General features: G+C 45.7%; 44 protein-coding genes, 2 tRNA genes and 3 rRNA genes (2 of these 49 only partly in view). 14 read left to right on the top strand and 35 right to left on the bottom strand.

The window, feature by feature from the left end:
- The 5 genes from H8744_RS08735 to H8744_RS08715 form a co-directional block, all read left to right on the top strand.
- On the top strand, positions 1–689 hold the 3' portion of the coding sequence (locus H8744_RS08735; RefSeq protein WP_262434464.1) for a tetratricopeptide repeat protein. 280 nt of this gene lie to the left of the window's left edge; 689 of the gene's 969 nt are visible here — the last part of the coding sequence; the start codon falls outside the window, past its left edge; the stop codon is at positions 687–689.
- 365 nt (positions 690–1,054) lie between these two features.
- Positions 1,055–1,903, top strand: a complete 849-nt coding sequence (locus H8744_RS08730) for a prephenate dehydratase (protein ID WP_262434463.1) — start codon at positions 1,055–1,057, stop codon at positions 1,901–1,903.
- Complete coding sequence (locus H8744_RS08725) at positions 1,878–3,083, top strand: pyridoxal phosphate-dependent aminotransferase (RefSeq protein WP_262434462.1); 1,206 nt, start codon at positions 1,878–1,880, stop codon at positions 3,081–3,083. Before H8744_RS08730 ends, H8744_RS08725 begins: the two co-directional genes overlap by 26 nt.
- A gap of 286 nt (positions 3,084–3,369) precedes the next feature.
- Complete coding sequence (locus H8744_RS08720; protein ID WP_262434461.1) at positions 3,370–4,434, top strand: bifunctional 3-deoxy-7-phosphoheptulonate synthase/chorismate mutase type II; 1,065 nt, start codon at positions 3,370–3,372, stop codon at positions 4,432–4,434.
- A gap of 66 nt (positions 4,435–4,500) precedes the next feature.
- Positions 4,501–5,274, top strand: coding sequence for a prephenate dehydrogenase/arogenate dehydrogenase family protein (locus H8744_RS08715; protein ID WP_262434460.1), 774 nt, complete (start codon positions 4,501–4,503; stop codon positions 5,272–5,274).
- 155 nt (positions 5,275–5,429) lie between these two features.
- On the opposite strand, the gene H8744_RS08710 is transcribed toward H8744_RS08715, so the two are convergent.
- Positions 5,430–6,353: an Rpn family recombination-promoting nuclease/putative transposase gene (locus tag H8744_RS08710; protein ID WP_262434459.1), complete on the bottom strand. Its 924-nt coding sequence runs from the start codon at positions 6,351–6,353 to the stop codon at positions 5,430–5,432.
- A gap of 170 nt (positions 6,354–6,523) precedes the next feature.
- On the opposite strand from H8744_RS08710, the gene dnaG reads away from it, so the two are divergent.
- The gene (gene dnaG / locus H8744_RS08705; protein ID WP_262434458.1) at positions 6,524–8,557 is read left to right on the top strand and encodes a DNA primase; all 2,034 of its coding nucleotides are present in this window, start codon (positions 6,524–6,526) and stop codon (positions 8,555–8,557) included.
- A gap of 540 nt (positions 8,558–9,097) precedes the next feature.
- On the opposite strand, the gene folE is transcribed toward dnaG, so the two are convergent.
- From folE to H8744_RS08635, 14 genes are all read right to left on the bottom strand, one after another.
- Positions 9,098–9,679, bottom strand: coding sequence for a GTP cyclohydrolase I FolE (gene folE, locus H8744_RS08700; protein ID WP_262434457.1), 582 nt, complete (start codon positions 9,677–9,679; stop codon positions 9,098–9,100).
- A gap of 7 nt (positions 9,680–9,686) precedes the next feature.
- Positions 9,687–10,130 (bottom strand): SPOR domain-containing protein, encoded by a 444-nt coding sequence (locus tag H8744_RS08695; RefSeq protein WP_262434456.1) that lies wholly within the window; start codon positions 10,128–10,130, stop codon positions 9,687–9,689.
- Between the two features lie 56 nt (positions 10,131–10,186).
- On the bottom strand, positions 10,187–10,942 hold the full coding sequence (tpiA, locus tag H8744_RS08690) for a triose-phosphate isomerase (protein WP_262434455.1): 756 nt from the start codon (positions 10,940–10,942) through the stop codon (positions 10,187–10,189).
- A 51-nt stretch (positions 10,943–10,993) separates the two neighbouring features.
- Entirely contained in the window at positions 10,994–12,355 is a 1,362-nt protein-coding gene (locus H8744_RS08685) for a BT_3928 family protein (protein WP_262434454.1), read from the bottom strand.
- Positions 12,345–12,887, bottom strand: coding sequence for a DUF1599 domain-containing protein (locus tag H8744_RS08680; protein WP_262434453.1), 543 nt, complete (start codon positions 12,885–12,887; stop codon positions 12,345–12,347). Before H8744_RS08680 ends, H8744_RS08685 begins: the two co-directional genes overlap by 11 nt.
- A gap of 191 nt (positions 12,888–13,078) precedes the next feature.
- Positions 13,079–13,963, bottom strand: a complete 885-nt coding sequence (locus tag H8744_RS08675) for a M23 family metallopeptidase (RefSeq protein ID WP_305067358.1) — start codon at positions 13,961–13,963, stop codon at positions 13,079–13,081.
- Between the two features lie 17 nt (positions 13,964–13,980).
- Positions 13,981–14,445, bottom strand: coding sequence for a nucleoside-diphosphate kinase (gene ndk, locus H8744_RS08670; protein ID WP_262434451.1), 465 nt, complete (start codon positions 14,443–14,445; stop codon positions 13,981–13,983).
- 221 nt (positions 14,446–14,666) lie between these two features.
- A complete protein-coding gene (gene recG, locus H8744_RS08665; protein ID WP_262434450.1) occupies positions 14,667–16,763 on the bottom strand; it encodes an ATP-dependent DNA helicase RecG in 2,097 nt (698 codons plus the stop codon).
- Positions 16,751–17,419: a 2-C-methyl-D-erythritol 4-phosphate cytidylyltransferase gene (locus H8744_RS08660; RefSeq protein ID WP_262434449.1), complete on the bottom strand. Its 669-nt coding sequence runs from the start codon at positions 17,417–17,419 to the stop codon at positions 16,751–16,753. The genes recG and H8744_RS08660 overlap by 13 nt, the downstream gene beginning before the upstream one ends.
- 4 nt (positions 17,420–17,423) lie before the next feature.
- Entirely contained in the window at positions 17,424–17,975 is a 552-nt protein-coding gene (locus tag H8744_RS08655) for a DJ-1 family glyoxalase III (RefSeq protein ID WP_262434448.1), read from the bottom strand.
- A gap of 24 nt (positions 17,976–17,999) precedes the next feature.
- Entirely contained in the window at positions 18,000–18,836 is an 837-nt protein-coding gene (locus H8744_RS08650) for a TonB family protein (RefSeq protein ID WP_262434447.1), read from the bottom strand.
- Between the two features lie 3 nt (positions 18,837–18,839).
- Positions 18,840–19,259, bottom strand: coding sequence for an ExbD/TolR family protein (locus tag H8744_RS08645; RefSeq protein ID WP_262434446.1), 420 nt, complete (start codon positions 19,257–19,259; stop codon positions 18,840–18,842).
- A gap of 8 nt (positions 19,260–19,267) precedes the next feature.
- The gene (locus tag H8744_RS08640) at positions 19,268–19,990 is read right to left on the bottom strand and encodes a MotA/TolQ/ExbB proton channel family protein (protein ID WP_262434445.1); all 723 of its coding nucleotides are present in this window, start codon (positions 19,988–19,990) and stop codon (positions 19,268–19,270) included.
- Positions 19,990–20,703, bottom strand: coding sequence for a pyridoxine 5'-phosphate synthase (locus H8744_RS08635; protein ID WP_305067467.1), 714 nt, complete (start codon positions 20,701–20,703; stop codon positions 19,990–19,992). The genes H8744_RS08640 and H8744_RS08635 overlap by 1 nt, the downstream gene beginning before the upstream one ends.
- 103 nt (positions 20,704–20,806) lie before the next feature.
- On the opposite strand from H8744_RS08635, the gene H8744_RS08630 reads away from it, so the two are divergent.
- The gene (locus tag H8744_RS08630) at positions 20,807–21,679 is read left to right on the top strand and encodes an NAD kinase (RefSeq protein ID WP_262434443.1); all 873 of its coding nucleotides are present in this window, start codon (positions 20,807–20,809) and stop codon (positions 21,677–21,679) included.
- A 372-nt stretch (positions 21,680–22,051) separates the two neighbouring features.
- On the opposite strand, the gene rrf is transcribed toward H8744_RS08630, so the two are convergent.
- The 5 genes from rrf to H8744_RS08605 form a co-directional block, all read right to left on the bottom strand.
- A 5S ribosomal RNA gene (rrf, locus tag H8744_RS08625) occupies positions 22,052–22,162 on the bottom strand.
- A gap of 67 nt (positions 22,163–22,229) precedes the next feature.
- Positions 22,230–25,114: ribosomal RNA gene (locus tag H8744_RS08620) — 23S ribosomal RNA — on the bottom strand.
- 127 nt (positions 25,115–25,241) lie between these two features.
- Positions 25,242–25,315 (bottom strand) — tRNA-Ala (locus tag H8744_RS08615).
- Positions 25,316–25,392: 77 nt separating this feature from the next.
- A tRNA-Ile gene (locus tag H8744_RS08610) sits at positions 25,393–25,466 on the bottom strand.
- A 152-nt stretch (positions 25,467–25,618) separates the two neighbouring features.
- Positions 25,619–27,141: ribosomal RNA gene (locus H8744_RS08605) — 16S ribosomal RNA — on the bottom strand.
- Together the 16S, 23S and 5S rRNA genes with 2 tRNA genes alongside form the textbook arrangement of a ribosomal RNA operon.
- A gap of 270 nt (positions 27,142–27,411) precedes the next feature.
- On the opposite strand from H8744_RS08605, the gene H8744_RS08600 reads away from it, so the two are divergent.
- From H8744_RS08600 to gldH, 5 genes are all read left to right on the top strand, one after another.
- Positions 27,412–28,068 carry a hypothetical protein gene (locus H8744_RS08600; protein WP_262434442.1) on the top strand — a complete coding sequence of 219 codons (657 nt, stop codon included), beginning with the start codon at positions 27,412–27,414 and terminating at the stop codon, positions 28,066–28,068.
- A 460-nt stretch (positions 28,069–28,528) separates the two neighbouring features.
- Positions 28,529–29,482: a methylenetetrahydrofolate reductase [NAD(P)H] gene (metF, locus tag H8744_RS08595; protein WP_262434441.1), complete on the top strand. Its 954-nt coding sequence runs from the start codon at positions 28,529–28,531 to the stop codon at positions 29,480–29,482.
- A gap of 51 nt (positions 29,483–29,533) precedes the next feature.
- Positions 29,534–30,643, top strand: coding sequence for a DNA polymerase III subunit (locus H8744_RS08590; protein WP_262434440.1), 1,110 nt, complete (start codon positions 29,534–29,536; stop codon positions 30,641–30,643).
- A 94-nt stretch (positions 30,644–30,737) separates the two neighbouring features.
- Entirely contained in the window at positions 30,738–32,312 is a 1,575-nt protein-coding gene (locus H8744_RS08585; protein WP_262434439.1) for a PSP1 domain-containing protein, read from the top strand.
- Positions 32,290–32,757, top strand: coding sequence for a gliding motility lipoprotein GldH (gldH, locus tag H8744_RS08580; RefSeq protein ID WP_262434438.1), 468 nt, complete (start codon positions 32,290–32,292; stop codon positions 32,755–32,757). The genes H8744_RS08585 and gldH overlap by 23 nt, the downstream gene beginning before the upstream one ends.
- A 1-nt stretch (position 32,758) precedes the next feature.
- On the opposite strand, the gene rodA is transcribed toward gldH, so the two are convergent.
- The 9 genes from rodA to H8744_RS08530 all read right to left on the bottom strand — a co-directional run bounded on the left by rodA (position 32,759) and on the right by H8744_RS08530 (position 46,369).
- A complete protein-coding gene (gene rodA / locus H8744_RS08575) occupies positions 32,759–34,216 on the bottom strand; it encodes a rod shape-determining protein RodA (RefSeq protein WP_262434437.1) in 1,458 nt (485 codons plus the stop codon).
- A complete protein-coding gene (locus tag H8744_RS08570) occupies positions 34,197–36,053 on the bottom strand; it encodes a peptidoglycan D,D-transpeptidase FtsI family protein (protein WP_262434436.1) in 1,857 nt (618 codons plus the stop codon). The genes rodA and H8744_RS08570 overlap by 20 nt, the downstream gene beginning before the upstream one ends.
- Positions 36,054–36,055: 2 nt before the next feature.
- Complete coding sequence (gene mreD / locus H8744_RS08565) at positions 36,056–36,553, bottom strand: rod shape-determining protein MreD (protein WP_262434435.1); 498 nt, start codon at positions 36,551–36,553, stop codon at positions 36,056–36,058.
- Entirely contained in the window at positions 36,553–37,395 is an 843-nt protein-coding gene (gene mreC, locus H8744_RS08560) for a rod shape-determining protein MreC (protein ID WP_262434434.1), read from the bottom strand. Before mreC ends, mreD begins: the two co-directional genes overlap by 1 nt.
- A 10-nt stretch (positions 37,396–37,405) precedes the next feature.
- Positions 37,406–38,428 carry a rod shape-determining protein gene (locus H8744_RS08555; protein WP_262434433.1) on the bottom strand — a complete coding sequence of 341 codons (1,023 nt, stop codon included), beginning with the start codon at positions 38,426–38,428 and terminating at the stop codon, positions 37,406–37,408.
- Positions 38,429–38,487: 59 nt separating this feature from the next.
- Entirely contained in the window at positions 38,488–40,011 is a 1,524-nt protein-coding gene (gene purH / locus H8744_RS08550) for a bifunctional phosphoribosylaminoimidazolecarboxamide formyltransferase/IMP cyclohydrolase (protein WP_262434432.1), read from the bottom strand.
- A gap of 151 nt (positions 40,012–40,162) precedes the next feature.
- The gene (locus tag H8744_RS08545; protein WP_262434431.1) at positions 40,163–42,199 is read right to left on the bottom strand and encodes a M13 family metallopeptidase; all 2,037 of its coding nucleotides are present in this window, start codon (positions 42,197–42,199) and stop codon (positions 40,163–40,165) included.
- Positions 42,200–42,234: 35 nt separating this feature from the next.
- The gene (locus H8744_RS08540; RefSeq protein WP_369411069.1) at positions 42,235–44,196 is read right to left on the bottom strand and encodes an ABC-F family ATP-binding cassette domain-containing protein; all 1,962 of its coding nucleotides are present in this window, start codon (positions 44,194–44,196) and stop codon (positions 42,235–42,237) included.
- 790 nt (positions 44,197–44,986) lie between these two features.
- Positions 44,987–46,369, bottom strand: coding sequence for a S41 family peptidase (locus H8744_RS08530; RefSeq protein ID WP_262434430.1), 1,383 nt, complete (start codon positions 46,367–46,369; stop codon positions 44,987–44,989).
- A gap of 100 nt (positions 46,370–46,469) precedes the next feature.
- Between H8744_RS08530 and H8744_RS08525 the strand changes: the two genes are divergently transcribed.
- Both H8744_RS08525 and H8744_RS08520 read left to right on the top strand, forming a co-directional pair.
- A complete protein-coding gene (locus tag H8744_RS08525) occupies positions 46,470–47,444 on the top strand; it encodes an SDR family oxidoreductase (RefSeq protein WP_262434429.1) in 975 nt (324 codons plus the stop codon).
- Positions 47,445–47,457: 13 nt separating this feature from the next.
- The gene (locus H8744_RS08520) at positions 47,458–48,747 is read left to right on the top strand and encodes a nucleotide sugar dehydrogenase (protein ID WP_262434428.1); all 1,290 of its coding nucleotides are present in this window, start codon (positions 47,458–47,460) and stop codon (positions 48,745–48,747) included.
- Here H8744_RS08520 and H8744_RS08515 read toward each other — a convergent pair.
- From H8744_RS08515 to H8744_RS08490, 6 genes are all read right to left on the bottom strand, one after another.
- Positions 48,742–49,584: a glycosyltransferase family 2 protein gene (locus H8744_RS08515; RefSeq protein ID WP_262434427.1), complete on the bottom strand. Its 843-nt coding sequence runs from the start codon at positions 49,582–49,584 to the stop codon at positions 48,742–48,744. The two genes, H8744_RS08520 and H8744_RS08515, sit on opposite strands and share 6 nt — an antisense overlap.
- A gap of 88 nt (positions 49,585–49,672) precedes the next feature.
- Positions 49,673–50,647, bottom strand: a complete 975-nt coding sequence (locus tag H8744_RS08510) for a polysaccharide deacetylase family protein (RefSeq protein ID WP_262434426.1) — start codon at positions 50,645–50,647, stop codon at positions 49,673–49,675.
- A 9-nt stretch (positions 50,648–50,656) separates the two neighbouring features.
- Complete coding sequence (locus tag H8744_RS08505) at positions 50,657–51,643, bottom strand: glycosyltransferase family 4 protein (RefSeq protein WP_262434425.1); 987 nt, start codon at positions 51,641–51,643, stop codon at positions 50,657–50,659.
- 170 nt (positions 51,644–51,813) lie between these two features.
- Positions 51,814–52,716 (bottom strand): glycosyltransferase family protein, encoded by a 903-nt coding sequence (locus tag H8744_RS08500; RefSeq protein ID WP_262434424.1) that lies wholly within the window; start codon positions 52,714–52,716, stop codon positions 51,814–51,816.
- Positions 52,717–52,839: 123 nt separating this feature from the next.
- Positions 52,840–55,218 (bottom strand): translocation and assembly module lipoprotein TamL, encoded by a 2,379-nt coding sequence (gene tamL / locus H8744_RS08495; RefSeq protein ID WP_262434423.1) that lies wholly within the window; start codon positions 55,216–55,218, stop codon positions 52,840–52,842.
- A 4-nt stretch (positions 55,219–55,222) separates the two neighbouring features.
- Positions 55,223–57,671, bottom strand: the 3' portion of a protein-coding gene (locus H8744_RS08490; RefSeq protein ID WP_262434422.1) for a translocation/assembly module TamB domain-containing protein. Its footprint extends 2,156 nt past the window's final position; the window shows 2,449 of its 4,605 coding nt (coding positions 2,157–4,605); its start codon lies beyond the right edge, outside the window; its stop codon occupies positions 55,223–55,225.

The raw sequence follows: 57,671 nt of genomic DNA, 5'->3' as shown, positions 1-57,671 counted from the left end.
TGACTTCCACTTTCCTTACCATTGCCAACGTCTGCTACATGCAGGAAGATTATGAAAGCATGGAAGCCGCTGCCACAAAAGCCATCGAACTGGAAGAAGGAAACGCCATGGCACATTACCTGCTGGGCAAAGCCATGAATGGAGCGGGCAACGATCTCATGACCATAGCCCACCTGACCAAAGCGATCGTTCTGAAAGATGATTTCACCGAAGCACGCCTGTTGCGTGCAGAAGCATTGCTGAAAATGAATCAACTGAGTGAAGCTTCCGAAGATATAGATGCTATCCTCGCCCAAAATCCGGACGAAGAAGCAGGTATCCTGCTCCACGGAAAACTGAAAGAAGCGGAAGGAAAACCGGAAGAAGCGGAAGCGGATTACCTTCATGTCACCGAAATGAATCCATTCAATGAACAAGCTTATCTCTACTTGGGACAACTTTTCATTACGCAAAAGAAGCTATCCGAAGCTATCGCCCTTTTCGATGAAGCCATCGACCTAAACCCCAATTTCGGAGCTGCCTATCATGAACGAGGACGGGCCAAACTCCTCAACGGAGATAAAGACGGCTCCATAGAGGACATGAAGAAAGCACTCGAACTGAATCCGAAAGAGAGCGAAAACCTGAACGGACAATTCGGCAATCAAGCAGAAAAGCCAAGCGACAGCGTGTTTGGAGGATTGATTTAGACAAACCTAAATACGGGTTCCTAAACTCGGGAAGAAAGATGAGCGAAATTTAAGCAAGCACCAACCGGAGCAGCCTCTAACAAAAAGAACAAAATCATAGCAAATGCAAAAAAAGATCTCTTTTTGCTTGCATTTAAAAGAAAAGTATTACTTTTGTCCCGTAATCAAAACAGAAGCATGAACGTTATGAACATATTCACTTTTACATATTACTTCTTTTTTTACTTTTACTTTAGCCAGAAAGTAGAGCGGGAGTTTGTATGTATCAAGTGACAGTGATGCTTAAGAACTGAATGAGTAAAGTAATCATATGAATCCCGCTCCGAAATGGATGCGGGATTTTTTTATATATATCATCAAAGGAAATGAAAAAGATAGCAATTCAAGGGACACTCGGGTCATACCATGACATCGCCGCGCACAAGTACTTCGAAGGGGAGGAAATAGAGTTAATCTGTTGTTCTACTTTCGAAGATGTGTTCCAGTCCATTCGCAAGGACAGCCAGGTCATCGGTATGCTCGCCATCGAAAATACCATTGCCGGAAGCCTGTTGCACAACAATGAACTATTACGTAGCAGCGGCACACAGATCATCGGTGAATACAAACTACGCATCTCGCACAGCTTCGTTTGCCTGCCCGAGGAGGACTGGGACGATATCACGGAAGTCAACTCCCACCCCATCGCCTTGATGCAATGTCGCGAATTCCTGCAACAACATCCGCAGATAAAGGTAGTCGAAGGCGAAGACACGGCACTAAGTGCAGAAATCATCCGGACAGAGAACCTGAAAGGTCATGCCGCCATCTGTTCGCGGGCTGCCGCCGAACGCTATGGGATGAAAGTGTTGCAGGAAGGCATCGAGACAAACAAACACAACTTCACCCGTTTCCTGGTAGTGGCCGATCCGTGGCAAGTAGATGAGATCAGAAGAAACCAGTCGGCGGAGACCAACAAGGCGAACATCGTATTCACCCTGCCGCATACCGAAGGCAGCCTCTCGCAAGTTCTCTCCATCCTCTCGTTCTACAACATCAACCTGACCAAAATACAGTCACTCCCCATCATCGGGAGGGAATGGGAATATCAGTTTTACGTGGACGTGTCGTTCAACGACTATCTGAGATACAAGCAATCCATCACCGCTATCAGTCCATTGACCAAAGAACTTAAAATATTAGGCGAATATGCAGAAGGAAAATCAAACCTATAATATCGCTCCGGCAAACAGGCTGGCAAGCGTAAGCGAATACTACTTTTCAAGAAAGCTGAAAGAAGTGGCACAGATGAATGCCGAAGGAAAAGATGTCATCAGCCTGGGCATCGGCAGTCCTGACATGCCGCCTTCGGAAGTGACGGTCAAGACGCTTTGCAGCGAGGCGCAGAACCCGGACGGGCACGGCTACCAACCTTCCGTCGGCATCCCCGAACTCCGCAAGAGCTTTGCCGGATGGTACAAAAAGTGGTACGGCGTGGAATTGGATCCTGCCAACGAAATTCAACCGTTGATCGGTTCGAAGGAAGGCATCCTGCACGTCACCCTGGCTTTCGTCAATCCGGGCGAACAGGTGTTAGTGCCCAACCCGGGCTATCCGACGTACACCTCGCTCAGCAAAATCCTGGGTGCGGAGATCGTGAACTACAACCTGAAAGAGGATGAAGGTTGGCTGCCGGACTTCGATGAACTGGAACGGATGGATCTGAGCCACGTGAAACTGATGTGGACCAACTATCCGAATATGCCGACAGGTGCCAACGCCACGATGGAGATGTACGAACGCCTGGTAGATTTCGCCCGACGGAAGAACATCGTCATCGTGAACGACAATCCTTACAGTTTCATCCTGAACGATCGTCCGTTGAGCATCCTCAGCGTTCCCGGGGCAAAAGAGTGCTGCATCGAATTCAACTCGATGAGCAAAAGCCATAACATGCCGGGGTGGCGTATCGCGATGCTGGCTTCGAACGCCACGTTTGTTCAGTGGATTCTGAAAGTGAAGAGCAACATCGACAGCGGGATGTTCCGAGCCATGCAACTGGCGGCAGCCAAAGCTTTGGAAGCAGATGCCGAATGGTACGAAGGAAACAATCATAATTACCGGAACCGCCGCCATCTTGCGGGAGAGATCATGCAGACATTAGGATGCACCTACGATGAAAAGCAGGTGGGGATGTTCCTGTGGGGAAAAATCCCCGCATCGTGCCGGGATGTAGAAGAGCTGACGGAGAAAGTGCTGCATGAAGCCCGTGTTTTCATCACCCCGGGATTCATATTCGGAAGCAATGGAGCGAGATACATACGGATTTCACTTTGTTGCAAGGATGAGAAACTGGCGGAGGCATTGGAGAGGATTAAAAAGCTGCCACTCCCTGCACCCTCTGTCGAAAGATGAAGAATGAACCAGAGATATCGATAGCATGCAACAGAAAAAACGATTCCAATCATGCAAGTGATTATACATCTCATTATGAATCATTTAAACCCCATTTATCTGCTATCAATATTCGGTGTAATGACTATTAATCTCGAGCGGGATAACCATTAATATCCAGCGTGATGGTTCTTAATATCCAACGCGATAACCATTAATACCCGACACGCTGGTTACAGATAACCAACAAGCAAGGTATTCATACCTTGAAAACGAAGTATAAACAACAGTAATAGAGCTAAAATATATGGAACTCGAATCTATTTTACTACCGGGCATTGAAGCCAAGCGACCCATTGTCATCGCAGGCCCCTGTAGTGCAGAAACAGAAGAACAGGTAATGACCACTGCCAAGGAACTGGCAGCCAAAGGACAAAAAATATTCCGTGCGGGAATCTGGAAGCCCCGTACCAAACCGGGAGGCTTCGAAGGTGTCGGAGTGGACGGACTTGCCTGGTTGAAAGAGGTGAAGAAGGAAACAGGCATGTACGTTTCCACCGAAGTGGCTACCGCCAAACACGTGTATGAATGCCTGAAGGCCGGCATCGACATCCTTTGGGTAGGTGCCCGCACCACCGCCAACCCGTTTGCCGTCCAGGAAATTGCCGATGCGTTGAAAGGGGTAGATATCCCTGTACTGATCAAGAATCCGGTCAACCCGGACCTGGAACTGTGGATCGGTGCTTTGGAACGTATCAACAACGCTGGTTTGAAACGTCTGGGAGCCATCCACCGGGGGTTCAGTTCGTACGATAAAAAGTTGTACCGCAACCTGCCCCAGTGGCACATTCCTATCGAACTACGCCGCCGCCTTCCGGAACTCCCGATCTTCTGCGACCCCAGTCACATTGGCGGGAAACGCGAATTGATAGCCCCGCTTTGCCAACAGGCAATGGACTTGAATTTCGACGGACTGATCGTAGAAAGCCACTGCAATCCGGACTGCGCATGGAGCGATGCTTCCCAACAGGTAACACCGGACGTGCTGGATTACATTCTGAACCTGCTCGTCATCCGTAAAGAAACGCAGAGTACGGAGAACCTGAGTCTGCTGCGGAAGCAGATCGACGAATGTGACGATAACATCATTCAGGAATTGGCGAAACGTATGCGCGTGGCACGTGAAATCGGAACCTACAAAAAGGAACATGGTATCACCGTCCTTCAAGCCGGACGCTACAACGAGATTCTGGAGAAACGTGGCAACCAAGCCGAACAATGCGGCATGGACAGCGAATTCCTGGTCAAAATATTTGAAGCGATACACGAGGAATCGGTACGCCAACAGATGGAGATAATTAATAATTATTAATTTTTAATTACCCATTATCCCCCTTCTCCTCGTTTTTCATTATTAATTTTTAATTATTAATTCTCCATGCGGATATTAATTCTCGGAGCCGGTAAAATGGGCTCCTTCTTTACAGATATACTAAGTTTTCAGCATGAGACGGCTGTTTTTGATGTCAATCCGCACCAGTTGCGTTTTGTATACAACACTTACCGTTTCACTACGTTGGATGAGATCAAAGATTTCGAACCCGAACTGGTTATCAATGCGGCAACCGTTAAATATACGCTGGATGCTTTTCGCACCGTATTGCCGGTATTGCCGAAAGATTGCATCATCAGTGATATCGCCTCCGTGAAAACCGGATTGAAAAAATTCTATGAAGAGAGTGGATTCCGTTATGTCTCCAGTCATCCGATGTTCGGCCCGACCTTTGCCAGCCTCAGCAATCTGAGTAGCGAGAATGCCATCATCATCAGCGAGGGCGACCATCTCGGAAAGATATTCTTCAAGGATCTCTATCAGACGCTGCACCTGAACATTTTTGAGTACACATTCGATGAACATGATGAAACGGTAGCCTATTCGCTTTCGATCCCGTTTGTTTCTACGTTCGTATTTTCCGCCGTAATGAAACATCAGGAGGCCCCGGGAACGACTTTTAAAAAACACATGGCGATTGCCAAAGGATTGCTGAGCGAAGACGATTACCTTTTGCAGGAAATCCTTTTTAATCCCCGTACTCCGGCACAAGTGGAGAATATACGTACCGAGCTGAAGAACTTGCTGGAAATCATCAATAATAAGGATGCGGAAGGGATGAAGAAGTATCTGACGAAAATAAGGGAAAAGATCAAATAAAGGCAATATTCTTCTTTATCATAGACGAATTTGCCAGTCTGATCGTAAAAGATGTCTTCATAGTGAAGCAAAACAAAAAGAACGGACAATAAATAAACATATTCTTGTCCGTTCTTATATTAATGCATGCACACATGTGCCATATTATAAATAACTTAAGTTAGTTTTTCAATTTCATCAACCGACAAGCCAGTACACTGTGAAATTACCGCAATGTCAACTCCAGTTGTTTTCATATTACGGGCAATCGTCCGTTTAGTTTCCAATTCTCCCTCGGCACGTCCTTCAGCAAGCCCTTCGGCAAGCCCTTCAGCACGGCCTTCCAATTTTCCTTCCAACTTACCTTCGATCAATTTCGTTTCCAACAAACTTTTCTGATACCTCACATTTTCCTGATGTCTCAGGTAAGCTTTGCGCTCCTCTTCATCCAGGTCATCTATGCGAAGACGGTTTCGTGCCTCAAGCAATCCTTCGGCATTGACATGCTCGTCTATCTCCCCGGTCTTGAGGAAAAGAATCCATTCGTCAAGCGGTGTTACAGCATGTCTGTCAAAATCATTCACGCGCAGCACATAATACTCAGGGAAAAGCTCACCGGCTTCACGACGAATAAACTTTTGCTGCTGGGCAACGGAAAGTTGCAGCACATCATCGTTATGAAGCCCACGGAACACAGTATATCCATGATAGACATAATCTTCCCCTTGTCCCAAATCGAAATAGACTATATTAACCGAATACACTTTATGCACCTGATCATAAGGGTCACCCTGGTTGATATATTCCGCAATCGCTTTGCAAGTGCCGTAAAGCATCCGGTGAAAATAATCCACCTCGCTACTATTCTGCACCTCGATAATAATCAGTTCCCCCTTGCTGTTTTCCGCCAACATGTCCACCCGGTTGAACTTATCCTCAAAACGATCCTGATTGCCCTCGCTCTCCAATATACGTTCAATACGAATTTTCTCACCCAGCAACGTGGTGAGGAAACCTTCCAGTATGACAAAATTCGACTTATTACGGAGCAACCGCTTGGCAGCCCAGTCGAAACGTACTAAACGCGGACTATTACCCATAATGATTTATTCTATTGATTATTATATAAGTTGTAACACAACAAAGATAGGAAAAGTTTATAAACAAAACAAACAATAATGCGCATGATTTAACCGAACCAACGGGCTTCGCGATTTGATTTTAACGAAAATATCCAGTACCTTTGCATGGCTAAACAAAGGAACGTTTCATGATAGACCAGCCCACCATAGACCGCATTATCGATGCCGCACAGATTGTAGATGTCGTATCGGAATTCGTCACGCTGAAAAAGCGCGGGGTGAACTATGTCGGACTGTGCCCTTTCCATAGCGACAAAACTCCTTCGTTCTACGTCTCGCCCGCCAAAGGGCTATGCAAATGTTTCGCCTGCGGAAAAGGAGGAAATGCCGTGCATTTCATCATGGAGCATGAGCAGATGACGTATCCCGAAGCCCTGAAATTCCTGGCGAAGAAATACAACATCGAAATCAAGGAACGGGAACTGACCAGCGAAGAAAAGATGGTGCAGAGCGAACGTGAAAGCATGTTCATCGTCAACAACTTCGCCCGCGATTATTTCCAGAACATCCTCCACAATCATGTGGACGGACGCAGCATCGGCATGGCTTACCTGCGCCAACGCGGTTTCCGGGACGACATCATCGAGAAGTTCCAATTGGGATATTGCACGGAAAGCCATGATGCCCTCTCACAAGAGGCGCTCCGCAAGGGATACAAAAAGGAGTACCTCGTCAAAACCGGACTTTGTTATGAAACGGATGACCACCGCCTGCGCGACCGTTTCTGGGGGCGTGTCATCTTCCCCGTACATACCCTTTCGGGAAAAGTCGTGGCGTTCGGTGGCCGCGTACTCAGTAGCCAGACCAAAGGGGTCAAGGTGAAGTACGTCAATTCGCCCGAATCGGAAATCTACCATAAAAGTAACGAGTTATACGGCATTTATTTCGCCAAACAAGCGATGGTGAAGCAGGACCGGTGCTTCCTGGTAGAAGGTTATACGGATGTGATATCCATGCACCAGTCAGGGGTGGAAAATGTGGTCGCCTCTTCGGGAACGGCACTCACTCCGGGACAAATCAGGCTGATCCACCGTTTTACGAACAACATCACAGTACTCTATGACGGAGACATGGCGGGCATCAAGGCTTCCATCCGGGGAATAGACATGTTGTTGGAGGAGGGAATGAATATCAAAGTTTGCCTTTTACCGGACGGAGACGATCCCGACTCATTCGCCCGGAAACATAATGCAACGGAGTTCCAACAATTTATCCAGGAACATGAGACGGATTTCCTCCGGTTCAAAACCAGCCTTCTGCTGGAAGATGCCGGTAAGGACCCCATCAAACGGGCGGAACTGATCAACAGCCTCGTACAAAGCATTTCAGTGATCCCTGAAGCCATCGTACGCGATGTTTACATTAAGGAATGCGGGCAATTGCTCCATGTGGAAGATAAATTGCTGGTTTCCGAGGTGGCCAAACGCCGGGAAGCCTTAGCTGAAAAGGCAAATAAGCCGACCTATAATAATACACCCGATGCAACGGCAGAGGTTCCGGGAAGTGACCTGGCGGGAAATGCCGTTCCCCCACCCTTCCCGCCTGAAGAGGGAGAAAACCTCGATACGTACCAGTCATACATCCCGCAGGAAGGCAAAGAGGGACAGGAATTCTACAAATACGAACGGTTGATTATCCAGGCAGTGGTGCGCTACGGAGAGAAAATCATGTGCAATGTGGAAGACGAGGAAGGAAAAGAGGTTCCCATCAGTGTCATCGAATATGTCATCAACGACTTAAAGGAGGATGACCTTGCTCTGCACAATCCAGTTCACCGCCGCATCCTTTCAGAGGCAGCATCGCACATTCACGATTCCGGCTTTGTCACCGAACGATATTTTATCGCTCATCCCGATCCGGCAATCAGCGCAGTAGCTACCGAACTTGCAAGCGACAGGTATCAACTAAGCAAGTTCCATTCCAAAACGCAGAAGATCATCACCGATGAAGAACGCCTCTTCGAATTAGTCCCCATTTTGATGATTAATTTCAAGAACGCCATCGTTGCCGCGGAGCTGAAGCATATCATGTATGCCCTGCAAGACCCAGCCATTGCGGAGGATGACGAGAAATGCGCTGCCCTGATGCAACGCCATAAGGATATGAAAGAGATCGAAAAACTGATGGCAAAGCGGCTGGGAGACAGGGTGGTGTTAAGATAAGAAAAAGAGACGAAGGAAGAGTAAAGAAGGAGGAATTGAGTGAAAATAGTTTACACTAATAAGTAGCAGAAGCCATAGTAAATACCCGGCACCGAGGAACACTTTGCTGCTCACCGATGAAGGGACTGTTGCTCACCGATGAAGAGATCGTTCATCACCGAGGAACAGGGTGTTCATCACCGAGGAAGAAAAGCGACCAAAATATTTTGATAATCAAGCATTTATATCCTGCATTTCAGAAAAGACTTATCCAAAACAGCAATTTTACAAGTCATGTGCCTAACTAAAGAACTGGAATATTATTTGACAATCTTCTTCTATTTTTGAGCGATTATCTTTTTATCATTCGATCAATGAAGTATAAAACTCCGCCCCATTGACAGAATTCACAAACGACGAAGATTCAGAGGATTTGCCAAAAGAGACTTTCAAAAGAGACTGACAGGAGTAACTGCATCTCAAATTTCCCCTCTTCATTCTCTCTTATCAACTCTCAATACTTCTTTCTTCCCTCTTGATTCTAAACTTTTCCCTCTTACTTCATCGATTAATCAAATCCATAAACTCTTCCCGAGTTTTTGCCTGATTGAAAGCACCTGTAAAGTCGGAAGTAGTCGTAATGGAATTTTGCTTCTCCACACCCCGCATCTGCATACACATATGTTTAGCTTCTACTACGACCATGACCCCCAGCGGGTTCAGCGTTTCTTGAATACATTCCTTGATTTGCAAAGTCATTCGTTCTTGTACTTGCAGACGATGAGAGAAGATATCGACCACGCGGGCAATCTTGCTCAAACCGGTGATATAACCATTGGGAATGTAAGCTACATGCGCCTTTCCGTAAAACGGAAGCATGTGATGTTCACAAAGAGAAAAGAAATCAATGTCCTTGACAATCACCATCTGGCTATATTCTTCCTTGAACTTGGCCGAACGAAGCACTTCATGCGGGTCCATATGATAACCTTTGGTCAGACTCAGCATCGCTTTTGCCACCCTTTCCGGAGTCTTCAACAAACCTTCTCTTTCGGCATCCTCGCCCAATAAGGTAATAATACTGTGATAATGGCTTTTCAATTCCTCCAGATTTGGAGAGACTATTTCTTCTTTTCCTAACATAGTGAGTTTATAAAGGAATATTTATTTGATCTTTGACAATGGACACTTCCCTGAAAATGCCGGTGGCTCTCAACTTGCGCATCATGGCATCCGCTTCTTCGATACTGCGGAAATCACCGACACGGCACAACCAACGGGGGGATGTGAAAAACGTATAGGTCTTCAAATCCGGAAAATATTCATTCACTTTCGAAGCTACATGAGTGGCTTCGCTACGGGCAGCACGGGAATTGTTTCCGGCATATACCTGTACACGATATCCTGACGATTTCAGCACAGTCTGATCACCGCCAACCTTATGTTCGGTTCCTAACAAAGCTTCAATACGAGGATCCTGGTGAATAGTCACCTTTCCCTGTCCCGGAACATAACGTTCCAGACTCTTCACAATGTTCTGAGACTGCATGTTGACAGCAAAAACAGATAGCAACAAAAGTAAAATAATACGCATGGCAAGTGGAAGGTTAAAAGGGAAGAATTCTTAATTCTTCCCTCTTCATTCTTATTTTATTTAAACGCATCGATAATTCCCTTGAAATCGGCAACCTTCAAAGCAGCGCCACCGATCAAACCACCGTCAACGTCCGGGTTGGCAAACAGTTCTTTTGCGTTAGAAGGCTTGCAGCTTCCACCATAAAGGATAGAAGTATTGTCAGCGATCTCTTTACCATATTTTCCGGCAACGCAAGAACGGATGAACGCATGGATTTCCTGAGCCTGGTCAGGAGTGGCAGTCTTGCCAGTTCCGATAGCCCAAACTGGTTCGTAAGCCAAAATAATCTTTGCAAAATCTTCGGCAGACAGATCGAATACGGAAGCCAGCTGTGCGGCAACCACTTCATTCTGCTTGTTGGCCTCACGCTCTTCCAACACTTCGCCAATGCAGAAGATAGGAGTCAGACCGTTAGCTAAAGCCAATTTCACTTTCTCTTTCAGGATCTCGACTGTCTCACCATAATAAGCGCGGCGTTCCGAGTGGCCCAAAATAACGTATTTTGCACCGGTCGAAGCAACCATAGCGGCTGACACTTCTCCTGTGTAAGCTCCTGATTCCTTGTCGGCACAGTTTTCTGCACCTACGCCAATCACAGCAGCGTCAACGATAGGAGTGACAGAAGCCAAGTGGATGAATGGCGTACAGATCACTACATCGCAATTAGGTTTGTCAGCAACCAATGCTTCATTCAGTTCTTTTGCCAAAGCAACGCCCTCTTGGAGGGTTTTGTTCATCTTCCAGTTTCCTGCAACAATGTTCTTTCTCATTTTGTCTAATTATTAAAAGGGTTAATGATCAATTATATATCAAAATCGGGCTCAGACAGGATTATCATCCTTAGACTCCTCCTGATTTAATGCACTTTCGCGAATAAGGCGAGCGTTTCTCCTTCTGAGTGCTTCGCTTTTCTTCTCCCGACGTTTTATCACCAAAACGTCCAGTCCCAGCACCAACAACAACGGAACAGCGAACCAAAGGAATACATAACCGATTGTCCTTCCGTCACTTACCTGCTTCTGTTTGCCCAAGGCCAGACTTTCCAGCTTTCCCGACAACTCATACTCATCGGGCAGGTCGGCATCATTCCACTTATTCAGGATGACTCCGTTCCTTATCAGCATCAGTCCCGGATTAGAACGAACCATCGTTTTCAACGTGATATCATCTACCATGCAAAACGGATATTCCGCACCGGTCTTGTCACGCCATATCTCTATCTCTTCATCCGGAGAGGAGGTCAGGCAATAAAAGCGATATCCGTTCTCCACCGAATAGTCATAGATCTCATTTATCAGATCGATATTGCTATCGTCGGCATTTTCTATCCTGTGCGCCACCAACAGGAAGGTATAGTTCATGTCGGTCAGCACATCGTCTGTAATATCTTCGTCCGTAGCCTGCTCCACCAATGAGAAATCGTGAATAGGAGGTTCGTAACCTTTTTCCTTCAGCACGGTACGGGTATCGACAAACGTCCAAGTACTGTCCGGATAATTCTCAAGTGTAAACTCCTTCCTCACTCCGTCTTTTTCTAAGACAAAAGTCGTTTCATAGACGCTTGGCTTTGCACCCTCCGGCATCGCCATTCCTTCCGGAATGCTCTTTCCTATCTTATAGGGGCGAAAATCCAAAATCGGCAGATGTGCCAAGCAATAGAAAGAGAGAGAGAATACGAACAAAATGGTATACAAAGACACAAGCCATTCCGTCTTTGCCGTTATAAAACGTAAAATCAGTTTTTTCCATCGGAAGGTAGATATGGCGGCAATGAGTAACACGATATTCTTCCCGAAAGTCTCCCAGTTGGTCAACACCCAAGCATCACCAAAACAGCCACAATCGGAAACGGGATTCTCCAATGCCAGATAAAGTGTCAACGGTGTCATGAAGACCATGATCAAAAGAGCCAGCGTGGTAGTCACCGTTTTCCGTATCCCGAAAAACATACATACCCCAACCGAAAACTCAAGCGCTGACAAAAGGATGGCTGCCAATATAGGGAAAAAGGATGGTAGCCAAGAGGTCATTCCAAAGGCTTCGAGATAGTCTTGTATCTTGTATTGCGACCCCAATGGATCGACAGCTTTTACAAAACCGGAGAAGATGAACGCGAACGCCAGCAGAAAACGGCAGACGTTTGTCCAAACCTTCAGGATAATATTTAAATTCTCAACCTTCAAATTCTATCTTTATTAACCCAAACACGGAATAATTGATCATGTCCATGTAGTTCGCGTCAATACCTTCGGACACCAACGTATCGCCTGCAAGACTCTCTATCTGTTTGGTGCGATAAATCTTCATCAAGATCAGATCGGTATACGAACTGACACGCATACTGCGCCACGCCTCGTCATAATCATGATTCTTGGCAAGCATCAATTCAAAGGCGGTTTTCGCATACTTGTCATAAAGCACCATCGCCTCTTCATTGCTGATATCTGCCGATTCGGCATATCCCAATTCCAACTGGATCAACCCGATAATACCGTAATTGACAATGGCAATGAACTCCGAACGAATACCTTCATCGATCAATGCCACCCCTTTGGTCTCGATACAACGGATGCGGTTGGCCTTGATAAAAATCTGGTCAGTAACTGAAGCCGGACGCAAAATACGCCATGCAGCACCGTAATCGTGCAGCTTCTTGGAAAATAAGTCACGGCATAAGGCTATGACATGTTCAAATTGTTGCCTGGTATCTTTCATATCCTTACAAATAGGACGCAAAGGTACAAATAAATAAAGAAAAACGAAAAAGGAGGTAGTGAAATTAGGAATTGTTTGAAGTTACAGCAACGGTGAATAAAAAAAGAGAACGCGCCAAAAGTAAAAGCAAACAAGGGGATGACTTTGCTGCCATCCCCCTTAGAATATATAAAAGATTTGTACTTATTCTTTTAAGAGCAACGTAACACCTGTCCGATACGGAGAGTTGTCTTGGTCGTTATACGGTTTAACTTGCACAAAGTACTGACAGACACCCCACGTAACTTAGCAATACGAGACAATGTATCGCCACTCTTTACCTTATGATATCTGATCGTTCCGTCACTAGCCAACTGGTTATCATGTGATCCACCGGTCTTGCCGCGCTGGTAACTTTTTGCTTTCTTGAACGTATAAGTATCTGCTACGATGTCCTGATTGGGAAAGTCGAACATATAAATGGGATTGATAGCTATCCCGAGAAAACGTGTTTCAAAATGCAGATGTGATCCTGTTGAACGTCCTGTATTACCGCCTAAGCCAATCGGCTCACCGGCCTTTACTAATTGATTCTCTTCTACTATTTGTTTTGACAAATGACCGTAAATGGTTTCCAAGCCGTTATCATGACGAATCACGATGTACTTGCCATATCCACGACGTTCATATTTCACGATACGCACCTTTCCATCAAAAGCAGCAACGATGGTATCACCGATGTTCACTTTCAAGTCAAGCCCGTTATGCATCCGTCTCCAACGTGGACCGAAAGGAGAGGTGATACGTGTGCTGGGTGTAGGCATACAAAACCCGGTCAAATCGATCGTATAAGTTTCGGGGATAATAACATCCTTGCCATAAGAATGTGCATACTGGTTATTCCAGTTCGGGTATAGGCTCAATGCCGGATATTCGGATTGCTCAGCACGAATCTGCTTTTGCAAAGCCAAGGAGTCTACTGATTTTAATTTTTTGTCAATGGGAGCCTGGCGGGCGATCAAGTCCTGAGAGAAAGAATTCAAGCTGATCATTGCCGTCGCGGCGATTAAAACTGTTTTAATACAATTGAAATTCATTCGTTTCGTTCATTCGTTTAATATTCGTCATTCGCGTACAGGTAATCGAATGTAGCCTGCTTGTAGTCGAATATTTCTTCTGGTTTAAAGAATCTGGTTAACTCGACCGCAGCGGTTTCCGGTGAATCGGAAGCATGAACGATGTTCTCTTGGAAACTCATGCTATAATCACCACGGATGGTACCCGGTGCTGCCAGACGTCCGTTCGTCGGGCCAGCCAACGTGCGAACTGTTTGAATTGCGTCCACACCTTCAAAACAACAAACAATGACAGGAGCTGTCATCATTGAATCTTTCACTCGCTGAAAGAACGGTTTCGCACTCAGGTGGGAATAATGCTCGCTTAAAACTTCATCTGTCAGTTTAATCATCTTCATACCGGCCAGACGTAATCCCTTACGCTCGAAACGATGAAGAACTTCACCTACCAATGCCCGTTGAAGGGTACCAGGTTTTAGAATGACCAGTGTTTTCTCAATCATGACATGCCAGCTTTCAAAGTGTTAAACGATACATTTCTTACAAAATTCTTTCAAAGATAGCTATTTCTATGGAAAAGCCGGATAATTCCTTAACTATTTTTTTGTACAGTCGAGGAAGTTCCGTCCGCAACACCCACTCTAAAGTACTATAAACAGGGGGACTAAGGCAAAAACATGTTTTGCAACATATTCTATCAATTAGACGCGTGTTTAACCGTTTTTCAGCTTATCGAAGCCCAATTAACGTTCGTCTTACGGAGTGCCCTCAGTTGTTGCCAAAGAATATCATTCTCCGGGTTGCGCGATTCAGGATCAGTTTCCACGATGCTTTCAGCAATACCACGTACGTATTGCAGCAATTGTCCGTCACGGGCAATATCGGCTATCTTCAAGTCAAAAGCAACACCGCTCTGCTGGGTACCTTCCAAATCCCCCGGTCCGCGCAATTTCAGGTCGGCTTCGGCTATCTCAAAGCCATCATTGGTACGTACCATGATTTCAAGCCTTTTCCGGGTTTCTTCCGTCAGTTTATAGTTCGTTACCAGAATGCAATAGGATTGATCGGCACCACGTCCCACACGACCGCGAAGTTGGTGCAGTTGCGACAGTCCGAAACGTTCCGCATTCTCTATGATCATCACCGAGGCGTTCGGCACATTCACCCCCACTTCTATCACGGTGGTAGCTACCATAATCTGGGCTTCACCCGAGACGAAAAGCTGCATCTGCTCGTCCTTTTCGGCAGGCTTCATCTTGCCATGCACTTTACAGACGCGGCAGTCCGGAAATTCCTCACAGATATGCAGGAATCCCTCTTCCAGATTCTTCATATCACTCTTCTCACTCTCCTTGATAAGCGGATAAACAATATAGACTTGCCTTCCTTCGGCAATCTGTTTATGAACCGATTGATAAAGGCTTTCACGCCGATTATCGAACTGATGAAAGGTTGCAATCGGTTTGCGTCCGGGAGGAAGTTCGTCTATCACAGAGACATCCAGGTCTCCATATAAAGTCATCGCCAATGTACGTGGAATAGGCGTAGCTGTCATAACCAGCACATGAGGCGGCTGAACATTTTTGCTCCATAACCGTGCCCGCTGGGCCACTCCGAAACGATGCTGTTCGTCAATTACGACAAAGCCGAGGGAAGAAAAATGAACCGTATCTTCAATGACGGCATGAGTGCCGATCAGGATATGCACATCACCGGTCAGCAAGGCGGCAAGTATCGCTTCTCTCTTTTTGCCTTTTACAGAACCCGTAAGCAGTTCTACCCGGACATTCATCCCGTAAAGTAATTCCTTGATCGTCTCATAATGCTGGTTTGCAAGAATTTCCGTAGGTGCCATCATACAAGCCTGATATCCATTGTCCAAGGCGAGCAACATGCTCATCAATGCCACCAACGTCTTTCCACTTCCCACATCTCCTTGCAGCAAACGATTCATTTGACGGCCTGAACCGACATCCTGGCGAATCTCCTTCAATACTCGTTTTTGCGCACCGGTCAATTCAAAGGGAAGATTGCGGGAATAAAAAGTATTGAATATCTCGCCTACCGTCTCGAATACATAACCCCTGTATTTCCGTTGCCTGTCCTTGGCATATCGTAGGATGTTTAACTGCACATAAAACAGTTCTTCAAATTTCAGACGGTACTCCGCCTTTCTTTGATGCTCCGGGTTGACAGGAAAATGAATATTTCGCAGGGCGTCGGTAAGCGGCATGAGGTGATGGTCGGACAAGATTTTTGGGGATAATGTTTCCGGCAAGGGTTCTTGTATCTGTTGAAGCACGGAAACCATCATCTTGGCAATGGCATGCGAGTTGAGGAAGCTGCGCTTCATCTTCTCAGTTGTGATATAATAAGGTTGCAGCCCTGCCGCTGTCAGTTTCAGTTCCGAAGTTTTGTCTATGTCGGGATGGGCAAGATTAATTCTACCACCGAACACGGTGGGCTTGCCAAATACTATGTATTCCTCATGAACTTTATATTTGCCGATAATGAACTTGATTCCTTGGAACCACACCAAATCGACCACTCCGGTACCATCGGAGAAATGGGCGATCAATCTCCGTTGACGACCTTCACCAATGGTTTCAAAGCCCAAAATTTGCCCCTTCAACTGTATATAGGGCATGTTTCCGTCTATCTCATGGATATAATAAATACGGCTACGATCGACATATTTATAAGGAAAATAATAGATAAGATCGTGTACGGAGAAAATGCTCAACTCCTTGTTGAGTACGGTAGCTTTTTGCGGGCCTACGCCTGATATATATTTTATGTCACGAGTAGTCAGATCGAACATTCTATCAAAGCACTGCTTATTTTCAAGTCGAAAGGAGTGGTTATTTTTATGTTTTCACGATTGCCCTCAGTGAGGTATACGGGTATCCCCATGGCTTCTACTACAGACGCGTCGTCTGTAAAAGATGGAGTGTACTCCTGCGCATATGCCTCTTTTAGAAGAGCAGTGTCAAACACTTGCGGAGTTTGTACCAGCTTATAATCGTCACGATTCACGGTCTCGCTGCCCGTTTCCGTCAAATGCCGCACCGTTTCAACCACATTGATCACTGGAATAACCGCTCTTTTTGCCAATGCCATCTCATAACAGCGTCCGATTACTTCTTGCGAAACAAATGGACGCACACCGTCATGAATGCCTACCAACCCCGGTTCCGCATAATGAAGTCCGTTTTTCACGGAATGAAAGCGTGTTTCACCGCCATTGGCAATAATATGGTCTATTGCAAACTGGTGTTTAACGCAAAGTTCTTTCCAGTATGGCTGTTGTTCCCTTGGCAATACAAGAACAATTCTTATCTCTTTGTCAAAACGGTGAAATGCTTCGATAGTATGCATCAATACGGGCTTACCCCCGATAGGAAGAAATTGTTTGGGGAGATCACTCCCCATACGCAACCCCTTTCCACCAGCCACAATCAAAGCGGTACGAGTCATATTATCAACGTTTTACACACATTGCCTCTACCAGTTCATCGACTTTGTCTTTACCGACAAGCTTTTCTACTATCGCCAAAGCAAAGTCCATAGCCGCACCCGGCCCCATTGCCGTAATGATATTACCATCCGTCACAACCGACTCATTTGTACATTCAGCACCTTCCAGATATTGTTCAAAGCTGGGATAACACGTAACGCGACGTCCCTTCAGCAAACCTAGTTTTCCCAATACCATCGGAGCAGCACAAATAGCAGCAATCGGTTTATTGTTTTCTGCAAACTTCAGGATCAATTTACGCAATCCTTCGTGCTTATCGAGTGTAGCGGCACCGGGCATCCCCCCTGGTAAAAGCAACAGCTCGGCATCCTGGAAATCGCAATTCACAAAGTTCACGTCGCAAAGCACTGAAACATCGTGTGCGCCAACTACAATCTCATCCGGTGTCACAGACACTATTTCCACATTCAATCCCGCACGTCTCAACGTGTCAATGGCTGTGAAGGCTTCAATTTCTTCAAATCCGTCTGCAAAAAAAGCATATACTGTTCCCATAATCTTATATATTGATTTATATCTTTATCTCAAATTAAAATAGTATGTAATCGTACCGGTTTGGTTATTAATGCCGTCTACAGCGTTGAAACGAGCTTTCTTCGCAGCGTCTTCAGCAGCCTTTCGTAGTGCGGCATTCACCGTATTGGTCTGGCGGTTAATACTGGTGGCAATTACATGTCCTGCTGGGTTCACCGTGATTGATACGACCACACGACCTTCCTCTTGTACATTATATATAGGCCGGGGCAGACCGCCTTCACCTATAGAACGCCCTCCGAGGTCAAATGTTCCATAACCTCCCGTACCAGTCGTGGCACCTGTCGAGGAATTACCGTTTTTACTACCTTCCACTCCGGTTCCACTTTCTGCCGTACCTTTACTTCCTCCCATTTGGGCACCTTTTCCAAAAGCGCCAGAAACACGTTTGGCAGCAGCTTCAGCGGCTGCTTTCCGTTCTTGTTCTGCTTTTGCTTCAGCCAGCCGTTTCGCCTCCGCAGCTTTCTCGGCAGCGGTCTTCTCAGGTTTCTTCACCTCTTTCGGTTTTTCTTTCTTTGGTTCGGCCTTCGGTTTTATTGTTACGGTCTCCTCTTCCGTCTGAGTGATCATCTCTTCCTCCACTGTTTCCTGTGGTTCAGCTTCGAGAACTTCCTCCGGTGGAAGCACATCGACATCTACCATCGTAGAAGGATCATAATTTCCTTTTGCAAGATCCACATCTCCCATCATCACGGGGACACCTCCCTCTTCCTGACTATCGGGCACAGTGAAACTCACCAGAATCAAAAGAGCAATGAAGGCCACATGCACCAACACAGCACCCAGCATACCTACATATTCACCCTTTTTCTTTCTGTCCATTATCTAATTATTCGTTTCAGGCGGGCGGGTAGCCAGCACCATTTTAAAATGATTCTCGTTCGCAATATTTAGTACTTTCACAATCTCACGGTAGGGTACTGTTTCATCTGCATATAGTGCCACAAACATTTCAGGCTCTTTGTCAGCACAACTTTGCAGAAAAGGAGTCAACTCTTCCAACGTCAGGGAATGTTCCTTTTCATTTCCAAAAGCTGCGTAGAAATTCAAGTCTTTATCAATAATTACCCTAGTCAAAGGCTTCGCAGAAGTCTGCTGTTTTCCCTGTGGGAGTAAAACCTTAATCGCATTAGGCGACACGACCGTAGAAGTAATCATAAAAAAGATCAGCAACAGGAATATGACATCCGTCATGGACGCCATACTGAAACTAGGCGATATTTTAGCTCTTCGTTTTAATGACATCTGGATAGTTATTTCTGTGCCGGTTCATTGAGTAAATCCATGAAAGCCATCGTTTTCGACTCCATCTTGTTAACAACCCGATCTACCAGCATAACCAGGTAATTGTAAGCGAACATAGCAATAATACCTACGATAAGACCACCCACCGTAGTAATCATTGCTTCATAGATACCACCGGACAACAAGGTTATATCAATATTGCCACTTCCAGCATTAGCCATATTGTAAAAGGCACGCACCATGCCTGTCACTGTCCCAAGAAAACCCAGCATAGGTGCCCCACCTGCGATAGTCGCCATTACGGGTAGACCTTTCTCCAACTTGGCTACCTCTATATTTCCTACATTTTCTATAGCGGCCTGTACATCATTTACCGGACGCCCCAAGCGGCTGATGCCTTTCTCAATCATTCGGGCAGACGGTGTATCGACGGTACGGCAATAATTGATAGCTGCCTTTATCTCACCACTATGGATATAATCTTTAATCTTATCCATAAACATAGGATCCTCCTTGTTGACTTTCCGCAGGACGTACATTCTTTCAAACAAGATATAAAAACATCCGACAGACAACACGGCAAGTACAATCATGATCCAGCCGCCCTTAATTGCCATATCGAGCATATTCATCTCTGCCGGTGTACCTACAGGGGTAAGTACCGGATTGGCTGTAGCCAGTGAATCGGCCATATTTGCAGCCCCTTGGGCTAATAATAACAATGTATTCATCAGCGAAGACAATTTTTATATTCCTGAATGGTACGTTCCAATCCCAGATAAAGTGCATCACTTATCAAGGCATGTCCGATAGAAACTTCATCGACCCAAGGAATGTTTTTATAAAAGTAATTCAAGTTCAATAAACTTAAGTCATGGCCTGCATTTAGCCCGATACCAAGTTTACGCGCCACCTTGGCAGCTTCTACAAACGGGGCGATAGCGGCTTCCGGACCTTTTGGGAAATTTGAAGCATAAGGTTCTGTATAAAGCTCAACCCGGTCGGCTCCTGCCTTCGCTGCATACTCGATCATTTCGGCATCAGCCGACACGAATACGGAAGTACGAATCCCCGCTGTATTAAATTCATCCAACACTTCTGTAAGAAACTCCTGATTAACCTTCGTATCCCAACCTGAATTAGAAGTAAGCTGCGTTGGAGAGTCGGGCACCAAAGTTACCTGATGAGGTTTAACCTTCAACACGAGATCTATGAATTCGGGAGAGGGATAGCCTTCTATATTAAATTCAGTCCTAAGCAACGGACGCAAATCATATACATCTGATTTACGGATATGCCGTTCGTCCGGTCGCGGATGAACCGTAATGCCATCAGCACCAAAACTCTCACAGTCAAGTGCTACTTTTACCACATTCGGAACATCTCCGCCACGTGCATTTCTTAAAGTAGCCACTTTATTTATGTTCACACTTAATCTAGTCATCATTACATGAATTGTTTGCTGCAAAAATACAAATATTAGTAACACCATAACAGCAATCCCGAAAAAAAATGCCAAATTTGCATCCTGACCAATGAAGTTAAATATGAAATTTGCTATTTTTGGAAATACATTTCAAGCCAAGAAATCATCTCATGCAGAAACCCTGTTCCACATTCTGGAGGAACATGGAGCAGAAATATATATATGTAGGGAGTTTTATAACTTCCTAATCTCAGATTTGAAACTAAAGCTTTATCCGGCAGGATTGTTCGACGGAAATGACTTTTCAGCAGATATGGTGATCAGCATTGGAGGAGACGGCACTTTCTTGAAAGCAGCCAGCAGAGTAGGTAATAAAAACATTCCGATTCTTGGTATAAACACCGGACGTTTGGGATTTCTGGCAGATATCTCCCCAGCAGAAATGGAAGAGACCTTCAACGAGATATATGCCAAACATTATTCGATTGAAGAGCGTAGCGTTCTACAACTTATCTGTGAAGACAAGCATTTACAAAGTTCCCCGTTTGCCCTTAACGAAATAGCCATATTAAAGCGGGATAGTTCATCCATGATCAGTATAAGAACTGCCATTAACGGTGCTTTTCTAACTACATATCAGGCTGACGGATTAATTATTGCTACTCCAACAGGTTCTACAGCCTATTCGTTAAGCGTTGGGGGACCGATCATCGTCCCTCATTCCAATACGATTGCCCTTACTCCGGTAGCCCCACATAGTCTCAATGTTCGTCCGATTGTGATTCCCGATGATTGGGAATTGACACTTGATGTTGAAAGTCGTAGTCACAATTTTCTTATAGCTATCGATGGAAGTAGTGAGTCATGTAAAGATACCACTCGCCTGACTATTCGCAAAGCGCCCTATTCCATCAAAGTTGTCAAACGTCCTCATCATGTGTTCTTTGACACTTTACGTTCCAAGATGATGTGGGGGGCCGACACAAGGATATAGTGATTAGCAAATTTCCCATACCACAATACCACAAGTGTGGCAGTAAGCCCCGGTACCCATTGGTGCGAGGCAATGGACTACATCATCCTTTCATTAATATAAGGACCACCATCCATGAAAAATATAAGTAAAACATGTCCAAGCCAAAAATTTCTGTCCGGGAATGACAGATAAGATGAAACAGGAAAAGTAAAAATAGCATATTGGCAGCCTCATGCTGCTTTCGATTATGTGAACGAGCATTGAATGATAGCATGAGTTCATTCCGTCGCGCCTTCCGGGCGTCTCCGGCCTCCCGCGGGGGGGGCGACGGCGGCCCGCGGCAAAAAGAAAAGCCCCCCCGCGTCCCTTCAGGGGCGCGGGGGGGCGGCAAGACGGCGGCTACCTACTCTCCCACTGTTACGCAGTACCATCGGCGTGGCCGGGCTTAACTTCTCTGTTCGGGATGGGAAGAGGTGGAACCCCGGCGCTGTAGCCACCTGAATGAGGCGGACATGACGGAAAAGCAAACGAAGGGCGAACCCGCAGGGCGGGGCGGAAAGCGCCGGGCGGACGGAAGTGGACGGGCAATTAGTAGGGCTCGGCTGTGGTATTGCTACCTGTACACCTGCCCCCTATCGACGTCATCGTCTATGACGACCCTAAGAAATCTAATCTTGTGGCTGGCTTCGTACTTAGATGCTTTCAGCACTTATCCAGTCCCGACTTAGATACCCAGCGATGCACCTGGCGGCACAACTGGCAGACCAGAGGTCGGTCCAACACGGTCCTCTCGTACTAGTGTCAGAGCCACGCAAATTTCATGCGCCCACGATAGATAGAGACCGAACTGTCTCACGACGTTCTGAACCCAGCTCGCGTGCCACTTTAATGGGCGAACAGCCCAACCCTTGGGACCTTCTCCAGCCCCAGGATGTGACGAGCCGACATCGAGGTGCCAAACCCCTCCGTCGATATGAGCTCTTGGGAGGGATCAGCCTGTTATCCCCGGAGTACCTTTTATCCTTTGAGCGATGTCCCTTCCATGCGGAAACACCGGATCACTATGCTCTAGTTTCCTACCTGATCGACTTGTGAGTCTCCCAGTCGAGCGCCCTTATGCCATTACACTCTGCGGACGGTTACCAATCGTCCTGAGGGCACCTTTAGAAGCCTCCGTTACACTTTTGGAGGCGACCACCCCAGTCAAACTACCCGCCAAACAGTGTCCTCGCAGCGCGAGTTAGAACTCAAATAACCGAAGGGCCGTATTTCAACAGCGACTCCGCGGATACTGGCGTACCCGCTTCAATGTCTCCGGCCTATCCTACACATCAATTACCCAAATTCAATGTTAAGCTATAGTAAAGGTTCACGGGGTCTTTTCGTCCCATCGCGGGTAATCGGCATCTTCACCGATACTACAATTTCACTGAGCTCACGGTTGAGACAGCGTCCAGATCATTACACCATTCGTGCAGGTCGGAACTTACCCGACAAGGAATTTCGCTACCTTAGGACCGTTATAGTTACGGCCGCCGTTTACTGGGGCTTCAATTCAATGCTTCCCTTGCGGTGACATCTCCTCTTAACCTTCCAGCACCGGGCAGGTGTCAGGCTGTATACGTGATCTTTCGATTTTGCACAGCCCTGTGTTTTTGTTAAACAGTTGCCTGGACCTATTCTCTGCGCCCCGCCTCGACGGCGGGGACCCTTTATCCCGAAGTTACAGGGTCAATTTGCCTAGTTCCTTAACCGTGATTCACTCAAGCGCCTCAGTATATTCAACCCGACTACGTGTGTCCGTTTGCGGTACGGGTACCTCGAAGATTAAGTTTAGCGGATTTTCTTGGGAGTATGCTTACGCGCACTATTGGATTGTCCGTAAGGACGCTCCATACTATCAGGTTCGACTCAGACCCCGGATTTGCCTGGGATCATCGGCATCTACACCCTTCAACCAGCTATTCCGTCAGCTGGCGGCGCTGTCACTCCTCCGTCTCCACGTCACTCTTCAAGGTAGTACAGGAATATTAACCTGTTCTGCCATCGGCCTCACCCTTCGGCTGAGCCTTAGGACCCGACTGACCCTGATCCGATTAGCGTTGATCAGGAAACCTTAGTCTTTCGGCGAGGGGGTTTCCCACCCCCTTTATCGTTACTTATACCTACATTTGCTTTTCCACACGCTCCAGCATGGCTCGCGCCAAGCCTTCGACGCCGAGTGGAATGCTCCCCTACCGATACTTGCGTATCCCACGGCTTCGGTAAAACGCTTGATGCCCGATTATTATCCACGCCAAACTCCTCGACTAGTGAGCTGTTACGCACTCTTTAAATGAATGGCTGCTTCCAAGCCAACATCCTAGCTGTCTTAGCAATCTGACTTCGTTAGTTCAACTTAGCGTTTATTTGGGGACCTTAGCCGGTGGTCTGGATTCTTCTCCTTTAGGACACGGACCTTAGCACCCATGCCCTCACTCCCGGGGTAAAACTAATGCGCATTCGGAGTTTATCAAGACTTGATAGGCGGTGAAGCCCTCGCATCTTATCAGTCGCTCTACCTCACATTAGTAACCCCCGAGGCTGCACCTAAATGCATTTCGGGGAGTACGAGCTATCTCCAAGTTTGATTAGCCTTTCACCCCCACCCTCAGCTCATCCGGAAGCTTTTCAACGCTTATCGGTTCGGTCCTCCAGTTAGTGTTACCTAACCTTCAACCTGGCCAAGGGTAGATCACTTGGTTTCGCGTCTACTCCTTCCGACTTGACGCCCTGTTCAGACTCGCTTTCGCTTCGGCTGCGCGTCTCGAGACGCTTAACCTTGCCGGAAAAAGTAACTCGTAGGTTCATTATGCAAAAGGCACGCCGTCACGGCCAAAGGCCGCTCCGACCGCTTGTAGGCGCATGGTTTCAGGGACTATTTCACTCTTCTGTTCGAAGTGCTTTTCACCTTTCCTTCACAGTACTGGTTCGCTATCGGTCTCTCGGGAGTATTTAGCCTTGCCGGATGGTCCCGGCAGATTCACGCAGGATTCCTCGTGTCCCGCGCTACTCAGGATGCCACTAGGGTTCAGTTGGGGTCGTGTACCGGATTATCACCGTCTATGATCTCACTTTCCAGAGAGTTCCACTCGCCAACTTTCGTCCCACAACGTGGTCCTACAACCCCATGCATGCCGTGACATGCATGGTTTGGGCTCTTCCCCGTTCGCTCGCCACTACTAGGGGAATCATTGTTTATTTTCTTTTCCTGCGGGTACTAAGATGTTTCAGTTCCCCGCGTTAGCCTCCATCGCAGGATGGATAGTATCCCTTCAGGATACTGGGTTGTCCCATTCGGAAATCCGCGGATCAGGGGTCATTTGCACCTACCCGCGGCTTATCGCAGCTTATCACGTCCTTCGTCGCCTCCGAGAGCCAAGGCATCCGCCATGCGCCCTTTATTACTTCTGTCCGCCGCCGCGGGAGCGAGGACGCGTTCGCACACGTCAGCGCCACCCCGGACGGCTAATACTTTCAGCTTTTCGCTTTTCGTTTACTTTTGTACATCATGTCAAAGATCGTGTCCCCTCAGGGAATGTGGAGAATAACGGATTCGAACCGTTGACCCTCTGCGTGCAAGGCAGATGCTCTAGCCAGCTGAGCTAATCCCCCTTCTCAGAAGACGGCCGGGCGGGGTTCCGGACGGGGCCGGAGAGGACCCGAGGGGAAGGGCGTCGGCCTTCTGGAAGTAGTCCCAGGCAGAGTTGAACTGCCGACCTCTACATTATCAGTGTAGCGCTCTAACCAACTGAGCTATAGGACTAGTTCAACCCGGTCTGCGTAGACCCGGCTTCTGTTTTCTCTTGTTCATCTATGCCCGCAAAGAACACGGGCGGTCGATCATATCTATAAATAAACAAGTACAAGCAGGACAGGTAAAGAACCGGAAAGAGATAAAACGCGGCACCGCTCCAGAAAGGAGGTGTTCCAGCCGCACCTTCCGGTACGGCTACCTTGTTACGACTTAGCCCCAGTCACCAGTTTTACCCTAGGGCGCTCCTCGCGGTTACGCACTTCAGGTACCCCCGGCTCCCATGGCTTGACGGGCGGTGTGTACAAGGCCCGGGAACGTATTCACCGCGCCGTGGCTGATGCGCGATTACTAGCGAATCCAGCTTCACGAAGTCGGGTTGCAGACTTCGATCCGAACTGAGAGGGGCTTTGGAGATTGGCATCCCGTCACCGGGTAGCGACCTGCTGTACCCCCCATTGTAACACGTGTGTGGCCCCGGACGTAAGGGCCGTGCTGATTTGACGTCATCCCCACCTTCCTCGCATCTTACGACGGCAGTCCCCCCAGAGTCCTCGGCGTGACCCGTTAGTAACTGGGGATGAGGGTTGCGCTCGTTATGGCACTTAAGCCGACACCTCACGGCACGAGCTGACGACAACCATGCAGCACCTTCGCAGACGCCTTGCGGCCGTCCCGTTTCCGGGACGCTCGTCTGCAATTCAAGCCCGGGTAAGGTTCCTCGCGTATCATCGAATTAAACCACATGTTCCTCCGCTTGTGCGGGCCCCCGTCAATTCCTTTGAGTTTCACCGTTGCCGGCGTACTCCCCAGGTGGAATACTTAACGCTTTCGCTTGGCCGCTTGCAGTGTATCGCAAACAGCGAGTATTCATCGTTTACTGTGTGGACTACCAGGGTATCTAATCCTGTTTGATACCCACACTTTCGAGCATCAGTGTCAGTAACAGTCCAGCGAGCTGCCTTCGCAATCGGAGTTCCTCGTGATATCTAAGCATTTCACCGCTACACCACGAATTCCGCCCACCTCTGCTGCACTCAAGGCCCGCAGTATCAACTGCAATTCCGCGGTTGAGCCGCGAACTTTCACAACTGACTTACGAGCCCACCTACGCTCCCTTTAAACCCAATAAATCCGGATAACGCTCGGATCCTCCGTATTACCGCGGCTGCTGGCACGGAGTTAGCCGATCCTTATTCGTGCGGTACATGCAAAACGCCACACGTGGCGAACTTTATTCCCGCAAAAAAGGAGTTTACGACCCATAGAGCCTTCGTCCTCCACGCTACTTGGCTGGTTCAGGCTCCCGCCCATTGACCAATATTCCTCACTGCTGCCTCCCGTAGGAGTTTGGACCGTGTCTCAGTTCCAATGTGGGGGACCTTCCTCTCAGAACCCCTATCCATCGAAGGCTTGGTGGGCCGTGACCCCGCCAACAACCTAATGGAACGCATCCCCATCGGCGGCCGAAATTCTTTAGCCCGGGGGCCATGCGGCCCCCGGGCGCCATCGGGTATTAATCTTTCTTTCGAAAGGCTATCCCCGGGCCGCCGGCAGGTTGGATACGTGTTACTCACCCGTGCGCCGGTCGCCATCTTCCCATTGCTGGGAAATGCTGCCCCTCGACTTGCATGTGTTAAGCCTGTAGCTAGCGTTCATCCTGAGCCAGGATCAAACTCTTCATTGTAAAAGTATTGTCGAGACCCGGGGCATAAGCCCCGGGCCGTTCTTGCTCTGTCATGGATGCCGCGATTTATCAAGAAAACCACCGGAACCGGGCCGAAAAAAAACGGCCCGGGCCGGAAATGACGGTTCTTTATCTTGGACCCGGCCCACCGCCCAAAAGGGCGGGGGCCGGGATGTACTACTTGTATTGTTTATCAATATTTCAAAGAACTAACTGTCTCCTGACGGCCCGGAGGCCTCGTTTCAGAAAGCGGATGCAAAGGTAGGGGTTTTGTTCGAAACCACCAAATCCTTTAAGGTTTTTTTGCTTTCCCCTTCCCCAACCGCCTCTCTCTGCGAAAGGGAGGAAAAAGAAAGAAGGAAAAAACCGGGGGCCGCCCACTGCAAGGATGTCAAGAAACGAACGCTTTACCTCTCGAAAGCGGGTGCAAAGATAGGGAAAGGGAGGACAACTCCAAAACATAAAGGGAACTTTTTTACACAAAATGAAAAACTTTTTCGCAAGGGGCTGGGAAACAGGGCGATGAAAGGAAGGGGGAAGAAAGCGAAAGGAAAGGGGGACACATTATTATATTACAAGGGGGGATTATATCATAAGGGGGGGGCCCCAAGAGGACGCGCGGGAACCGCGACGGAGGAGGACCGAGAAAAAAAGGAAGGGAAAGGAAGAAAGAAGGGGGAAAGGCACGACAACATAAAAAAAACAGGGGAAAGACACAAGAACCAGCCCCATAAAAAAGGGGCGACGCACGCCGGGCCACGGGAGTTTCCGACCGCGGGAAAGGGAGGGGAAGGAGGCGGAAGCCACCGGAACAGCGGGAAGGAGAGAAGGCCGGAACGGGAACGCCACAACACGGGAACAAGGCAAGACGACACACGCTGTTCAACGAAAAAAAACAAAAAAGGAAGGATAAAGAACGGGGACTAAATCAGGATGAATAGTTGATTGGCGTATTGTATATAACCATCTATAGGTTAACTTGAAAGATTGCTCCCCAAACGGGTGCCTTTTTATTTATTACTCATATATCTATTGAAATAACAGAATTACTCTTTTAGCCCCTAGACACAAGAAATAAACGGCCATATAGAATAAAAAAAGTATTGGCTATTTAACTGACATCTCGGCTAATGCATATGATAAAAGTCCAAGAACAAGGACAAAGCGCTGGATTTTGGCCCTCCTTTCACGACTTAACCAGCAGACAAGGCTCTACTGAAGCTATGGACTAACGTCCTAATCAACAAGGAAAATGACAAAACCAGTATCTATTAGGGCACTAATAAATAAAATTTAAACAGGCTCATATAATATCTCTGCATTTTTTCGTATTTTTGTCCCAATATGCATTTATAGTAAACAGAAGCAAAGAAGAACAATAAAATTGATGAAAGTAATAGACCATATACAAAGCAACGAAAAAACTGCTTTCTCCTTTGAAATCCTCCCTCCATTGAAAGGCACAGGCATTGAGAAACTGTACAAAGACATCGATATACTTCATGAGTTTAATCCTAAATACATTAATATAACAACTCATCGTAGTGAATATGTCTATAAAGACTTAGGGAGCGGATTATTCCAGCGAACTAAGCTGAGGAGACGTCCGGGAACAGTAGCCGTTGCGGCAGCTATTCAAAATAAATATAACATAACGGTGGTACCTCATATTCTTTGTAGCGGCTTTTCCCGTGAAGAAACAGAATATGTACTACTGGATCTGCAATTTCTAGGAATTACTGACTTATTGGTACTTCGTGGTGATAAAGCCAAGCATGAGTCTGTATTTACTCCCGAAGGAGACGGATATCACCACGCCACCGAATTACAGGAACAGATCAATAACTTCAATAAAGGAATCTTCGTCGACGGATCGGAAATGAAAGTTACCAACACCCCTTTTTCATACGGAGTAGCTTGCTATCCGGAGAAACACGAAGAATCTCCCAACATGGATTCGGATATCTACTGGTTGAAAAAGAAAATAGAAAACGGTGCAGAATATGCAGTAACTCAGCTTTTCTATGACAATCAGAAATATTTCGATTTCGTGGAACGAGCCAAGGAAGCCGGCATCCATGTACCGATCATCCCTGGAATAAAGCCTTTCAAAAAGTTATCCCAATTAAGCATGATACCGAAAACATTCAAAGTTGACTTACCCGAAGAACTTGTAAAAGAGACTTTGAGATGCAAAAACGACGCAGAAGTTCAGAAGGTCGGTATTGAATGGTGTGTGATGCAATGCCGCGAATTAATGGCACATGGAGTACCAAGTATACATTTTTACTCCATCGGTGCAGTGGACAGCATCAAGGAAGTAGCAAAAGAAATTTATTAAGCTGCACCGAACTAAAAATAAAGTTTAAACAATTAAATTATAGAAAGTAAAGTGTTTTTCAAAGACGTAATCGGACAAGAAGAGATAAAACAAAGACTCATACAGGAGGTAAACGAAGGACGTATTCCTCACGCACAGCTCATCTGCGGATCGGAGGGCGTTGGCAAGCTCCCCCTGGCACTGGCTTATGCCCGCTACATCAGTTGCACCAACCGGAGTGCCACAGATGCTTGCGGAGTTTGTCCGTCGTGCGTGAAATTTAATAAGCTCGTTCACCCCGACGTCCACTTTACATTTCCGGTAGTAAAAAATAGCAGAAGCGATGATTATATCGTTGAGTGGCGCCGAATTGTTCTGAACAATCCGTATTTCAACCTCAATCACTGGCTGAACGAAATCAACGCGGAGAACTCACAGGCTGTCATCTACACCAAAGAGAGCGATGAGATCATGAAAAAGCTCAGCCTGAAATCAAGTGAAGGCGGCTTCAAGATCACCATCATCTGGCTACCGGAAAAGATGCAGCTTGCGTGCGCCAATAAACTGTTGAAATTACTGGAAGAGCCACCCGCAAAGACCATCTTCCTTCTGGTGTCAGAAGCACCGGATATGATCCTGCAAACTATATTAAGTCGAACGCAGCGGATAAACGTCCGCAAAATAGCAGAAAAAGACATCGCACAAGTGTTGGAGCAAAAGTATAGTGTGCAACAGTCTACAAGCCTTTCCATAGCTCATTTAGCCAATGGAAACTTCATCAAAGCCCTCGAAACGATCCATTTGAATGAAGAGAACCACCTGTTTTTCGAACTGTTCGTCAGCTTGATGCGCCTCTCCTATCAACGAAAAATAAGGGAGATGAAGCAATGGAGCGATCAGATAGCCGGACTAGGAAGAGAACGGCAAAAAAACTTTCTGTCCTATTGCCAGAGGATGATCAGGGAAAACTTCATCTATAACCTGCATCAAAAAGAACTGGTATATATGACACCGGACGAACAGAATTTCGCCACTCGCTTTTCACCTTTTGTCAATGAAAGGAACGTAATGGGCATCATGGACGAACTAAGCGAAGCGCAATGGCATGTAGAACAGAACGTAAATGCTAAGATGATATTTTTCGACTTTTCATTAAAAATGATCGTACTGTTGAAGAGTTGAAATTTGAATAATTATAAACTGGAAATCGTTAACGTACCTATGAGTTATAATCAAACAAAGGTCATGACCATAGGGAATAAATTATAAATAACAAATGGACTTTATATTACATAATGGGAGTGGCGGCCTTTGCTGCAAAGGTTGCTCTCGGCAAGATAAAAAACTGAATACCTACGATTGGCTGGCCGATATACCAGGCAACGCAGAAGAGAGCGACATGGTAGAAGTTCAGTTTAAAAATACCCGTAAGGGGTATTATCGGAACAGCAATAAGATAAAGCTGGAAAAAGGAGATATTGTGGCAGTAGAAGCCACACCAGGCCATGACATCGGTGAAGTGACACTGACAGGCAGACTCGTTCCGCTGCAAATGCGTAAAGCGAACATCAAGCCGGATACCGAAATCAAACGCATCTACAGAAAAGCAAAAACGGTAGATATGGAGAAGTTCGAAGAAGCGAAAGCCAAGGAACATTCTACCATGATCCGTTCCCGCCAGATCGCAGCCAGCCTAAACCTGGACATGAAAATAGGAGATGTCGAATACCAGGGAGACGGGAATAAAGCTATATTCTATTATATAGCAGACGAACGGGTAGATTTCCGGCAATTAATAAAAGTGCTGGCCGAAGCATTCCGTGTGCGAATTGAAATGAAACAGATAGGTGCCCGTCAGGAAGCCGGGCGTATCGGAGGAATCGGACCTTGCGGACGAGAACTTTGTTGTGCTACCTGGATGACAAGTTTCGTATCGGTATCCACCAGTGCAGCCCGTTATCAGGACATTTCACTGAATCCACAAAAATTGGCAGGGCAATGCGCGAAACTGAAATGTTGTCTGAATTACGAAATTGATTGCTATGTAGAAGCCCAAAAACGGCTCCCGTCCAAAGAAATCGAACTTGAAACGAAAGACGGAACATTCTATTTCTTTAAGGCGGATATCCTAAGCAATCAGATTACTTACTCAACCGACAAAGCCTTTCCAGCCAATCTCGTTACCATCAATGGGAAAAGAGCTTTTGAAATCATCAGCATGAACAAAAAGGGAATTAAACCAGACAGTCTGCTGGAAGAAGCTCACAAACAAGAACCCAAGAAACCTGTAGACTTGGTAGAGCAAGAAAGTTTAACCCGATTCGACCGTGAACGGCGCCGCAAGGATGGAGGAGCAAACGATAACAACGGAAGAAATAAGAAGAAGAAAAAAGGTGCCAACAACCAACAGCAGGGAGCAGAAGGTGCTAACAACAACCCAAGCCCTCAGCAAGAAAATGGTAACCGTTCGAACCGGCAGCAGCAAGAGAATGGCGGAAACCGCAACAATCGTCCACAACAGGAAAACAACGGTGAACGCAACAACCGTAGACAATCAGAGAACGGAGGTGAGCAACAACGTTCAAAGAATGAACGGCCTAAGAATAGCAACAACCGCTCCTCATATAACAGTGAAAACACCCGAAAGGGAGAAAAGCCACAGTATGTAGAACGTCCACAAACAAGTACCCAACCTAAGAATCAAGAAAGGGCGCAGAAAGGAGAGAGACTACAATCTGCGGAACGACCTCAAAACAGTGAGCGACCCAAAGGTCAGGATAGGTCACAGAATGGAGAAAAATCTCAAAAAACAGAAAAGTCGCAAGAGAATGAAAAGACTGCTCAAGAGTAGCATATGGACCGTAATAATAGGTTGGCTAATTGCCGCCTGCAATGAAAATACAGTGTATCATACTTACCAGCCGATCCCAACGGACGGCTGGGAAAAGAGTGATACACTCTTTTTTAATATTCCCCTCAATGATTCCTTAATTCCACTAAACCTTACGGCAGAGATACGAAACGAGAGCAAATATGCCTACCGGAATTTATACCTGGCAATAAGTCATAACTTGGAAGATAGCACGAACTGGAAAACAGATACACTCCTCTTCGTATTGGCTGATAAAGAAGGTAAATGGTATGGTACCGGATGGGGAAGCTTGTTTCAATCGGCTCTCCCTATTGGCAAAACCACGACAAAGCATCCGGGAAACTATACACTTAAAGTGTCCCACTGCATGAACGATGAACACTTGAAAGGCGTTAATGCCGTTGGAATTAAAATAGAAAAATAAATCATAACCTCCGACTCCGCCCAGCATCAATCCGAAGGAATATAAACAATAAAATCGTAAATCCCCACAAAGAAGACCCCCCATAACTAAAGAACGGAAGAGGAATACCAATCACCGGTGTCAACCCAAGCACCATACCGATATTAATAAAAACATGAAATAGGAAAATACTGACAACGGAATAGCCATAGACGCGCCCAAATGCTGAAGGTTGCCGTTCAGAAACCGTTATCAACCGCAGTATGAGAGCAAGGAACAACAACAGGACAATCGCAGACCCAGCAAATCCCTGCTCCTCACCTACCGTACAAAATATAAAATCCGTATCCTGTTCAGGAACATATTTCAATTTGGTCTGTGTCCCGTTCAAAAAACCTTTTCCCGTTAGTCCACCCGATCCAATGGCAATCTTAGACTGGTTGACATTATATCCGGCACCGGTAAGATCTTCCTCCATACCGAGTACCACCTTGATACGAATCTGCTGATGCGGTTCCAGTATATTATCGAACACGTAGTCACTGGAATAAAGGAAGCAGACAGACCCAACCGCAAAAAGACTAATAAGTAAATATGCCTTCTGCCTTTCCCGTAATGACAGAAACAGCAAGTAACCGACAGCCACTACACAAAGTAACCACTGCACCCACACCAGATTGAAAGGCGCAATATATTCCGAGATACAATAGGCAAGCAACATGACAATCAGACTCCCCCCAATAATGTTTCTTACCGGTTCCCACTTCTTCTTATATACCCATACCATGGCTCCAGCAAATAGCAGAACCATAGAAAGAACGGCAAACTCTCCGATCGGTGTCGGTGTGTCGGCAATATATACCTGATCAAAACGTATACCAACGACAAAATAAACGACAGCACACACTCCCGAAAAAAGTACTACACCCGGCATACCCTCCCGGTAGAGTACCAGAAAGAAAGCCAGATAAACCAATGCAGAACCTGTTTCTTTCTGCAACACGATCAGCACCATGGGAAGCATGATAAAAGCCAGGAGCAACAGAAAGCACTTTGTTTTTTTTATATTAAAAGAGTAAGAATTTATATACTTGGCAAGCACAAGAGCAGTAGCAAACTTGGCAAACTCCGCAGGCTGAAGGCTGACAGGCCCCAACTGCAACCAGGACCGTGACCCTTTGACATCGGGAGCGATAAAAATGGTAACGATAAGAAGTAATATCATTCCTACATAAATGATGTAAGCAAACATGTCATACATCCGGTCCTCCAGCATTAATAACACAAAGCCCAAACCAAACGAACAAATGATCCACATGAACTGCTTACCCGCACGAGTAGAAAAATCAAGGAAGTCACGATCTCCATAATCATAACTGGCTCCACAAACGCTAAACCATCCGGCAATGATAAGGAGAAGGTAAAGCAGTATTGTCACCCAATCCAATGTCTTCCATAAATTATCGCTCCTCGTCACCATAATATATAATTCTGTTACTAAAATCTTCCGCAAGCTTCTCGTTTTCGGGAGATAGCTTACCATGCAAATACTGATCCATCATTAAAGCACCGATAGGAACTCCATAAGTCGCTCCAAAACCACCATTCTCCACATATACCGCAATCGCAATCTTCGGATTATTCATCGGTGCGAAACCCATAAAAGCAGAATGGTCTTTCCCACGGTTCTGTGCCGTACCCGTCTTTCCACAAACTTCCACACCCGGTAGGATGGAGCCCGCTATACGACAAGTCCCACCCGTCACTGCCGCCCTCATGCCTTTCACGATCTCTTCATAATATTGACGCTCTATGGTAGGAACCCTCGGCGTACGATAAATGCTATCAAGTTCTCCATCCTGAATCTCCTTCACAATATGGGGAGGTGTAAAATGCCCTCGATTAGCAATGGTTGCGCCAAGATTTGCTATCTGCAAAGGAGTAGCAAGAATCTCACCCTGCCCAATGGAAATACTGATAATAGTCAATCCGTTCCAACGACCGCGATAAGCCTTATCATAAACTCCCGCATTAGGTATGAATCCACGACCCTCACCTGGTAAATCCACATCCAAGCGATACCCAAATCCCTGGGAAACCATATGGTCTTTCCATACAGTCAAAGCATTTTGAGGAGAACCATACTTACGGTCACCTAACATACGGAAAAGCCCCCAACAAAAATAAGAGTTACAAGAAGTTGCAATAGCAGGAATTAAGGGCAAAGGAGAAGCATGCCCGTGACATCCCACATGCAGGCTTCCATAATTGAATCCATGGGAACAGGGAAAAACAGGAGTGTTTTCCTGAATAATCCCTTCTTGCAAAAAGACAAGTCCCTGTGCCGTTTTAAAGGTTGACCCCGGAGGGTAAGCTCCCATCAAAGCTCGGTTCAAGAGAGGTTTGCGCTTGTCACGCTGCAGCATAAGATGATTATTACCACGTTGGCGGCCAATCATCAAATGAGGATCGAAATTGGGAGAAGAAACCAGACAGAGTATCTCTCCTGTCTCCGGTTCAATGGCAACAATACTACCGATTTTGTTTTGCATCAACCTTTCGCCCAACATTTGCAGGTCAATATCGATACCTAATGTCAGATTTTTCCCCGGAATGGAAGGACGGTCGAACTTTCCATCCATATAATGGCCTTGTATGCGCCCATGCGCATCGCGCAGCAATATCTCGACACCTTTCTCCCCACGAAGATATTTCTCATATGATTTTTCCACTCCCTGTTTCCCGATGAAATCTCCGCGTATGTAGTAATCATCATTTTCTATATCACGCATGGACACTTCACCGATATCTCCCAAAGCATGGGCGGCAGAGTTATAAGTATATTGACGGATAGTACGGCGCTGGATATAAAACCCGGGAAATTTGAATAGCTTCTCCTGAAACACCCCACATTCTTCGGCAGACAGCTGGGACATGAATAACTGGTTAGTATATCTCGAATAACCGGGATTTCTACGGCGATCCCGCATATCACTCATGATCTTCAGAAACTGCGCATGGGTTATGTTCAACGTACGACAAAGATCCAGAGTATCCAGATTCTCAATCTCCTTAGGGACAATCGTTATGTCATAAGCCGGCTGATTAAAAACAAGCAGTTTACCGTTACGATCGTAAACAGCTCCACGAGAGGGATACTGTATTTTATTCAAGAAGGCGTTACTATCCGCATTTTTCTTATAGTCATCCGTAGAAATCTGTAATACAAACAGGCGTATCAAATAAATAAGGACGATACAAATAGCAACTCCTCCAATAACAAATTTTCGTTTTTCTAATACATAATCCTTTGCCATGACTATCTCCTTATACCTTCAACAGCCATAATACATGTAACAGTCAATAATGTACACGCAACTACGCGTAACAGCAGCAGAGGGATACTGGAAAAAGAAAAGAATTCTAGACTCAACAATACCAGATTATGAATAAAGACACATGTCACTGCGTACTTTAGAAAAGAAGAGATTCCCAAAGTCCGAATAGACGGGATAATGCTATCCAGCGTATCACGTGGAGTGAACAAACGTAAGAAGGTAGGACGCACAAAAGCCAGTAAAACCGTAGCTGCAGCATTCATTCCGGGTGTATTAGAAAATATATCGATCATTAATCCCAAAAAGAAAGCCCACAACATCAATTCATTCCTTGAGGTGCCGGAAGGAAATTTGAGGATGAAATAGACATATAGAAAAGGCGTAGCATACCCCCCGATATGAACATTGTTCAGTATCAGCACTTGAAGAAGCACCAAACCGACCAACCATCCTATCCTATGTATATAATTTATAATCATTAGTTCGCAACCGATTTTTCAAGCTCTTTCTGCTCTTCCCGACCGCTCCGGGCGATTACTCTCACATCACTCAATTTGCCAAAATCAGTCGCCAGCTTAATCTTCAACAGATAAGAAAGACCGTCATTAGAATCGGACATATCATCAACCGTACCTACCATCACTCCTTCCGGAAAAACAGTCGAATAACCGCTTGTCACCACTGTATCTCCCAAATTGAATTCTGCGTGACGAGGCAGATCCCTCAGATAAGCATAACGTGAATCACCATGCTCCCACTTCAAGTAACCAAAATACTCGCTTCCTACGATCTTGCAACTGATACTTGACTTGCTATTCAGCACCGATATGACAAGTGAATAGTCCGGAGATGTTTTATAAACAATCCCTACCACTCCGTTTCCATCGACAACACCCATTTCCGGACGGATACCCTCAGCACTCCCCTGATCAAGCGTAATATAATTATCAGCCTGATTCAAACTGTTATTGATAACATGTGCCTTAAATATCTGGTAACTATTATCAGAAATGCCTCGTATACTGTTTATACTTGTAGAATCTAATTTATGATCCTTCAACACCTTCTCCAAATTGGATATCTGTTGTTCAAGCAGCATATTCCGGTCAAGCAGGCCCTCATTAACAGTTTTCAAGTGAAAATAAGAAGTAATCCCACCGGAAACCTCGTATACCTTACCGGAAACGACATTAGCCGATGTAAAAAAGACACTCTGCTGATAGTAGTTAAAGCGAAACAACAAAACAAAACTGATTACCTCCAGAAAAACAAAGAGGAACCAGTAATTGTACTTTATAAGAAAGTTGAGTAAGTTTCGCATAAACAAATTCTCATCTCATCAGGAACGAGAAGCGATCTACATTCTTCAATGCTACTCCCGTACCTTTTGCCACCGCATGAAGAGGATCTTCAGCAATATGGAAAGGAATATTTATCTTATCCGTTAAACGTTTGTCCAGACCACGAAGCAATGCACCGCCACCAGCAAGATAAATACCGTTGTGTACAATATCGGCATAAAGCTCGGGAGGAGTGTTCTCCAATGCGCTCAGAATGGCGGTTTCAATCTTAGAAATAGATTTTTCCAAGCAATGTGCCACTTCCTGATAACATACCGGAACTTCCATCGGAAGTGCCGTGATGCGATTCGGCCCGTGAACGATATAATCTTCGGGAGCATCATCACCAAGTTCGGTAAGTGCAGCGCCTACATTAATCTTAATACGTTCCGCCATACGTTCACTGACTTTCACATTATGCTGACGGCTCATATATTCCTGAATATCGGCAGTAAGATCATCCCCGGCAATACGAATCGAGTTATTCGAAACGATACCGCCCAACGATATTACAGCAATTTCCGTAGAGCCACCACCTATATCAACAATCATGTTCCCTTCGGGTGCCTCGACATCGATACCGATACCGATAGCAGCTGCCATCGGCTCAAATACCAGATAAACGTCCCTGCCACCCGCATGTTCGGCAGAGTCACGAACGGCACGCAGCTCAACCTCCGTACTACCGGAAGGGACACCAATCACCATACGCAAAGAGGGGGAAAACAGATGTCCACGGGTGTTGACCTGCTTAATAAGTCCGCGCATCATCTGCTCGCAAGCATAGAAGTCGGCAATTACACCGTCACGCAACGGACGGATTGTGCGTATATTTTCGTGGGTTTTTTCATGCATCAACTTTGCCTTTTCACCCACGGCAATCATCTTATCTGTACGACGATCCAAAGCTACCACCGACGGTTCGTCCACTACAATCTTACCATTGGTAATGATGATAGTGTTGGCAGTGCCAAGGTCCATCGCAATTTCTTGCGTAAAAGAGAATAATCCCATATAATTTAATGAAGAATTAAGAATGGAGAATTAAGGACGAACCTTAATTCCCATCTATATTAATGTTTAAAATGACGGATGCCTGTCGTTACCATCGCAATGCCATGTTCATTACAATAATCGAACGTCAGTTCATCCTTTACCGAACCACCCGGTTGGATAACAGCTGTAATACCTTCATTACCTGCTATCTCCACACAGTCCGGGAAGGGGAAGAAAGCATCCGATGCCATGACAGCTCCTTTCAGATCGAAACCGAATGATTTCGCTTTTTCGATTGCTTGCTTAAGCGCATCGACACGTGAAGTCTGACCTACACCGCTTGCCAGCAACTGTTTCCCTTTGGCCAGAACAATCGCATTCGACTTGCTGTTTTTCACAATCTTATTGGCAAACAACATGTCTTCTACTTCTTCCGGAGTAGGCACTTTATCGGTCACAGTCTTCAAATCGGCTGTGGTTTCTATATTCGTATCTTTCTCCTGCACAAGCACACCGTTAAGTAAAGACCGGAATTGCTTCTTGGGCAATTTAGCCTCTTTGCGGACAAGAATGATGCGATTCTTTTTCTGCCCCAGAATCTCAAGTGCATCCACGTCATAATCGGGAGCTATCACAACTTCAAAGAATATCTTATTGATCTCTTCAGCAGTCTCCTTGTCAATCACCGCATTCGTAACCAACACTCCGCCAAACGCAGAAACCGGATCACCTGCCAAAGCATCTTTCCATGCATCGATGACGGCAGGCCGTGAAGCCAAGCCACAGGCGTTGTTGTGCTTCAATATGGCGAACGTCACATCTTCAAACTCATCGATCAAATCAACAGCCGCATTTATGTCAAGCAAGTTGTTGTATGAGATTTCCTTTCCATGAATCTGGTCGAACATCGCATCCAAGTTTCCATAGAAGTAACCTTTTTGATGCGGATTCTCACCGTAACGAAGAGTTTTCTGATCGTTGACCGAGCAACGGAAAGCCGAACCTTCCTGCGCGTCAAAGTAGTTGAAGATCGCGGAATCGTAATGGGACGACACAGCAAATGCTTCTTTAGCCATCCAACGGCGTTCTTCAAGCGTAGAAGTTGCCCCGTGTTCCATCAACATGTCGAGCAACGGTTTATACTGCGCCTGAGAAGCAACGATCACGACATCATTATAGTTTTTTGCAGCGGCACGAATCAATGAGATTCCGCCTATATCGATCTTCTCAATGATGGCGGCCTCATCCGCGCCCGAAGCAACTGTGGCTTCAAACGGATAGAGGTCTACGATCACGAGGTCTATTTCCGGTATTTCATATTTCTCAATCTGCTGGATGTCCTGTTCCAGCCCGCGACGGCAAAGGATACCTCCGAATATTTTCGGATGGAGAGTTTTCACACGGCCACCAAGGATGGAGGGATAAGAAGTCAGATCTTCCACAGCCTTGCAGGGATATCCTAATGATTCGATAAACTGGCGAGTTCCGCCTGTCGATAAAAACTCTACACCTTCTTCATGCAGTTTGGTGATAATTTCATCCAAACCTTCCTTATGATAAACCGACACCAATGCGGTTTTAATTCTTTTAGACTCAGACATGGGCTTGCTTATTAAGTATTTGGTGTGCAAAGTTACGAAATATTGTTTATCGCGCGTAACAAATAAGGTGTGAATTAATGATAAAAAAGCGTTGACTCAAAAGATTATGAGCCAGCGCTTTCATATAAGGGTTATCGTTTATACGAAACTATTACCAAATAGATACACGTTTATCAGCCGGTATATACAACGGATCTTCCTCCGTAATGTTAAATGCTTCATACCATGCGTCAATCTGTGGCAATGCTCCATCCACACGCCATTTACCCAATGAATGCACATCGAGTTTGGTCAAACGAAGAATTTCTTCCGGACGGATATTGCCGGCCCATACATTAGCATATGACAAGAAGAAGCGTTGTTCGGGTGTAAAACCATTTTCAACGGGCAACGGAGCCTGAGCCGTAGCATTCTTGAATGCCTGATAAGATACTTGCAAGCCACCGTGATCGGCAATATTTTCGCCCAGCGTAACTTCGCCATTTGCTTGTACGCCCGGTGCCACTTCAATGCTGTCAAAGAAGTTAACCATCACTTGGGCACGTTCTTCAAAGTTCTTTGCATCTTGTTCAGTCCACCAATCTTTCAGATTACCGTCTTTGTCATACTGCCGTCCCTGATCGTCAAATCCGTGAGTCATTTCATGACCGATCACCACACCGATAGCACCATAGTTGAAGGCATCGTCGGCATCCATATCGAAGAACGGATATTGTAAGATTCCAGCCGGGAAACAAATTTCATTGGTCGTAGGATTGTAATATGCATTTACTGTCTGAGGGGTCATCATCCACTCATCCTTATCTACCGGTTTGCCGGCCTTAGCAATCATTTCATTATGTCCCCACTGGTTGGCACGTTCGATGTTTGCCCAATAAGTATCATTCTTAATATCCAATGAAGAGTAATCTTTCCATTTGTCCGGATAACCAATCTTGACATGGAAAGTAGCCAATTTCTCAAGTGCTTTCTGCTTGGTTTCGTCACTCATCCAAGGCAATTTCTGAATACGCTCGCCCAAAGAGGTCTGCAGGTTTTTCACTAGACCTACCATACGTTCTTTAGCGGCAGCCGGGAAGTATTTCTCTACATACATTTGGCCGACAGCTTCACCCAATGAACCGTCTACCGTGCTTACAGCACGTTTCCAACGCGGTTGCATCTCTTTTCTTCCGGACATCGTCTTGCCATAGAAGTCAAAATTCTGTGCTACGAAGTCATCACTCAGATAGCCTGCTGCACTATTGATAAGATTCCATTGCAAATAAGCGATCTGATCTTCCAAAGGAACGGTGTTGATGATTTCATTCACCTCTTTTATAGAATTCGGCTGGCCGATATTCACTTCAGCGACATCATTCAGTCCGAGATTGGAGAAGAACATATCCCAAGCGAAAGGCGCATATTCCTTCTTCAGCTCTTCCATCGCCTTCTTATTATAGTTGGCATGCGGGTCGCGCATTTCAACCATAGAACGCGCAGACTTGGCAAGACGGTTTTCAATATTCATGACCGATGCCATAGCCTTCTGTGCAGCCGCCTCATCAAATCCGGCCAATTGGAACATCTTGACAACATGCTTTTGATAGGCATCGCGGATTTCCTTGGTTCTTTCATCGTTCTCAAGGTAATAATCGCGTTCACCCATTCCTAAACCGGCTTGAACGGCATGTACCATATTCATCGAACTGTTCATATCGTCCGCACCTATATAGACGGCAAAGTAAGGATACATTCCATTCTTTTGCATCTCGGCAATAAGGGGATAGATTTCGGACTTGTCCTTAATGGCAGCAATCTTTTCCAATTCCGGTTTAATAGGAGCGACACCTTCTTTGTTAAGCTTTACACTATCCATCGCAATGTTATACAAATCACCCACTTTCTGTGCTATGCTACCGGCTTCGTGCTGGGTAGCAGCCAATTCTTCGATAAGGCCGCGAAGTTGTTTGCGGTTGTTTTCGGCAAGCATGTCGAAAGAGCCGAAACGTGAATACTCGTCAGTAAGGGGATGATTCTTCATCCAGCCGCCACAGGCATACTGATAGAAATCGGTTCCCGGAAGAGCCGTTGTGTCAAGATTAGCAAGATCGAGACCAGAAGTTGATGTGGCCTGCTGCTTGCTGCTGTTACATCCTGTTGTCATAAGACAAATTGCTAGGATTGGTAAATACTTGGTTACTTTCATATAATAAATATTATAGGGTTATAAAAGTGTCACTTTCATTCTTGTTTTATCTCCTCCAGCTCCATCGAAACCTGTTCCCACTCCTCAACCGTCCGGTCAAGCTGTTCTTTCAATTTCCGATGCTGTTCGTAGAGAGACATATCAGATGCTCCTTCCGGAGTGGCCATCTTCTCCTCGAGCATGGCTATGGCAGATTCGGTCTGCTCTATTGCCGACTCGCAATCGGCCACCTGGCGTTCTAACTTTTTTATTTTCTTGTTCAGCTCTTTCTGAGCCTCATAAGAGAGCTTGTTTTCCGAAGGTGGTTGCTCCGCAGATGCATTATCCTTCGTGGAGGCAGTAGACGACATCGAAAGGGATATTGAAGCTTGCAATTCGTTCAGGCTTTCTATCTTCTTCTTTTGCAGAAAATCGTAAATACCACCAATGTGTTCTTTCACAAGGCCTCCACCGAACTCATATACCTTAGTCGCAAGGCCGTCCAAGAAATCACGGTCATGGCTGACAATTATCACCGTGCCGTCAAATTCGCGGATTGCCTCTTTCAGGACATCCTTCGAACGCATATCGAGGTGATTGGTAGGCTCATCAAGGATAAGGAAATTTACCGGTTCCAGCAAGAGCTTGATCATAGCCAGACGGGTACGTTCACCACCGGAGAGAACTTTCACTTTCTTGTCGGAAGCTTCGCCACCGAACATAAATGCTCCCAGGATATCACGTATCTTTAGCCGGATATCGCCTACCGCCACACGGTCTATCGTATCGAAGACGGTAAGATTCTCGTCCAGCATCTGTGCCTGATTCTGCGCAAAATAGCCGATCTGCACATTGTGTCCGATTGTCAGTTTACCCTGATAGTCAGCGATCTCTCCCATGATACATTTCACAAGCGTAGATTTCCCTTCACCGTTCTTACCCACAAACGCGACTTTTTCACCCCGGTTTATCGTAAGGTTCACGTCGTGGTAAACGATATGCTCGCCATAAGCTTTCATTACGTCTTCACAAATCACGGGATAATTGCCACTACGGCTGGAACAAACGAATTTCAGGCGCAGCGCGGAATTATCTTCTTCATCCACTTCAATACGTTCTATCTTTTCCAATTGCTTGATGCGGCTCTGCACCTGTACGGCTTTAGTCGCTTTGTATCGGAAGCGTTCAATGAAGTCCTCCGTATCCTGTATCTGCTTCTGCTGATTTTCAAAGGCTCGGAGTTGTTGTTCGCGTCGTTCCTTGCGCAATACGACAAATTCATCGTATTTCACCTTATAGTCGTATATCTGCCCACAAGTGATTTCTATGGTGCGTGTCGTGACATTATTGAGGAATGCACGGTCGTGGCTGACAAGCACTACTGCATTGGCACGGGTGGAAAGAAAATTTTCCAGCCATTGAATGCTCTCTATGTCGAGATGGTTGGTAGGCTCGTCAAGGAGCAACACATCGGGACGGCGCAGCAAAAGCTTGGCCAACTCGATACGCATCCGCCACCCACCGGAGAACTCACTGGTAGGACGGTCGAAATCCACACGGGTGAAACCTAATCCGAGCAGCGTACGTTCAATTTCCGCACGAAAATTTGTGCCGCCCATCATCAGGAAGCGGTCATTCTCATGCGTAAAACGGTCTATAAGTTTATGATAATCTTCGGAATCATAATCGGTACGTTCAGCCAATTGCCGGTTCATCTGTTCCAGTTCGGCCTGCAATCTGAAAATATGTTCGAAAGCCTGTTCGGCTTCTTCCATTACGGTATGTTTGTCGCTGAGAATCATCACCTGCGGCAAATAGCCGATGGTGACTTCTTTGGGGATGGCAACAATGCCTGTCGTAGGGCTTTGCAAACCAGCCAAAATTTTCAGCATGGTAGATTTGCCTGCACCGTTCTTACCTACCAAGGCAATACGGTCTTTTTTATTGATCACATAAGACACGTCCGAAAATAAGGGCGTGGCATTAAACTCTACACTAAGTCCTTCTACTGATATCACTTTGCTAACAAATAATAGATATTGGGAGGCAAAGATAACAATATTTATTATATTCACATAGGTTTAGGCGGTTAATTGCTTACATATGTCAGTTACCGACCTATTATTTCACTATCTTCATTCTTCTGAACCACACAGAATCCATGTCCGGGTGTCCTACTCCACACAAATTTCAGTGCCAGCAAGCTCATACAACTTTCTTTTTGTCAAAATGATAATCCTGATTGCCGAGGATGCTTTCATTCCGGGTATAAGGAGGGCACCTTACAAATAACGCAAGGAGAAGGCATTAGCAGAATTCAGAAAGACAAATATTATAGCACATTCCGAACCTTTCGCCAAGAAACGAGCTTCTTTGATATTTCCTTGCAAGCAAGTATCGCTTTTATTTGATCAAATAGCAACTGTTCCTCTATCCTACTTTTGATAGCAACCAGCATCAAAAAGCTTGGCGCACAAGCATGAGATGCTTCCTTTGCAACTAAAAAACTTCTCATCACCGAGGTATCCGGTCTTCATCACCGATGATACCGTGCTTCATCACCGACCAAACCGGGTCTCATCACCGATGAAGCCGTCTCTCGTCACCGAGCAAATCGCATTCGGAAGGGAAGAAACCGTGTTTCATCTCTGTACATGTTGCATGTCAGGCAGCAAACGACCGACATTCATGCATATTTATGCAACATCTCAGCCACGTTACTTGCTACTTAATGCTTCCCAAGTAATGTATCGGTTAGTAAAAAGAGGTAATGTTTTTCTTTATGATCAATATCCGTCCGATATGCTATCAAAAAGGTACGCGAACCCCACTGCCGGACTTTTCGTCCAAAGAACAGTAACCGGAAACAATATCCATTCCGGCAGAACGGGCGACATTTATCCTAGGAAGACTACCGGTACGGATCGTATAAACAGCCACCGCCAACAGAGGATCATTGTCTTTATCGCCAAGCTCGACATGCCCTTCAATGACACGTTGATCCTCCGACAATGTCCAGTCGGGAACGAAACCGTCTTCATAATCCGATTCACCTTTAGCATTGTATATCCTACAGACAATAGGGTGCAGGTCGTATTCATATTTATCGCTCGACAATGTGATGGAACCTACATTCTTACCTTCGGTCCGTTCGCCTATCACCATTACCTGATAAAATGGCTTGAGCCCATTAATCACCGCTTCCGATGCAGATGCCGTACGGCTACTGGTCAACACGATCAAGCGGGGTAAGTCCAAATTCTGACCGGTCTGCCGTAATTGATAATTTACTGTTTTATTTTGTTTGTCACTGTATACCAGATCACAAAACGTCTTTCCTAACGCAGAGGCAGGAGCCAGCATTTCGGAAAGCAATTGTGCCGAAGTGACCAATCCACCGCCATTGTATCGCAAGTCGAGGACAAACTCCTGCACTTGGGCAGCCTTAAATCGGGCAAACGCCTGGCGAAGGTCATCGTCATATTCCGTATCCGTATCACCATCGGGGCCGGAAGTGAAATGATTATAAACCAGATATCCCACTTTCTTGCCACCGGTCGAGAGATCATTATACACTTTTGTCAGAAATACCGGGTTATCCTTCACAGTTGCCGGAACCAACTCGACCGATCGTGTTGAAAATAGCTTCCTATAGCTGTCCGAGACACCAACTGTCACAGTCTTGCTACCTAACAAATCATATATATTGCTATTATTCACAGCTACCCCGTCTATACTATGAATCCAATCCCCCCTCCTCAGACCTGCCAGGTCTGCCGGAGAGCCTGGTAATACATAAAGAACGCTAACCGCATACCTGTTGTTACTGGTGAAAAACCAATTTTGGAACTCAAATCCCAAAGAAGGGCCTTCTCCTAAATAAGCCCGGGTAGAGGCCGATTTCTTCTTGATCGTGGAATAGTAATAATGCCCACCGGACACCTGATTATTGTCTTTCCCGTCTTTTTCCGACAGCAACGATTGAAAAAACACCTCGGGGGACGTCTCGAAATTCAACTTGTTTGTTTCAGGAATATCACCATACCAGTAATAGTAACTCCGCATGGTATTCTCAATCCACCTGTTCGTAGTAATATCATTCACTACCTTATCATCGTCCTTACATGCCGAAAAGGATAAAAGAAACCCTAACAGCAGAAACGACCGGCAATATCCAGAAACTTTAATCATAATCGTCTTGCTTTTAAATCGGTATACATGGTGACAAAGATATGAAAAAGAATACTAACTTTGCCGTGAATTCAAATAGATGTATTTAAAATCTAACGATATGTTTAAAATATTAGTAACCGGCGGAGCCGGTTTCATCGGCTCCAACCTATGCGAGCGATTATTAAAAGACGGACACAAAGTGACATGCCTGGACAACTTTGCAACAGGCAAATTCGAGAATATAGAAATGCTGTTGCGCGAGTACCGCGAACGTTTTAACCTTATTGTCGGTGACATCCGTAAACCGGAAGATTGCACGAAGGCCGTAGCCGGTGCAGAATATGTTTTCCATGAGGCCGCTTTAGGCTCTGTACCTCGTTCCATCAATGACCCGCAAACCACCAATGAGGTGAACATCAGCGGATTTCTTAACATGCTTGTCGCTGCCAGAGATGCCGGTGTGAAGCGCTTCATCTATGCAGCCAGCTCGTCCACTTATGGTGATTCCGCCAGCCTTCCCAAGGTAGAGGAGGTGATCGGTCGCCCCCTCTCCCCGTATGCCATTACTAAATACGTCAACGAACTATATGCCGACGTATTCGCCCGTACTTACGGCATGGAATGCATCGGGCTGAGATACTTCAATGTGTTCGGAAGAAGGCAGTCGCCAGATGGAGCTTATGCGGCCGTGATTCCTAAGTTTGTCTTGCAAATGATCCGGCATGAACCGGTTCTGATCAATGGTGACGGGGAGTATTCACGGGACTTTACCTATATCGACAATGTACTCCAGATGAACATGCTCGCTATGAAAACGCAAAACCCGGACGCTATCAACACTGTTTACAATACTGCCTTCGGAACAAATACGACACTCAATCAACTCGTCGACTACTTGAAAGAGTTTCTAAGCGAATATGATCCGGTGATAGCAGAAACCAAAATTCAACACGGTCCCTACAGAAAGGGCGATATCCCCCATTCACTCGCTTCCATCGACAAAGCACGGAAATCCTTGGGATATGCACCGGAATATGACATCAAACGCGGGCTGAAAGAAGCCGTAAAATGGTATTGGGAAAACCTAAAATAAAGAGAAGAGGAATATGCAAAATATAAAAATCGCCATCATAGGGTTAGGGTATGTCGGCCTGCCATTGGCGCGTCTATTTGCGACAAAATATCCGGTGATAGGATTCGACACTAAACAAAAACGGGTAAGCCAAATAATGTCCGGCATCGATGAAACGCTGGAAGTATCGCAAGATATACTGGAACAAGTACTTACTCCCACTCCTCCGGCAGAGAATGAAACGGGATTGTATTGCAGTTGCCGGATGGAAGATCTGAAAGATTGCAACATTTACATAGTGACCGTTCCTACTCCGGTAGACAAATACAATCGTCCGGACTTGACCCCGCTCTTGAAAGCCAGTGAAACCGTAGGAAAGGTGATAGGACACGGAGACATCGTGATATACGAATCGACCGTCTATCCCGGAGCAACGGAGGAAGATTGCATTCCTGTCATAGAAAGATTATCCGGCCTGGAATTTAATAAGGACTTTTATGCCGGATATTCTCCCGAACGAATCAATCCGGGCGACAAGGAACATACAGTCGATAAAATAAAGAAAGTCACTTCCGGTTCAACACCCGAAATCGGGCAAACGGTTGACAAACTCTATTCATCTGTTATCAGTGCCGGGACTCATCTGGCACCGAGCATCAAGGTAGCAGAAGCAGCCAAAGTAATCGAGAACTCACAACGAGATATCAATATAGCCTTTGTAAATGAACTGGCACGCATTTTCAATCTGATGAATATCGACACCACCGCAGTGCTGGAAGCGGCCGCCACCAAATGGAACTTCCTTCCTTTCAAACCTGGACTGGTAGGAGGACATTGCATCGGAGTCGACCCTTATTATTTGGCACAGAAGGCGCAAGGTTTGGGTTATCACCCAGAAGTGATCCTGGCAGGGCGCCGCATGAATGACGGGATGGGTGAATATATCGCCAAACAAGTCTTGAAATGCATGATAAAGAAAGGACAATTCATCAAAGAATCCCGCATATTGGTTATGGGAATCACATTCAAGGAGAACTGCCCTGACGTTCGAAATACCAAAGTGGTCGACATCATCCGCACATTGCAGGAATTCGACTTGCAAGTAGACGTCTATGACCCTTGGGCATCGGCCGATGAGGTAAAGAAAGAGTACGGACTGGAAATGCTCTCCGAACTGCCCGCTTCCAAATATGAGGCAATTATCCTAGCAGTGGCACACTGTCAGTTTAAAACCGTGCCCATCCGTTCGTTTTGCAGTGAAAACGGTATCGTATACGATGTAAAAGGAGCTTTAGATAAAACCTGTTCGGACGGAAGACTATAAAGAACTCTTTTGAAAATTGATCAATGCCATCCATCGGTTATAATCCGTGGGTGGCCATTTCTTTTCCAAAGGGATCAGCCGGGCAGCATCTGCAAAAGGCGGGCAATTGGAATATAAAGTCAGACGTCTGTAATGATGGGTAAAAATCCCGTTCACCACAGCCAATGGCTGAAGGTCGCCCACGGTTTCCGCCCGTTGGCAAGAACGGAAGAACAAATCGAAATCGGCAAACTGCTGGCTTTCGTCCCAAAGACCGATCTTTTCTATTGCTTTGCGATTCATAAGTATAGAGGCACCGGAGAAACCGACAGTAAACGATGCTCCGTAACGTTTGTAATTCTTTTCGCAGAACTTTTCCCAGTTGCCGTAACACATGCGCTGCATCAGTTTTAACCCGAACATCTTCTGCCCGAAAAGCATGATACACGGATATTTAATGTGTTTCCATCTTCTTTGCAAAGACTTCGATGTCTTTTGGTCATAAAGCCTGTCGTTACTTCCAAGGCTGATGACATCCCGGTTGTCCTTGCCCAAAACCTGCAACGCACGGCTATCCCAATGGGGCGACACCAACATGTCGTTGTTAAAAAAGGCAAGAATATCATATTTGGCAATCGCTATTCCCTGGTTCTGGCAATAAGGATAAGAGTAATTCTCCCGATTGGCTATCACCTTTACCTTTTCCCCCAGCGATTGAAAGAACTCCCTGCTGCCATCATCGGAATTATTATCAATAATGATCAATTCAAATGGATGATCGGTGTATTTATTCAAATACTCCCAATACAGTTTATTCATATCCAGCTGGTTGTAAATAGCAGTAATTATAGAAATCATTGTCAAATGTAGGTTTTATGATGTGGCTACTCGATAATTGTGGTGCAAAAATAATAATTATTTAATACCGAAAGTCCCTTATCGGCAATTATTTCGGTTTAAAAGACAGATCGGCAACGAACGTATTCCAATGAAAATCGACACCGTAACGGGGCATTGCAAAAGGAGAGATTTCGGGCGTGACCCGGACGTTATCCGTCGTAAAGGCCAACCGGTAACCCGCTTCTTTGGCAGCATCTAACGCTGCCGGACAAACATTCCCATTGGGGTAAGCTAAATAATGGCAAGGAATCTCGAGTTTCTCTTCAATCACTTTCTTACTCTCTATGATCTGACGCTGTATTTCGGCAGTTTCCTGAAAAGTATCGCAAATGAAGTGATCAAGGCAATGAGAACCAATGGTACAATCATAATAGGATTGCAATGTGATGACATCTTTCCAAGTCATCAAGGCATCTGCCTGAAAATCACTGCAAAGTTGTTGATATTGTTGAGAAGACAATTGGCCGATCAATTGGTCGGTGATCAAATCCACCGTTTTAATCTCCGAATGTTTCAATCGGTGGCTGATTACTTTAAACACTTTCTTTCGCTGCCGAGCCGAAGTTAGTACGACATCCAATCCCATTGCCGGAACATTCAGCCGCCTTACTTCCGGGTGCATGACGACTGCCCTTCCTATAAAAGTGGAAAAACGTTTCCCGGTGTCTATGTGATGTGTAGCAATAAATACAGTGAAAGGTATGTTTAAGTCCTGAAGAATGGGAGCTAGAAAGGTCAAATTATTCCGGTATCCGTCATCAAAAGTCAATGTGGCTTCTTCACCGGTAAACGAATTCGACCTCCACCGACGGTAATATTCATCCATCGATATCAGATCGAAGTTCAGTTGTAAATACTCCAACTGCCTTTTAAACTCTTCCGGGGGTATATGCAAACTTTCAACGAACGGTGTATGTATGTCCGACACACCGTGATAAAACAAAACCCTGGGAATCCGGTTCTTTTCTCTCTTATAAGCTGCCAAGCCTGTTTTAACAAGCAAAAAATTCTTCACATCCATAAGCAAGCATTATCTTATCGGAGCTGGCGACAGAAGGTATCCTTCTATTTTCTTTGCCAGCTCATGCCAATCGAAGTTTTCAACATTAATACGCCCGTTCCTCCCCAATGTCTCACGCAACTTCTCATCATTAATCAGCTTCTTTATGTTGCGCCGGATGGAGAATGAATTTCGCCAGCAGACCAATCCTGTACGGTTGTCGAACAGTAAATCTTTCGTCCCGGCAGTAGTTGCAACCACCGGAAGCGCACAAGCCATCGCTTCGGCAACTGTATTCGACCATCCGGCCTGCCCTTCAGCCGCAACATAGATGTCTGCCCGGTTAAACATCTCGGAATTCTTATTTATCGGTTGGTTCAATATGAACTCATAAGGTACTTTCGCCTTAAACTCAGCCAATCTTTTTTTCCCTTTCGGAGTAACGGGAGTGTCAAAAAGCAATAGCTTTATATTAAAGCCTTTTCTATATAGTTTCTCACAGGCTCTTACTACATATTTTACCCCTTTGCATCTCATAGCCAATCGCCCGTAAGTAAGAATATATATCGGACGATCTTCCCCTAAAGAATAATCTGTCTTGGGAGTATAGTTCATTAGATTAACACCACCGATTGCTTTGAATGAATTCAACCCGTACTTCTTGTCGAACTCACAGATATTGGTGGAACATGCCAATACCTCTACATTTTTAAGTTTGGCTATCTTCTTTATCTGTTTATCGTTCGAGACATGATAGAATATTCTCCGTTTGGCGTTAGCTCCCAAAACTTCTTCAATGAAACGGTATTCGGTAAAAAAGAGGGCATCCAGCTCATCGGTCTTCAATGCTTCAAACAGCTTCACCTCACCTTTGAAGTCAAACCAGTCAGGTTGTTGGGCATCGGGAGAATAAACGGTAAAACGATGCCCCATCTCGATAAAGATGTTGCCAAGCTCCATAAAACGTTTCACTCCCCCATAAAGCAATGTACATGGTAAGACGACTCCTAAATTCATATCAATCCTTTCTAAGCTAAATACAGAACAAAAGTAGTGAATTATCAGTAAATAAACAGCCCTTAAAGGGAAAAAGGCTGGTGTGGACAACAAAAATGACAAAATAAGCGGTAATCTCTAGAAAAGAAAGAGATTACCGCTTACTATATATTCTTCCGTACTTGTTCCTATCAGAATAACTTAGCAGGATATTCACCGGCATCAACCAATGCCTGAATCTTATCTACCACATCCTGACGATCGGCAGCATAAGTCACACCGAACCATTTACTAGTCGTATCCAATACTTTCACACGGGCAGTTCCTTCATTGATCAGTTTGTTAACCATCAACGGAATGAAATACTCAGCTTTCAGGTTAGCCATGTTCTCCTGAAGGAATTCTTTGAAGTATTCTTCAGAATGTGCAAAGTAATCCGGAGTAAAGCCCCACATGTTCATCGACACCGGAGTGTTATCGGCTATGGTCTGCATCACACCGTTCTCGTCTTTGAAAGACACCTTACCATCGATACGTTCGATAGCTGTACGTTCTACTACGGTAGTCAGATAATCTTCTGCATCTTTTTCGCAAACTCCACGAGCCACAGAGCCACTTTCACTCAGAGTGTTGCCTACACGGTAACCTACCATGCAATAATCATTCTTTTTGCCTTCCATTTCAGTCAAAGCCTTACCCAATACGGCAAAACTGTCGCGGCCGTAGAAGTCGTCAGCGTTAATCACTGCAAACGGTTCTTTGATTACATCTTTCCCCATCAATACAGCGTGATTCGTACCCCACGGTTTAACACGATCGGTAGGGCAAGTAAAGCCTTCGGGCAAATTGTCCAGTGCCTGGAATACCAGTTCTACGGGGATATGGTTTTCGTATTTACTCAGGATTTTTTCACGAAAGTCTTTCTCGAAATCCTTGCGGATAACGAAAACAACTTTGCCGAAACCTCCACGAATAGCGTCATAAATAGAGTAGTCCATGATAGTTTCGCCGTTCGGACCCAGTCCGTCAAGTTGTTTCAAGCCTCCGTAACGACTGCCCATACCGGCAGCAAGTACAAATAAAGTTGGTTTCATAATTGTGTAATATTAAAAAGGTTAGTGATGTCATACATCCATCAACGGTGCAAAGGTACGAAATTCTCTGAATGAGGGACATTACAGATCGTTCAAAGTTTACCGTTTTTGATGCATTTCCCCTTAAAATGGATAACCTATGGCAAAATGAAGGCTCAATTGTTTCCAAAATGCCCCACGAATGTTATAATATCCTGACTTTCCGGTTTCATAAGGATCGTGCAGGGGAACACCGCAATCTAAACGGAAAATAAGAAAATCGAGGTCATAACGCAGACCGGCACCTGTGCCTAACGCAACTTGCTTTGGAAAGGTTTTCAAACGCAGCTGGGCATCGGGACGATCCGGATCGTTCCGCATCAACCATACATTGCCTGCATCCAAAAAGACAGCCCCGTGCAGGTCTTTATAAATCCGGAAACGATACTCCACATTTGCTTCCAAACGAATATCACCCGTCTGATCCAAATAAGAGAAAGTACTCTTTTCAGGATGATAACCACCCGGGCCAATGCTCCGAACCGTAAATGCACGGATACTATTCGCACCTCCAACATAGAATTGCTCGCTATAAGGAGCTACCGTCGAATTACCATATGTCCAGATTACTCCGCCTGCCACACGGGCAGCTACGGCATTGTTACGATCGATCACCCACAAATAGCGGAAATCGGTACTCAGCTTAAGGAATTGGGCAAAAGGTGCCCCCAGAAGGTTTTTATCTTTCTTGCTGAAAGGCTCTCCAAAAACACGATAAATGCATGAAGTCAAGTTACCGGCCGAAGTAAACGTCGTTTGCCACCAAATCGGATTATGGACATTTCGCAAAGAAGAGTTATCATATGTATAGGTATACTCCATGGCAGGAATAAACTGATTCTGAAGACTGAGTAACAAGGCTTTATTAGCGGCAACAATAGAATCAAAGGCTTCCGTTTTGTGTTGTAACACATTAAACGTCAACTTGAAAGGTGTCAACGAATGACGGCTGGTCCGTGTAGGTTGAAAATCATACGTAGCATGCCCGCCAAAAGAAAGCAACTTATAATACTTAGCACGATTGAGTTGGTCGGCATACAATCGAAAGGTCGTAGTAGCCGGAAAGTCATATTCCCGGCCTCCGAAGCGAGGAAAGACCACCCGTGGGAAAGTGAGAGCCGTAGACAATCCCATTTCCCAGCTATTCAGCAAGGATGAATTCTTGCCACCTCCGGTCTGCCACTCATAAGAGCCATTCAACTTGACGTTCCAACTCTCGCCACCCCCGAAAACATTTTTCCGAGTTACGGAGAAAGATGCTCCGGGACCGGTCTGGTCATTGCTTTTGGTAGTTACATTCACCTCCAATTCCGCATCGAGAGGCTTGTCGAAAGTAGCTTGTAGGCGCACATTCAATGTATCGCAAGTCGCTGTTGTATCCTGCGGTGTATATTGAAGATCCATATAACGGAAAATGCTCAATTGTGCCAATTTCTCCTGTATACGTTGTTGGCGATATTGGCTATACAAACGGCTACGCTGCAAATTTCTCAAACTATCATTCTTCACAAAAGCCTGATAATTCATCCAACGATAAAGCATATTGGGACGAACTTGCAGCTTTTTATAATAATGAATATCCATTCCCTTGTAATTCATTGAGTCATTGGGTTGTTCTCCATTCTTACCAATCAGATAAACAGATGTCTTACCCACATAATATTGCCGTTGAGCAGCAGGGGGTAATCCCGGCACGGGAAGCAGTTTCAGACTGACATGTCCACCAGGTACAAGCGTCGTATCGGCTTGATAAGTCATATAGTCCGGACGAAAATAGAAATAGCCCAAATTCCTTAATAATGTACTGATGCGGTTACGCTCCTCATCAAGGTCGCTGACATTGAATTGTTCACCGTGAGAAAGCAAAGAACGCCAGCGTCCCCTTTCCATAATACGAAGAGTCTTAGGGGTAAATCGGCTGTAGTAGACTGTATCGATGAAATATGGATTACGCATGTCAACAGTATATTCTATCCGGGCTTTCAGACTATCTTTAGGATTCACAATGGTTTGCTGGGCTACCTTCCCATTAAAATAACCATAATCATGGAGCAGGTTAGTCGCTACCTTAACACGGATATCAGGATTAACCGTTGATATAAAAACAGGTTTGGCAGCAAAACGATTGAATATCCACTTACCGAACCCTTTCTCATACTTCACAAAATCATTATATACCCACATACCAAAAGGAAAAGGTATGAAACCTAAAATCTTTGTAGAAGGGCTCTTGTCAAGAGCAGCCTTTATCTCACCAACAGCCGTTTGTCCGACAGGAGTATTGGACTGGTCGACAAAATTGGTCTTATTACCCGTATATAACACTTCCCCTTCAGGTAAATGTTTGGTTGTGGAACAAGCAGAAACAACCAATAATAAAATAAAAGTAAAGACTATCTTACTTCTTTTCCAGCAAGAAGAAAATATTCTGCATGATGCTATATCTATATACTTATTTGTCATGGTGCTACTTTTTATCCGAACTTCCTTCTTTATGCTCCGTCGAAACAGGCACAGGAGTAACTTTCTTCTTTTTAAATATAAATAATTCACTCAGGCGATCCAACTTCTTACGAAGTACCAAACCCAGTCCGGTCTCCGTAATTTCACCTTCAAACACCGACTCATAATTTTTATTATGGAATAACTTGATATACCGAGTGCCGGACTGGTCCAACCTATACTCCAGTGCAATATTGTCAATGAAAGATTCCACGTCGTTCGTCGTATTGGCTCCGGTTGACACTTTACCTCCCAACACAATTTGGAAACGATCGTTGAAGAAACGTTGCGAATAACTGAAACTGTAGTCTGTCCGTTTCCCTCCCGCATCGGCATCATCATGATCCTCTATGCCGAAAGAAAGATTCGCACCTTTAATGTTCTGGGTAAGTGCATTGATCTGGCTGGACAGCACAGAGTTCAATGCACTACCCATATTCAGATTCATTCCACCGGAACTGCCGGAATCTGCCAAGAAAATTCCCGTAACCATCATGGCGACTGCCTGCTTGCTTCGCTCATCAGGTCCCATTGCCAACAACTGGTTTTGCACGGCAGCATCATCGGGGGCATTAATTTCAAAAGCCAAGGAGAGATTATCAAGCCGATTCTTCACTACGATGGAAATATCGAAATTCACCATACGCGACGAACCGTCCTCCTGTGTCACCGAAGCCCGCATACGTTCAGTAGCTTGGAAGTTCAACAAAGGATCCATCACATTACCTGTCCATTCGATATAACTGCCATTCACTATCTGAAACTCTTTCAATGGTATCACCGGTAATTGGTATTTGAAGATTCCTCCCGTCAGCGTATACCGCCCTGTTAAAGTAAGATCCCCTTGTGGAGTATATTGCAGTGAAAGGTCTCCTCCACCCTCCAGTTCCACACGGTTACTACGATCTGGACTGAGATCGGCTTTCAGACGTACGGCCGGGTCGATATGTACCGTCATGATCATATCCAAACCACCCAGCGATAACGTTGGCACCTCCTCCTTTTGTAAGGCTGTAGAATCGGCAAACGATGTAAAGGTCACCAGACCGCTCAAACGATCCTGTACCGTAAGTGGAGAGTCAGTCATAACATACGTAACGTCCGTGTTACCCAATAGATTTATATTCCCCCGCATCATCAACCCATCCAACGGACCACGAACCGTAGCATCAAGATCGACATTAACCTTCCCATAAACAAGACTTTCTTTAGTACGTTTGGCATTAAGTAAGGTATAGTTTTCAGCCAGCATCTTCAAATTCGCCATCGGACGGCTCATATCGCGGAAATCCACATAACCGTCGATTGTAAAAGGATTCTTACTGGTGGTATATATAGCAAATTTATCAAATACGATACGATTGTTTTGTACCTGTATCGGCCGATTGTCGAACAAGAAACGTGCATCAGCCTGGCGGGCATATACGGAAACACTATCCAACGACAAGCCACCATTAACCAACGGATTATCCGTACTTCCGGTAATATGTAAATCGCCATCCATATCTCCGGTAAGAGCCACCATCTGATCCGGCACAAAAGCATTAGCAATCTTTAAAGGAAAGTGTTCCAAAGTGGAGTTCACCACAATGCTGTCTTTCCCTGAAGATGTTGGAAACAGAGAACCATCGGCAACCATGATTTCGGTCCCGTCATGCGTCAGATAGGTATTGACATATTGTCTTCCCTCGTCACCGGGCAACCAACTGGCACCTAATGTGATGTCACCGATACGCTGGCGTTCGTAAGTCAATTCGTCAATGGTAGCCTCAGCAGAAAGCTCCAATGATTTTTCCGTTTGTATATAATGTGCTTCAGCCGACAGCAGTCCGGTGATCTGCGGCATATAAGGCACAATGCTGAAAAGCTCATCCAAACGGATACGCCTCAATTCCACATCCATGTTCTGTAAAGAAACAGTATCACTAGTAAGTGATTGCATACGAATTCCCATCCCTTCTTTGTCCTGCATATCTACATTGGCGTACACGCGCATGTTTTTATGGAGGTATATCCAGTTATGATGTTCCACAAACCGGAACTTATGGAAAGCAATTATAGGTTCTTCAGGCACTAAAGTAAGGGCAATACCATTACCTTTCCCCTGCCCACCAGTCAACGGACGTGCATTGATTCCAAAGAGAAGTCCTGTCTCTCCTTTATTATTAATATACTGTGCTGTCAGTTCGGCATCTTTATCCCGAATCTCCCCTGTTAATGTTGATTTAAATGTGATTTGTGGATTATTAGGTCCGTTAATCACCCCACCACGCAGATTAATGCGACTGGTATCCTGCTTCAAGGTAAGGAATAGGGTATCAAGTTGAAGCGTGTCTATTTTGAGTGCATGAAGGGATGCTTTTGCATTGATTCCCCAATCCGGGGCACAACCTATTTTGACGGACGCATCCTTA

Origin of the sequence: Jilunia laotingensis, assembly GCF_014385165.1 — a bacterium.
In the GTDB taxonomy this organism is placed as follows: domain Bacteria; phylum Bacteroidota; class Bacteroidia; order Bacteroidales; family Bacteroidaceae; genus Bacteroides; species Bacteroides laotingensis.
The sequence above is the reverse complement of the archived record's forward strand: the minus strand, read 5'-3'. Positions and strand labels throughout refer to the sequence as shown.

What these genes read in the sequence shown, in the direction of transcription:
- H8744_RS08730 (WP_262434463.1), top strand. Translation starts at nt 1,055, where the DNA reads ATGAAAAAGATAGCAATTCAAGGGACACTCGGGTCATACCATGACATC.
- H8744_RS08725 (WP_262434462.1), top strand. Translation starts at nt 1,878, where the DNA reads ATGCAGAAGGAAAATCAAACCTATAATATCGCTCCGGCAAACAGGCTG.
- H8744_RS08720 (WP_262434461.1), top strand. Translation starts at nt 3,370, where the DNA reads ATGGAACTCGAATCTATTTTACTACCGGGCATTGAAGCCAAGCGACCC.
- H8744_RS08715 (WP_262434460.1), top strand. Translation starts at nt 4,501, where the DNA reads ATGCGGATATTAATTCTCGGAGCCGGTAAAATGGGCTCCTTCTTTACA.
- H8744_RS08710 (WP_262434459.1), bottom strand. Translation starts at nt 6,353, where the DNA reads ATGGGTAATAGTCCGCGTTTAGTACGTTTCGACTGGGCTGCCAAGCGG.
- dnaG (WP_262434458.1), top strand. Translation starts at nt 6,524, where the DNA reads ATGATAGACCAGCCCACCATAGACCGCATTATCGATGCCGCACAGATT.
- folE (WP_262434457.1), bottom strand. Translation starts at nt 9,679, where the DNA reads ATGTTAGGAAAAGAAGAAATAGTCTCTCCAAATCTGGAGGAATTGAAA.
- H8744_RS08695 (WP_262434456.1), bottom strand. Translation starts at nt 10,130, where the DNA reads ATGCGTATTATTTTACTTTTGTTGCTATCTGTTTTTGCTGTCAACATG.
- tpiA (WP_262434455.1), bottom strand. Translation starts at nt 10,942, where the DNA reads ATGAGAAAGAACATTGTTGCAGGAAACTGGAAGATGAACAAAACCCTC.
- H8744_RS08680 (WP_262434453.1), bottom strand. Translation starts at nt 12,887, where the DNA reads ATGAAAGATACCAGGCAACAATTTGAACATGTCATAGCCTTATGCCGT.
- H8744_RS08675 (WP_305067358.1), bottom strand. Translation starts at nt 13,963, where the DNA reads ATGAATTTCAATTGTATTAAAACAGTTTTAATCGCCGCGACGGCAATG.
- ndk (WP_262434451.1), bottom strand. Translation starts at nt 14,445, where the DNA reads ATGATTGAGAAAACACTGGTCATTCTAAAACCTGGTACCCTTCAACGG.
- recG (WP_262434450.1), bottom strand. Translation starts at nt 16,763, where the DNA reads ATGTTCGATCTGACTACTCGTGACATAAAATATATATCAGGCGTAGGC.
- H8744_RS08660 (WP_262434449.1), bottom strand. Translation starts at nt 17,419, where the DNA reads ATGACTCGTACCGCTTTGATTGTGGCTGGTGGAAAGGGGTTGCGTATG.
- H8744_RS08655 (WP_262434448.1), bottom strand. Translation starts at nt 17,975, where the DNA reads ATGGGAACAGTATATGCTTTTTTTGCAGACGGATTTGAAGAAATTGAA.
- H8744_RS08650 (WP_262434447.1), bottom strand. Translation starts at nt 18,836, where the DNA reads ATGGACAGAAAGAAAAAGGGTGAATATGTAGGTATGCTGGGTGCTGTG.
- H8744_RS08645 (WP_262434446.1), bottom strand. Translation starts at nt 19,259, where the DNA reads ATGTCATTAAAACGAAGAGCTAAAATATCGCCTAGTTTCAGTATGGCG.
- H8744_RS08640 (WP_262434445.1), bottom strand. Translation starts at nt 19,990, where the DNA reads ATGAATACATTGTTATTATTAGCCCAAGGGGCTGCAAATATGGCCGAT.
- H8744_RS08635 (WP_305067467.1), bottom strand. Translation starts at nt 20,703, where the DNA reads ATGACTAGATTAAGTGTGAACATAAATAAAGTGGCTACTTTAAGAAAT.
- H8744_RS08630 (WP_262434443.1), top strand. Translation starts at nt 20,807, where the DNA reads ATGAAATTTGCTATTTTTGGAAATACATTTCAAGCCAAGAAATCATCT.
- metF (WP_262434441.1), top strand. Translation starts at nt 28,529, where the DNA reads ATGAAAGTAATAGACCATATACAAAGCAACGAAAAAACTGCTTTCTCC.
- H8744_RS08585 (WP_262434439.1), top strand. Translation starts at nt 30,738, where the DNA reads ATGGACTTTATATTACATAATGGGAGTGGCGGCCTTTGCTGCAAAGGT.
- gldH (WP_262434438.1), top strand. Translation starts at nt 32,290, where the DNA reads ATGAAAAGACTGCTCAAGAGTAGCATATGGACCGTAATAATAGGTTGG.
- rodA (WP_262434437.1), bottom strand. Translation starts at nt 34,216, where the DNA reads ATGGTGACGAGGAGCGATAATTTATGGAAGACATTGGATTGGGTGACA.
- H8744_RS08570 (WP_262434436.1), bottom strand. Translation starts at nt 36,053, where the DNA reads ATGGCAAAGGATTATGTATTAGAAAAACGAAAATTTGTTATTGGAGGA.
- mreD (WP_262434435.1), bottom strand. Translation starts at nt 36,553, where the DNA reads ATGATTATAAATTATATACATAGGATAGGATGGTTGGTCGGTTTGGTG.
- mreC (WP_262434434.1), bottom strand. Translation starts at nt 37,395, where the DNA reads ATGCGAAACTTACTCAACTTTCTTATAAAGTACAATTACTGGTTCCTC.
- H8744_RS08555 (WP_262434433.1), bottom strand. Translation starts at nt 38,428, where the DNA reads ATGGGATTATTCTCTTTTACGCAAGAAATTGCGATGGACCTTGGCACT.
- purH (WP_262434432.1), bottom strand. Translation starts at nt 40,011, where the DNA reads ATGTCTGAGTCTAAAAGAATTAAAACCGCATTGGTGTCGGTTTATCAT.
- H8744_RS08545 (WP_262434431.1), bottom strand. Translation starts at nt 42,199, where the DNA reads ATGAAAGTAACCAAGTATTTACCAATCCTAGCAATTTGTCTTATGACA.
- H8744_RS08530 (WP_262434430.1), bottom strand. Translation starts at nt 46,369, where the DNA reads ATGATTAAAGTTTCTGGATATTGCCGGTCGTTTCTGCTGTTAGGGTTT.
- H8744_RS08525 (WP_262434429.1), top strand. Translation starts at nt 46,470, where the DNA reads ATGTTTAAAATATTAGTAACCGGCGGAGCCGGTTTCATCGGCTCCAAC.
- H8744_RS08520 (WP_262434428.1), top strand. Translation starts at nt 47,458, where the DNA reads ATGCAAAATATAAAAATCGCCATCATAGGGTTAGGGTATGTCGGCCTG.
- H8744_RS08515 (WP_262434427.1), bottom strand. Translation starts at nt 49,584, where the DNA reads ATGATTTCTATAATTACTGCTATTTACAACCAGCTGGATATGAATAAA.
- H8744_RS08510 (WP_262434426.1), bottom strand. Translation starts at nt 50,647, where the DNA reads ATGGATGTGAAGAATTTTTTGCTTGTTAAAACAGGCTTGGCAGCTTAT.
- H8744_RS08505 (WP_262434425.1), bottom strand. Translation starts at nt 51,643, where the DNA reads ATGAATTTAGGAGTCGTCTTACCATGTACATTGCTTTATGGGGGAGTG.
- H8744_RS08500 (WP_262434424.1), bottom strand. Translation starts at nt 52,716, where the DNA reads ATGAAACCAACTTTATTTGTACTTGCTGCCGGTATGGGCAGTCGTTAC.
- tamL (WP_262434423.1), bottom strand. Translation starts at nt 55,218, where the DNA reads ATGACAAATAAGTATATAGATATAGCATCATGCAGAATATTTTCTTCT.